General features: G+C 45.3%; 54 protein-coding genes, 1 riboswitch and 1 other annotated feature (1 of these 56 cut by a window edge). Of the genes, 30 read left to right on the top strand and 24 right to left on the bottom strand.

The annotated features are described in order from the left end of the window. Positions 1-44: 44 nt before the first annotated feature. Positions 45-452: an H-NS family histone-like protein gene (locus A9237_RS02255; protein ID WP_005437211.1), complete on the bottom strand. Its 408-nt coding sequence runs from the start codon at positions 450-452 to the stop codon at positions 45-47. Between the two features lie 601 nt (positions 453-1,053). Further along, positions 1,054-1,234, top strand: a riboswitch (Lysine riboswitch). 109 nt (positions 1,235-1,343) lie between these two features. Between A9237_RS02255 and tet(35) the strand changes: the two genes are divergently transcribed. From tet(35) to hisIE, 9 genes are all read left to right on the top strand, one after another. Then, positions 1,344-2,945, top strand: a complete 1,602-nt coding sequence (gene tet(35) / locus A9237_RS02250) for a tetracycline efflux Na+/H+ antiporter family transporter Tet(35) (RefSeq protein ID WP_078607506.1) — start codon at positions 1,344-1,346, stop codon at positions 2,943-2,945. Positions 2,946-3,125: 180 nt separating this feature from the next. Next, positions 3,126-3,264: a sequence feature (His leader region), on the top strand. A gap of 53 nt (positions 3,265-3,317) precedes the next feature. After that, on the top strand, positions 3,318-4,214 hold the full coding sequence (gene hisG / locus A9237_RS02245) for an ATP phosphoribosyltransferase (protein ID WP_020196974.1): 897 nt from the start codon (positions 3,318-3,320) through the stop codon (positions 4,212-4,214). Between the two features lie 5 nt (positions 4,215-4,219). Next, positions 4,220-5,512 carry a histidinol dehydrogenase gene (gene hisD / locus A9237_RS02240; protein ID WP_005437216.1) on the top strand — a complete coding sequence of 431 codons (1,293 nt, stop codon included), beginning with the start codon at positions 4,220-4,222 and terminating at the stop codon, positions 5,510-5,512. Positions 5,513-5,524: 12 nt separating this feature from the next. Continuing rightward, a complete protein-coding gene (gene hisC / locus A9237_RS02235; RefSeq protein ID WP_078607504.1) occupies positions 5,525-6,565 on the top strand; it encodes a histidinol-phosphate transaminase in 1,041 nt (346 codons plus the stop codon). Between the two features lie 70 nt (positions 6,566-6,635). Continuing rightward, entirely contained in the window at positions 6,636-7,709 is a 1,074-nt protein-coding gene (gene hisB / locus A9237_RS02230; RefSeq protein ID WP_005389832.1) for a bifunctional histidinol-phosphatase/imidazoleglycerol-phosphate dehydratase HisB, read from the top strand. A 26-nt stretch (positions 7,710-7,735) separates the two neighbouring features. Beyond that, positions 7,736-8,350, top strand: coding sequence for an imidazole glycerol phosphate synthase subunit HisH (hisH, locus tag A9237_RS02225; protein WP_005389830.1), 615 nt, complete (start codon positions 7,736-7,738; stop codon positions 8,348-8,350). Positions 8,351-8,362: 12 nt separating this feature from the next. Then, positions 8,363-9,100 carry a 1-(5-phosphoribosyl)-5-[(5-phosphoribosylamino)methylideneamino]imidazole-4-carboxamide isomerase gene (gene hisA / locus A9237_RS02220; protein WP_005390889.1) on the top strand — a complete coding sequence of 246 codons (738 nt, stop codon included), beginning with the start codon at positions 8,363-8,365 and terminating at the stop codon, positions 9,098-9,100. Beyond that, positions 9,082-9,855, top strand: a complete 774-nt coding sequence (hisF, locus tag A9237_RS02215) for an imidazole glycerol phosphate synthase subunit HisF (protein WP_078607503.1) — start codon at positions 9,082-9,084, stop codon at positions 9,853-9,855. Before hisA ends, hisF begins: the two co-directional genes overlap by 19 nt. After that, positions 9,852-10,487, top strand: coding sequence for a bifunctional phosphoribosyl-AMP cyclohydrolase/phosphoribosyl-ATP diphosphatase HisIE (gene hisIE / locus A9237_RS02210; protein WP_020196969.1), 636 nt, complete (start codon positions 9,852-9,854; stop codon positions 10,485-10,487). Before hisF ends, hisIE begins: the two co-directional genes overlap by 4 nt. Positions 10,488-10,766: 279 nt before the next feature. Here the strand turns inward: hisIE and A9237_RS02205 are convergent, their stop codons facing one another. The 4 genes from A9237_RS02205 to A9237_RS02190 all read right to left on the bottom strand — a co-directional run bounded on the left by A9237_RS02205 (position 10,767) and on the right by A9237_RS02190 (position 13,976). After that, the gene (locus A9237_RS02205; protein ID WP_078607501.1) at positions 10,767-11,282 is read right to left on the bottom strand and encodes a YchJ family protein; all 516 of its coding nucleotides are present in this window, start codon (positions 11,280-11,282) and stop codon (positions 10,767-10,769) included. 87 nt (positions 11,283-11,369) lie between these two features. Then, complete coding sequence (locus A9237_RS02200) at positions 11,370-12,584, bottom strand: EAL and HDOD domain-containing protein (protein ID WP_032802676.1); 1,215 nt, start codon at positions 12,582-12,584, stop codon at positions 11,370-11,372. Positions 12,585-12,683: 99 nt separating this feature from the next. Beyond that, entirely contained in the window at positions 12,684-13,421 is a 738-nt protein-coding gene (gene lpxH / locus A9237_RS02195; protein WP_045478685.1) for a UDP-2,3-diacylglucosamine diphosphatase, read from the bottom strand. Between the two features lie 60 nt (positions 13,422-13,481). Beyond that, positions 13,482-13,976, bottom strand: coding sequence for a peptidylprolyl isomerase (locus A9237_RS02190; protein ID WP_005437228.1), 495 nt, complete (start codon positions 13,974-13,976; stop codon positions 13,482-13,484). A gap of 204 nt (positions 13,977-14,180) precedes the next feature. Here A9237_RS02190 and cysS point away from each other — a divergent pair, with 204 nt between their 5' ends. Together cysS and A9237_RS02180 are read left to right on the top strand one after the other, a co-directional pair. Continuing rightward, a complete protein-coding gene (gene cysS, locus A9237_RS02185; protein ID WP_078607499.1) occupies positions 14,181-15,563 on the top strand; it encodes a cysteine--tRNA ligase in 1,383 nt (460 codons plus the stop codon). Positions 15,564-15,647: 84 nt separating this feature from the next. After that, positions 15,648-16,226, top strand: coding sequence for a thymidine kinase (locus tag A9237_RS02180; protein WP_005450744.1), 579 nt, complete (start codon positions 15,648-15,650; stop codon positions 16,224-16,226). Between the two features lie 75 nt (positions 16,227-16,301). On the opposite strand, the gene A9237_RS02175 is transcribed toward A9237_RS02180, so the two are convergent. Genes A9237_RS02175 through A9237_RS02165 form a run of 3 tightly spaced genes read right to left on the bottom strand, consistent with a single transcriptional unit; the run spans position 16,302 to position 18,665 of the window. After that, positions 16,302-16,940 (bottom strand): YdcF family protein, encoded by a 639-nt coding sequence (locus tag A9237_RS02175; protein ID WP_045413750.1) that lies wholly within the window; start codon positions 16,938-16,940, stop codon positions 16,302-16,304. After that, complete coding sequence (locus tag A9237_RS02170) at positions 16,937-17,764, bottom strand: NAD(P)H-binding protein (protein WP_078607497.1); 828 nt, start codon at positions 17,762-17,764, stop codon at positions 16,937-16,939. The genes A9237_RS02175 and A9237_RS02170 overlap by 4 nt, the downstream gene beginning before the upstream one ends. Before the next feature lie 28 nt (positions 17,765-17,792). Further along, the gene (locus tag A9237_RS02165; protein ID WP_005437248.1) at positions 17,793-18,665 is read right to left on the bottom strand and encodes a LysR family transcriptional regulator; all 873 of its coding nucleotides are present in this window, start codon (positions 18,663-18,665) and stop codon (positions 17,793-17,795) included. An 89-nt stretch (positions 18,666-18,754) separates the two neighbouring features. Here A9237_RS02165 and A9237_RS02160 point away from each other — a divergent pair, with 89 nt between their 5' ends. Beyond that, positions 18,755-19,177, top strand: a complete 423-nt coding sequence (locus A9237_RS02160) for a PACE efflux transporter (RefSeq protein WP_009705768.1) — start codon at positions 18,755-18,757, stop codon at positions 19,175-19,177. An 86-nt stretch (positions 19,178-19,263) separates the two neighbouring features. On the opposite strand, the gene A9237_RS02155 is transcribed toward A9237_RS02160, so the two are convergent. Beyond that, the gene (locus A9237_RS02155) at positions 19,264-19,500 is read right to left on the bottom strand and encodes a TIGR02647 family protein (RefSeq protein ID WP_005437251.1); all 237 of its coding nucleotides are present in this window, start codon (positions 19,498-19,500) and stop codon (positions 19,264-19,266) included. Positions 19,501-19,799: 299 nt separating this feature from the next. Between A9237_RS02155 and focA the strand changes: the two genes are divergently transcribed. Then, positions 19,800-20,660: a formate transporter FocA gene (gene focA / locus A9237_RS02150; RefSeq protein ID WP_009705769.1), complete on the top strand. Its 861-nt coding sequence runs from the start codon at positions 19,800-19,802 to the stop codon at positions 20,658-20,660. Positions 20,661-20,718: 58 nt separating this feature from the next. Here focA and A9237_RS27315 read toward each other — a convergent pair whose 3' ends face one another. Further along, positions 20,719-20,856 carry a hypothetical protein gene (locus A9237_RS27315; RefSeq protein ID WP_165935428.1) on the bottom strand — a complete coding sequence of 46 codons (138 nt, stop codon included), beginning with the start codon at positions 20,854-20,856 and terminating at the stop codon, positions 20,719-20,721. Positions 20,857-21,104: 248 nt separating this feature from the next. Further along, positions 21,105-21,905, bottom strand: coding sequence for an ABC transporter permease (locus tag A9237_RS02145; protein WP_078607495.1), 801 nt, complete (start codon positions 21,903-21,905; stop codon positions 21,105-21,107). Between the two features lie 463 nt (positions 21,906-22,368). Here A9237_RS02145 and torE point away from each other — a divergent pair, with 463 nt between their 5' ends. The 4 genes from torE (at position 22,369) to A9237_RS02125 (ending at position 28,211) form a co-directional block, all read left to right on the top strand. Next, complete coding sequence (torE, locus tag A9237_RS02140; protein WP_005450728.1) at positions 22,369-22,548, top strand: trimethylamine N-oxide reductase system protein TorE; 180 nt, start codon at positions 22,369-22,371, stop codon at positions 22,546-22,548. 50 nt (positions 22,549-22,598) lie between these two features. Further along, complete coding sequence (gene torC, locus A9237_RS02135; protein WP_038894748.1) at positions 22,599-23,783, top strand: pentaheme c-type cytochrome TorC; 1,185 nt, start codon at positions 22,599-22,601, stop codon at positions 23,781-23,783. 26 nt (positions 23,784-23,809) lie between these two features. After that, positions 23,810-26,272 carry a trimethylamine-N-oxide reductase TorA gene (gene torA / locus A9237_RS02130; protein WP_041055255.1) on the top strand — a complete coding sequence of 821 codons (2,463 nt, stop codon included), beginning with the start codon at positions 23,810-23,812 and terminating at the stop codon, positions 26,270-26,272. Between the two features lie 199 nt (positions 26,273-26,471). After that, positions 26,472-28,211, top strand: a complete 1,740-nt coding sequence (locus A9237_RS02125) for a glycoside hydrolase family 36 protein (protein WP_078607482.1) — start codon at positions 26,472-26,474, stop codon at positions 28,209-28,211. Positions 28,212-28,284: 73 nt separating this feature from the next. On the opposite strand, the gene A9237_RS02120 is transcribed toward A9237_RS02125, so the two are convergent. Continuing rightward, positions 28,285-29,499, bottom strand: a complete 1,215-nt coding sequence (locus A9237_RS02120; protein WP_078607480.1) for a putative manganese transporter — start codon at positions 29,497-29,499, stop codon at positions 28,285-28,287. Positions 29,500-29,706: 207 nt separating this feature from the next. On the opposite strand from A9237_RS02120, the gene A9237_RS02115 reads away from it, so the two are divergent. Further along, entirely contained in the window at positions 29,707-30,612 is a 906-nt protein-coding gene (locus tag A9237_RS02115; protein WP_078607478.1) for a manganese-dependent inorganic pyrophosphatase, read from the top strand. 74 nt (positions 30,613-30,686) lie between these two features. Beyond that, positions 30,687-31,076, top strand: coding sequence for a DUF2750 domain-containing protein (locus tag A9237_RS02110; protein WP_078607476.1), 390 nt, complete (start codon positions 30,687-30,689; stop codon positions 31,074-31,076). Positions 31,077-31,198: 122 nt separating this feature from the next. Here A9237_RS02110 and A9237_RS02105 read toward each other — a convergent pair whose 3' ends face one another. The 6 genes from A9237_RS02105 to pspF form a co-directional block, all read right to left on the bottom strand. Beyond that, positions 31,199-31,981, bottom strand: a complete 783-nt coding sequence (locus A9237_RS02105) for a peptide ABC transporter ATP-binding protein (RefSeq protein WP_005437261.1) — start codon at positions 31,979-31,981, stop codon at positions 31,199-31,201. Beyond that, positions 31,978-32,973 carry a peptide ABC transporter ATP-binding protein gene (locus tag A9237_RS02100; RefSeq protein ID WP_039842531.1) on the bottom strand — a complete coding sequence of 332 codons (996 nt, stop codon included), beginning with the start codon at positions 32,971-32,973 and terminating at the stop codon, positions 31,978-31,980. The genes A9237_RS02105 and A9237_RS02100 overlap by 4 nt, the downstream gene beginning before the upstream one ends. Next, positions 32,973-33,860, bottom strand: a complete 888-nt coding sequence (sapC, locus tag A9237_RS02095; protein WP_078607474.1) for a putrescine export ABC transporter permease SapC — start codon at positions 33,858-33,860, stop codon at positions 32,973-32,975. Before sapC ends, A9237_RS02100 begins: the two co-directional genes overlap by 1 nt. Next, positions 33,847-34,809, bottom strand: a complete 963-nt coding sequence (locus A9237_RS02090; RefSeq protein ID WP_005437264.1) for an ABC transporter permease — start codon at positions 34,807-34,809, stop codon at positions 33,847-33,849. The genes sapC and A9237_RS02090 overlap by 14 nt, the downstream gene beginning before the upstream one ends. Then, positions 34,809-36,428 carry an ABC transporter substrate-binding protein SapA gene (gene sapA / locus A9237_RS02085; protein ID WP_078607472.1) on the bottom strand — a complete coding sequence of 540 codons (1,620 nt, stop codon included), beginning with the start codon at positions 36,426-36,428 and terminating at the stop codon, positions 34,809-34,811. Before sapA ends, A9237_RS02090 begins: the two co-directional genes overlap by 1 nt. Before the next feature lie 279 nt (positions 36,429-36,707). Further along, entirely contained in the window at positions 36,708-37,718 is a 1,011-nt protein-coding gene (gene pspF, locus A9237_RS02080; protein ID WP_039984452.1) for a phage shock protein operon transcriptional activator, read from the bottom strand. A gap of 233 nt (positions 37,719-37,951) precedes the next feature. Here pspF and pspA point away from each other — a divergent pair, with 233 nt between their 5' ends. The 7 genes from pspA (at position 37,952) to A9237_RS02045 (ending at position 45,266) form a co-directional block, all read left to right on the top strand. Continuing rightward, a complete protein-coding gene (pspA, locus tag A9237_RS02075) occupies positions 37,952-38,623 on the top strand; it encodes a phage shock protein PspA (protein WP_005425704.1) in 672 nt (223 codons plus the stop codon). 14 nt (positions 38,624-38,637) lie between these two features. Further along, a complete protein-coding gene (gene pspB / locus A9237_RS02070; protein WP_005437276.1) occupies positions 38,638-38,871 on the top strand; it encodes an envelope stress response membrane protein PspB in 234 nt (77 codons plus the stop codon). Beyond that, a complete protein-coding gene (gene pspC / locus A9237_RS02065; RefSeq protein ID WP_078607470.1) occupies positions 38,864-39,253 on the top strand; it encodes an envelope stress response membrane protein PspC in 390 nt (129 codons plus the stop codon). Before pspB ends, pspC begins: the two co-directional genes overlap by 8 nt. Before the next feature lie 156 nt (positions 39,254-39,409). Then, positions 39,410-40,441: an efflux RND transporter periplasmic adaptor subunit gene (locus A9237_RS02060; protein WP_005437278.1), complete on the top strand. Its 1,032-nt coding sequence runs from the start codon at positions 39,410-39,412 to the stop codon at positions 40,439-40,441. A 1-nt stretch (position 40,442) separates the two neighbouring features. Further along, entirely contained in the window at positions 40,443-41,528 is a 1,086-nt protein-coding gene (locus A9237_RS02055) for an efflux RND transporter periplasmic adaptor subunit (RefSeq protein WP_009705780.1), read from the top strand. Then, complete coding sequence (gene vmeI, locus A9237_RS02050; RefSeq protein WP_039842538.1) at positions 41,525-44,635, top strand: efflux RND transporter permease subunit VmeI; 3,111 nt, start codon at positions 41,525-41,527, stop codon at positions 44,633-44,635. Before A9237_RS02055 ends, vmeI begins: the two co-directional genes overlap by 4 nt. A 70-nt stretch (positions 44,636-44,705) precedes the next feature. Continuing rightward, positions 44,706-45,266, top strand: a complete 561-nt coding sequence (locus A9237_RS02045; protein WP_078607467.1) for a DNA-3-methyladenine glycosylase I — start codon at positions 44,706-44,708, stop codon at positions 45,264-45,266. Between the two features lie 8 nt (positions 45,267-45,274). On the opposite strand, the gene A9237_RS02040 is transcribed toward A9237_RS02045, so the two are convergent. The 4 genes from A9237_RS02040 to cls all read right to left on the bottom strand — a co-directional run bounded on the left by A9237_RS02040 (position 45,275) and on the right by cls (position 50,181). Then, complete coding sequence (locus A9237_RS02040; RefSeq protein ID WP_078607465.1) at positions 45,275-46,132, bottom strand: lipase secretion chaperone; 858 nt, start codon at positions 46,130-46,132, stop codon at positions 45,275-45,277. 13 nt (positions 46,133-46,145) lie between these two features. Beyond that, complete coding sequence (locus tag A9237_RS02035) at positions 46,146-47,048, bottom strand: esterase/lipase family protein (RefSeq protein WP_078607462.1); 903 nt, start codon at positions 47,046-47,048, stop codon at positions 46,146-46,148. A 279-nt stretch (positions 47,049-47,327) separates the two neighbouring features. Then, positions 47,328-48,533: a cystathionine beta-lyase gene (locus A9237_RS02030; RefSeq protein WP_078607459.1), complete on the bottom strand. Its 1,206-nt coding sequence runs from the start codon at positions 48,531-48,533 to the stop codon at positions 47,328-47,330. 190 nt (positions 48,534-48,723) lie between these two features. Continuing rightward, a complete protein-coding gene (gene cls / locus A9237_RS02025) occupies positions 48,724-50,181 on the bottom strand; it encodes a cardiolipin synthase (protein WP_078607456.1) in 1,458 nt (485 codons plus the stop codon). 429 nt (positions 50,182-50,610) lie between these two features. On the opposite strand from cls, the gene A9237_RS02020 reads away from it, so the two are divergent. From A9237_RS02020 to A9237_RS02005, 4 genes are all read left to right on the top strand, one after another. Continuing rightward, positions 50,611-51,981 (top strand): sodium-dependent transporter, encoded by a 1,371-nt coding sequence (locus A9237_RS02020; protein WP_009705787.1) that lies wholly within the window; start codon positions 50,611-50,613, stop codon positions 51,979-51,981. 254 nt (positions 51,982-52,235) lie between these two features. Continuing rightward, positions 52,236-53,849 carry a methyl-accepting chemotaxis protein gene (locus tag A9237_RS02015; protein ID WP_027726592.1) on the top strand — a complete coding sequence of 538 codons (1,614 nt, stop codon included), beginning with the start codon at positions 52,236-52,238 and terminating at the stop codon, positions 53,847-53,849. A 49-nt stretch (positions 53,850-53,898) separates the two neighbouring features. Beyond that, positions 53,899-54,591, top strand: a complete 693-nt coding sequence (locus A9237_RS02010) for a TIGR01621 family pseudouridine synthase (protein ID WP_032802679.1) — start codon at positions 53,899-53,901, stop codon at positions 54,589-54,591. Positions 54,592-54,622: 31 nt separating this feature from the next. Then, positions 54,623-55,555 (top strand): class I SAM-dependent methyltransferase, encoded by a 933-nt coding sequence (locus tag A9237_RS02005; RefSeq protein WP_078607454.1) that lies wholly within the window; start codon positions 54,623-54,625, stop codon positions 55,553-55,555. Positions 55,556-55,647: 92 nt separating this feature from the next. On the opposite strand, the gene A9237_RS02000 is transcribed toward A9237_RS02005, so the two are convergent. Continuing rightward, positions 55,648-56,691 (bottom strand): FAD-binding oxidoreductase, encoded by a 1,044-nt coding sequence (locus A9237_RS02000; RefSeq protein WP_078607452.1) that lies wholly within the window; start codon positions 56,689-56,691, stop codon positions 55,648-55,650. Positions 56,692-56,767: 76 nt separating this feature from the next. Then, a protein-coding gene (hcp, locus tag A9237_RS01995) for a hydroxylamine reductase (protein WP_078607450.1) crosses the window boundary here: on the bottom strand, positions 56,768-57,671 show its 3' portion. 758 nt of this gene lie beyond the right edge of the window; the window shows 904 of its 1,662 coding nt (coding positions 759-1,662); the start codon falls outside the window, past its right edge; the stop codon is at positions 56,768-56,770.

Genomic DNA, 57,671 nt, shown 5'->3' with positions numbered 1-57,671 from the left:
AAAGGTTCCCATTGGGAACCTTTTTAAAATTCATAAATCTTTTATTAGATTAGGAAATCGTCTAGAGATTTACCTGCATCAAGTTGCTCTTGGATTGCAGAAGGTGTACGACCTTGACCTGTCCAAGTTTTTTCTTCGCCGCTAACGTCAGTGTATTTGTATTTAGCAGGGCGAGGAGCGCGTTTAGATTTTGCTTTAGTTTTTGTTTCACCAGCAAGTGCGCTAATTAGTGCTTCAACGTCGATACCGTCTTGAGCGATTTGCTCAGCGATAGCAGCTAGTTTTGCTTCTTGCTCAGCTTGTGCTGCGCGGTCTGCTTCTTCTGCTTCTTTACGCTCTTCAACAACGATAGTTAGTTTATCTAGAGCTTCTTCTAACTGTTCTAGAGTCAGCTCACGAGAAAATGCACGAAGGCTACGGATATTTAGAAGTGTTTTAGTCAGCTCTGACATAACGATTCCTATTAATAGGTTAAAAGGTTCGACATTGCTTATCGAGACGATAAATTAAATGCGAAACTAGAATTAAAACATAGAGTCCTTATATTTAACTTTATCTTTCTCATATGTGCAAATGCTAATTCATGATTTAGATTAAATTTCTTTAGTTTTTTCGGTAATCAACAATATTAATTAATCAAATTGAAATCTAATTAGCCATTTCTAACACTTTTTACTTTATAGATACTGTCTTTTTCTCGATCACCATCATGTTTATTTATAGCTTGAATTAAATTTCCATTTTTCTGACAGAAAAGGACGAGCTATCGAATGTTCGTATCGTCATATTTCTTTCATTTATTGTTGCACGTAAAACTATGGCGAATTTAATAGTAGTAATAAAGTTTCATAAACATCAAGGTTGAAGCGATTGCAGTTGCACAATGTATGATTGGATCACATTTCATTTATAAATCAAAAGCTCGATTATTTATTCATTTAATTTAGTTTGATGTGTTGCATTGGGAGGCTTCATAGGTACAATGACTGTCACCTGATGCAATATTGCAGACAATTTGTTGCTAATTTGTACAATTAGCAGTTAAAAGTTTGTTATTGCCGTAGAGGTGCAGTCTCGAAGAGTAGCTATTATTGGGGTGATGCCAATGAATAATAGTGGAAGGCGAAGATTGCCGAAGTAAGTGGCCTATCGAAACCACTTGCTGGGGTTGTCTCTGAAAGGAACAACACTGCCATAGTATATTTACATTAAACTATGGAGCGCTACTGTAGGGTTGGGTGAAGTGTTCGCTTCCCTGTCGCTAAGTTCAACATGAGCACGTATCGTATGCTACGTGACTTGTCTGCAGTAGATCTCTAGCCAAACTTTGGTTTTTGAAGATCATGAATTTAATAGATTTTGCACATTCTCCTGTTTCGTTATTACCGCCTATTGTCGCGCTGACGCTGGCGATTCTAACTCGACGTGTTTTAGTTTCTCTTGGTGTAGGTATCGTACTTGGTGCGGTTCTACTTAACGATTGGTCTATCGGTAACACGGTAGGTTATGTAAGTTCTCAAGTTTCTTCTGTCTTTATTGAAGACGGTGGTATCAACACTTGGAACATGAGTATTGTTGGCTTCCTTATCCTATTGGGAATGACCACTGCGCTGTTAACACTTTCTGGTGGTACTCGAGCTTTCGCTGAGTGGGCGCAAACACGAGTGAAAAGTAAACGCGGCTCTAAACTTCTTGCAGCCTTCCTTGGCGTGTTCATTTTTGTCGACGATTACTTTAACAGTCTTGCTGTTGGTGCGATCTCTCGCCCAGTGACTGACCGTTTCTATGTGTCTCGCGCTAAACTTGCGTACATCCTTGACTCAACCGCTGCACCAATGTGTGTGATCATGCCTGCTTCTAGTTGGGGTGCTTACATCATTACTATTATCGGCGGCATCTTGGTGTCACACGGTATCACTGAGTACTCTGCTCTTGGTGCTTACGTTCGTCTTATTCCTATGAACTTCTACGCGGTATTTGCTCTACTAATGGTATTTGCAGTGGCGTGGTTTGGTCTAGACATTGGTAAGATGCGTGAGCACGAAATCGCAGCTTCTCAAGGTCGCGGTTTTGACAAAGATAAAGAAAACGATACTCAAGAAGCGCATGAGCTTAACGAAGAGCTAGATATCCGTGAAAGCGAGAAGGGCAAGGTATCTGACTTAGTACTTCCAATTGTTACGCTTATCATTGCTACGATCGCTTCGATGCTTTACACCGGTGGTCAAGCACTAGCAGCAGATGGTAAAGAATTTGCGCTTCTAGGTGCGTTTGAGAACACAGATGTTGGTACTTCTCTTATTTACGGTAGTTTGCTTGGTCTTGCAGTGGCATTGTTCACTGTAATTAAGCAAGGCATACCAATGGTAGAGATTGCACGTACGCTTTGGATTGGTGCTAAATCAATGTTTGGTGCAATCCTAATCCTAGTGTTTGCTTGGACTATCGGTTCTGTTATCGGTGACATGAAGACAGGTTCTTACCTATCTACAATGGCACAAGGCAACATTAACCCACACTGGCTACCAGTTATCCTATTCTTGTTATCTGGCCTAATGGCGTTCTCAACAGGTACTTCATGGGGTACGTTCGGCATCATGCTACCAATCGCGGGTGACATGGCTGGCGCAACAGACGTAGCGCTAATGCTACCGATGCTAAGTGCGGTTCTTGCTGGTGCGGTATTCGGTGACCACTGTTCACCAATCTCAGATACGACGATCTTGTCATCGACTGGTGCACGTTGTAACCACATCGATCACGTATCAACACAGTTACCTTATGCATTATCAGTCGCGCTTGTTTCATGCGTGGGCTTTATTGCTCTTGGTATGACAGCTTCAATTGCGTTCTCTTTCATCGCAGCGTCGATTACATTCGTTATCGTTTGCGCGATTTTGTCATGGCTTTCAAAGTCAAAAATGGCATCTTGCCAGAGTGCGTAATTCACTGAATTAAAAAGTAAAATTATAGGAGGCTTCGGCCTCCTTTTTTATTTGTATTATACAATTCGATTTTTTTTAAAATTAAGGGTTGAAAAAAGTAATCAGCTTAGTTAGTGTGGTTACTAACAAAGCAAATGAGAAGAGCCTTGAAATAAGTATGCGTAATTTTGTAATGAACATTCATCACCATCATCACCCAATTTAGTCTTTCGGGAGATGCACGCATACCCGGGAGATAGGAAACTCCCGGAGGTGAAAATCAAAGTGAAAACAGATTTCAAACCCTCGGGAGACCAAAATCTCTCGAGGGTTTTTTAGTTTTACTGGTTTATAAAATATTTAAATTACCGAATCTGGCACAGGGATAAAGCAATGCAAACACAACGCTTAAGAATTGCAATTCAGAAAAAAGGTCGTCTTAGTAAAGAGAGCCAAGCTCTACTTAAAAAATGCGGCGTGAAATTCAACGTGATGGGTGAGCGCTTAGTTGTTCATTCTGAAAATATGCCAATTGATTTACTTTTGGTTCGTGACGACGATATTCCTGGTCTAATTATGGATGGCGTTGTTGACCTTGGCTTTATTGGTGAAAATGAACTTGAAGAAGTTCGCCTTGATCGTAAGGCGCTTGGCGAGCCATGTGAATTTGTTCCACTTCGCCGTCTAGATTTCGGTGGCTGCCGTTTGTCTATCGCAATCAATAAAGACGAAGAGTACAACGGTCCTCAAGATCTAGCGGGCAAACGTATCGCAACCACATACCCGCAACTGCTAAAAGCTTACATGGATGAAGCGGGCGTTCCTTTCTCAACATGTATGCTGACAGGCTCTGTAGAAGTAGCACCTCGCGCTGGTCTTGCTGATGCGATCGCTGACTTAGTCTCTACTGGTGCGACGTTGGAAGCGAACGGTCTTAAAGAAGCAGAAATCATCTTCAAATCAAAAGCGACACTGATTCAACGCACCGGCGAATTTGATGCAGATAAAGTCGCGCTAATCGAAAAACTTCTGACTCGTATGCAAGGCGTACAACAAGCGAAAGAGTCTAAGTACATCATGCTACATGCACCAGCTGAGAAGCTAGACCAAATCAAAGCATTGCTTCCTGGCGCAGAAGACCCAACGGTATTACCTCTATCTGCTGACAAGCAAAAAGTTGCGGTTCATTTGGTAAGTACTGAAAACCTGTTCTGGGAAACCATGGAACAGCTAAAGGAACTGGGTGCGAGCTCAATTCTGGTACTACCAATTGAAAAAATGATGGAGTAATCGCAATGAGAACAGTTGTATGGCAATCGCTGAGTGAAACTCAACAAGACTCGATTCTAGAACGTCCGGCAATCGCAGAAGGCGCAAACATCACTGCTGCGGTTTCAGAAGTAATCGCAAAAGTTCGCAAAGAAGGTGATGCTGCATTATTGGAGCTGACTGAGAAGTTTGACCGTGTGAAGCCGGAATCCATTCGTGTATCAGCGCAAGAAATCGATGAAGCATCTGCTCGCCTTTCTGAGAAGATGAAAGGTGCGCTTGAGCAAGCTTATGCAAACATCTCGAAGTTTCACAAAGCACAAAAGCCACAACCAATTAAAGTAGAAACTCAGCCGGGCGTTCTTTGTGAGCAGGTAACGCGCCCAATTCAAAAAGTGGGTTTGTACATTCCTGGCGGTAGTGCGCCATTGCCTTCGACTGTTCTAATGCTAGGCGTTCCTGCAAAAATTGCGGGTTGTCGTAAAGTGGTGCTTTGTTCTCCACCGCCAATCGCTGACGAGATTCTGTACGTAGCGAAACTGTGCGGTATTGATGAAGTGTATAACGTCGGCGGTGGCCAAGCGGTTGCTGCAATGGCTTACGGCACAGAGACTGTATCTAAAGTTGATAAGATCTTTGGTCCAGGTAACGCTTATGTGACAGAAGCAAAACGTCAGGTTAGCAATGATTTCCGCGGTGCTGCGATTGATATGCCTGCAGGGCCGTCTGAAGTGCTTGTGATTGCCGATGAAACCGCAGATGCAGACTTTATCGCTGCGGATCTTTTGAGCCAAGCAGAGCACGGTCCTGATTCTCAAGTGGTACTTGTGACTCCTTCTCCTGTTATTGCTGATCAAGTGACGGATGCGGTTCAACGTCAGCTTAAGGAGCTATCTCGTGCGGACATCGCCGAGCAAGCATTGGCTTCAAGCTTGATCATCATTGCCGAGTCTCTTACTCAATCGGTTTCCATTTCGAATTACTACGGTCCTGAGCACTTAATTGTTCAGACTAAGAACCCACGCGAGCTTCTACCTCTATTAGATAACGCAGGTTCTATCTTCCTTGGTGATTGGTCGCCTGAATCAGCAGGTGATTACGCATCGGGCACCAACCACGTTCTTCCTACTTATGGTTACACACGCACGTATTCAAGCTTAGGTTTGGCCGATTTCTCCAAGCGTATGACGGTTCAAGAACTGTCTGCTGATGGCCTAAAGAACCTTGCACCAACTGTGGTAACCATGGCGGAAGCAGAAGGTCTGGATGCGCACAAACGTGCAGTGACCATTCGCGTAGAAAAACTGGCAGCTAAGTAAGAGGATATTGAGATGGAAAAGCTAGCGCGCAAACAAGTCCAACAACTTACCCCTTATATGTCGGCTCGTCGAATTGGTGGTACAGGTGACGTATGGCTGAACGCCAACGAATCACCATTCAATAATGAATACAAAACAGACTTTGCTCGTCTTAATCGTTACAGCGAATGCCAACCGAAAGAACTGATTTCCGCTTACGCAGCGTATGCGGGTGTGAAACCAGAACAAACGCTGACTTCTCGCGGTGCAGATGAAGGCATTGAACTATTGATCCGCGCTTTCTGTGAGCCGGGTGAAGATGCGATTCTTTACTGCCCACCGACTTACGGTATGTACGCCATCAGTGCAGAAACCATCGGTGTAGAGCGCAAAACCGTGCCGCTAACGTCAGATTGGCAACTAGACCTTGCAGGCATCGAAGCCAATCTGGATAACGTGAAACTGGTTTTTGTATGTTCGCCAAACAACCCAACAGGTAACTTGGTTAAGCGTGAGGACATTGTGTCTCTGCTTGAGATGACAAAAGACCGTGCAATCGTGGTGATGGATGAAGCGTACATCGATTTTTGTCCAGAAGCGTCAACGGTAGACCTACTGGCGCAATACCCGAATCTTGCGATTTTGCGTACTCTGTCGAAAGCTTTCGCGCTTGCTGGTCTGCGTTGTGGATTTACGCTTGCGAACGAAGAGCTGATTAATGTACTTCTTAAAGTTATCGCACCTTACCCAGTCCCGGTTCCAGTGGCAGAAATTGCGACTCAGGCGCTTTCGGAAGCTGGTTTAGCGCGAGCGAAGTTCCAAGTTCTTGATCTGAATGCAAACCGTGCTTACTTGCAAGTTGGCCTTTCAATGATTCCGGGTTTGGAAGTGTTTGAAGGGTGGGGGAACTACCTATTGGTGAAATTCCCAGATGGCGATGATCTTTTCAAAGCGGCTTGGGATACGGGCATTATTTTGCGTAACTCGCCAATTGAGAACTGTGTACGTATCAGTGTTGGTAACCGCGACGAGTGTGAAAAAACGCTTGGATTTATTAGAAACTACTTCGCATAAGTAGAGACAAATTAATCGCTCTCGCTCAATAGCGGGAGCGCCAAAAGAATAGCAATAAGGAAGTTCCCGAGTGAGCAAACAACAAAAAATCCTTTTTATTGATCGTGATGGCACCTTAATTGTTGAGCCGCCGATTGATTTTCAAGTAGACCGTTTAGACAAACTAAAGCTAGAGCCATTTGTTATCCCAAGCCTGTTGTCGTTGCAGGATGCAGGATACCGTTTAGTGATGGTCACGAACCAAGATGGTTTGGGTACCGACAGCTACCCACAAGCTGATTTTGATGCACCACACAACATGATGATGGAGATCTTTGAGTCTCAAGGTGTGAAGTTTGATGACGTGCTGATTTGTCCTCACTTCGATGAAGATAACTGCTCTTGCCGTAAGCCTAAACTGGGCTTGGTAAAAGAGTACCTTCAAGGTGGCAAAGTGGATTTCCAAAACTCCGTTGTGATTGGCGATCGTCAAACCGATCTTCAACTTGCAGAAAACATGGCAATTCGTGGCATTCAATACAACCCAGAAACCATGGGTTGGAAACAGATCCTAAAAGATCTGACGGTGAAGGCACGCGTTGCTGAAGTGGTTCGCACCACAAAAGAAACAGACATCAAAGTATTCGTTAATCTTGATGAGCAAGGCGGTAACGATATTTCTACAGGTCTTGGCTTCTTTGACCACATGTTGGATCAAATTGCGACGCACGGTGGATTCCAAATGGTGTGCAAAGTGGAAGGTGACCTGCACATTGATGATCACCACACGGTAGAAGATACCGCTCTTGCGTTGGGTCAAGCGTTGAAAGAAGCACTGGGTGACAAGCGTGGTATTGGTCGCTTTGGCTTTAGCCTTCCAATGGATGAGTGTTTGGCACAATGCGCACTAGACCTATCTGGTCGTCCTTACCTTAAGTTCGACGCGCAATTCAGCCGTGAGCAAGTGGGTGATCTTTCAACAGAGATGGTAGTTCACTTCTTCCGATCTCTGACTGACACCCTAGCGTGTACGCTGCACCTGTCTTCTGCGGGCAACAATGATCACCACATCATTGAAAGCTTGTTTAAAGCGTTTGGTCGTACTTTGCGCCAAGCAATTAAAGTAGAAGGCACTGAGCTACCAAGTAGTAAAGGCGTGCTTTAAGGCTAACCTTAGCAAGGAGAAAAACAGTGACAGAACAGAAAGTTGTCATTATCGATACTGGCTGTGCCAACGTCTCTTCGGTGAAGTTTGCTATTGAACGCCTAGGCTATGACGTAACTATTTCAAAAGATCCGCAAGTCGTATTGTCGGCAGATAAGCTATTCCTACCGGGTGTGGGAACCGCCAGCGAAGCGATGAAGAACCTAGAAGAACGCGATCTTATCAGCTTGGTAAAACAGGTAGAAAAGCCGTTGTTAGGTATCTGTTTAGGTATGCAACTGTTGGGCAAAGTGTCTCAAGAGAAAGGGCAGAAAGCCGACGAGTTGGTTGAGTGTCTTGGGCTTTGTGATGGCGAAGTGAAGCTACTACAAACAGGCGATTTGCCGCTGCCGCACATGGGTTGGAATACAGTGTCTGCAAAAGCAGGTAATCCACTTTTCAAAGGTATTGAAGAAGGTGAGTACTTCTACTTCGTGCACAGCTTTGCAATGCCTGTTGGGGATTACACGATTGCGGAATGCGAGTACGGCAACCCGTTCACAGCAGCAGTACAAAGCGGTAACTACTACGGCGTGCAATTCCACCCTGAGCGTTCTTCAAAAGCGGGCGCGAAGCTTATTCAAAACTTCTTAGAATTATAAAAGGGATTTAGTGTGATTATTCCAGCTCTTGATTTAATTGAAGGACAGGTGGTTCGCCTTTATCAAGGTGATTATGGCCAAGTAACCGAGTACAAAGTCGACCCAGCAGAGCAGTTCAACTTGTACCACCAAGCGGGTGCTAACTGGCTGCACTTGGTGGATTTAACTGGCGCGAAAGACACGACAGCACGCCAGCTTGATTTGATTGCAAAGCTACTAGCAAGCACGCCAGCGAACATCCAAATCGGTGGCGGCGTACGTACAGAGCAAGACGTGATTGACCTGCTAGAAGCGGGTGCTCAGCGTGTTGTTGTTGGTTCTACAGCAGTAAAACAGCCAGAGCTTGTGAAAGGTTGGATGGAAAAATACGGCGCAGAGAAAATCGTTCTCGCGCTAGACATCAACATCGATCAAGACGGCACGCGTAAAGTGGCGATCTCTGGTTGGCAAGAAGACTCAGGCGTGACTATCGAAGCTCTGATCAACGATTACCTAACGGTAGGTTTGCAGCACGTGCTTTGTACGGACATTTCTCGTGACGGTACGCTAGAAGGCTCAAACGTAGAGCTTTACGTTGACCTATGCAAACAGTACCCACAAGTGCAGTTTCAATCTTCAGGTGGCATTGGCTCATTAGCAGATATCGAAGCGCTAAAAGGCAGCGGTGTGGCTGGTGTGATTGTTGGTCGTGCACTGTTAGATGGTAAATTCACAGCAGAGGAGGCGTTTGCATGCTGGCAAAGCGAATAATTCCATGTCTTGATGTTCGTGATGGACAAGTGGTAAAGGGCGTTCAGTTCCGTAATCACGAGATCATTGGCGACATCGTTCCTCTGGCACAGCGTTATGCGGAAGAGGGCGCTGACGAGCTTGTGTTCTACGATATTACCGCTTCAAGTGATGGTCGTGTCGTAGATAAAAGTTGGGTCGCTCGCGTTGCAGAAGTGATTGATATTCCTTTCTGTGTCGCTGGTGGTATTAAATCAGCGGAAGATGCAGCGCGCATTCTTGAGTTTGGTGCAGACAAAGTGTCTATCAACTCACCTGCATTGGCGAACCCGCAACTGATTACTGACCTTGCTGATAAGTTTGGTGTGCAATGTATCGTCGTTGGTATCGATTCATACTACGACAAAAAGACAGGTAAGTATCAGGTTTACCAGTTTACTGGTGATGAAGAACGCACCAAAGCAACTCAATGGGAAACGCGTGATTGGGTGCAAGAAGTACAAAAACGCGGCGCTGGTGAAATTGTACTGAACATGATGAACCAAGACGGCGTGCGTAACGGCTACGATATTGAACAACTTAATATGGTGCGTGAAGTGTGTAACGTGCCATTGATTGCATCGGGTGGTGCAGGTGCCATGGAGCACTTCGCAGAAGCCTACCAAAAAGCAAATGTGGATGGCGCGCTTGCCGCATCGGTATTCCACAAGCAAGTCATCAATATTGGTGAACTAAAGCAGTATTTGAAACAACAAGGCATTGAGGTACGACTATGAGTGTGAAAGCCGCCGAAGTAAGTTCGCTAGCTGAGCGAATCAACTGGGAAAAGGTGGATGGTCTGGTACCTGCCATCGTACAAGATTTCCAATCAAGCCAAGTGCTGATGATGGGTTACATGAACCAAGATGCGTTGGCAAAAACGGGTGAAACAGGTCAAGTGACGTTCTTCTCTCGTACCAAGCAACGTCTTTGGACGAAAGGTGAGACATCCGGCAACGTATTGCAACTAGTGAACATGCAGCTCGATTGCGACAACGATACGCTACTGGTGAAAGTGAATCCCATTGGCCCTACGTGTCACTTGGGTAACACAACTTGCTGGGATGTGGACCCTCAAGAGGAGTCACAAATGGTGTGGCTTCATCAACTTGAGCAGCTATTGGCTGCCCGCAAGAGTGCCGACCCAGATTCCTCTTATACTGCCAGTCTTTATGCCCGTGGCACCAAGCGTATTTCGCAAAAAGTGGGCGAAGAAGGCGTTGAAGTCGCGCTTGCGGCGACGTCGGGTGATAAGGCGGAGCTAGTGTGTGAATCAGCAGACTTGGTTTACCACTTGCTGGTATTGCTTCAAGACCAAGGCTTATCGATGAATGACGTAGTGAATAAACTGAAAGAGCGTCATAAATAAACCTGCTATAGATAAATGAAAGCCCCTATGCTCTCGAGCCTAGGGGCTTTTTTACTTTAGTGTTCTTGATTCGGGGGAAAACCCGGCAACAGTGCTAGTAGCGATTAGACTCTGAATCACACTCGTTCCTCGCTGTTCAGAATGACGGTATATTTTCTAATGGCGCTGCAGTAGAGTTATTTACTTCAAATAGACACATATATTCACGTCATTCCGACGAGTCTAAGCGAGATCAGGAATCTGATTAAAGCGAGCTCAATAAGCTAAGCGTGGATGATCTTACCCACAACACTTCTTAAATTTCTTACCGCTTCCACAGATACACGGGTCGTTGCGACCGACCTTTAGACTGCTTACTGGTTGGTTCAAACGCGGATCTTGTACTGGTTCATCTTCTGGCTCTTCTTCAGGAAATGTACCGTCAATGTAGTACCAAAGCCCATCTTCTTTCACGAAACGAGAACGCTCGGTCATGCAGTAGCGTTTGCCGTCTTCATCAAAGTAAGCGTTGAATTCAACAAAACCTTCATTCTCGTTGCTGCTCGCTTCCGCTTTTACTACCTCAAGCTTGCACCAATCGCTGTCGATGGATTGGGCAATGCCTTCACGTTGCTCTTCTGCATTACAGCTTGGGTGGTACGTGTTTACCACGTAATCCACTAGACCTAACACATGCGCACTGTAACGAGAGCGCATTAGCTGCTCCGGAGTGGTGACGTCAGCGTGGTTATTGTGGGCAATTTCACAACACTGTTGGTAGGTGCGGTTAGAGCCGCAAGGACAAGAAGAAACCATAAAATGAAATCTCGATTAATTAAGCGGTAAAAACAAACAACCTCACATAAGTGAGGTCGCAGGTATTCTTTGGGGCATTATAGCGGTTTAGGGCGTTTGAGACAGCAGTTCTTGAGCCCAAGCTGTGGATTGGCTAAACGCTTTGGCTAATTGTGGCTCAGTGAGTTTTAGGGCGGTACAGTATTTCTCTGTCATTTCCCAATCTGCTTTCTCGTAAGCGATGATCATAGATAGAAGGTAACCCAAAACGCCCTTGTGTCCGGTTAAGGCATGTTTGATTTCTTCATCGACTGGAATATCACTGATCACATCTTCAAGAGGTTGATCGAGGAGAGAGCCCAACAGTGAAAACATTCCAGTAAGAAACGCCTGACCAGGATCGTACTTGGTGTGCATTTGACTCAACAGAATCTCACACATCCGTGCACGTTGAATCGCTAATGAATAGAGAGAGTCAGGCTTGTCTTCATGCACCGAAGCAATCGCGACAAGTGAAATGAAACGTCTTAAACGGTCTTCACCAAGGTACACTAATGCTTGTCGGAACGATTTGATCTTCGTTGTGAGCGTGTAACCCGAGTTTACATAAGTCAGTAGCTTGTACGATAGAGTGACATCAATAGAGAACAAACGCTCGACTTCATTAAAGTCGATAGGTTTATCTGCGATCTCTTTACATAGTTGAATTACCGTTAGAAACGCGGGATTGAGGCGCTTCTTCTGAATCATTTCAGGCTTACTGAAAAAGTATCCTTGGAAGAAGTCAAAACCTGCGTCCATCGCTTGTTCAAACTCTTCATAGGTTTCGACCTTTTCGGCTAAGAAATCAATGCCAAAGTGCCCTAACGACTGAATGTAAATGGCCGCTTTTTCGATCGGTATTAAGCGAATGTCGAATTTGATTATCGCGACGTAAGGTAAAAACCGCTTCCAAGCTTTAGTTGGAACAAAGTCATCTAACGCAACGCGATACCCAGATGCATGCAGTTGTTTTATCGCATGAAGCAGTTCATCAGTCGGCTCACAATCTTCTAATACCTCAACAACTAATGATTCGTTAGGAAACAGGGTAGGAACGAGGTTAACCAAGCTTTGGTAAGGAAAATTAACAAAGCCGAGTTTGTCACCCAGAGTACTGTAGTGTGTGGTAAGGAAATGATCAGATAGAAGTCGACTAGTAGCCAGCTCAGGTTCTACTTCTGGGAAGGTATTTTTCGGACCGTCACGGAAGAGAAGCTCATACCCTATGGTACGCTTTTCTCTGTCCAATATCGGCTGGCGAGCTACGTATGAATACTTCAATGCGGTACTATGTTCTGTTTAACTGAGTAATACGATAATAGCGATTTTTTTCAAAATTTCTATGCTTTGCGCGTCAATCTTCAACACGCTCGACATGCTTTACTTCAATTCTGTGTCAAACGGTCGTGTTTGCAAGTCAAAATGGTCAGAATTTACTTTTAAAACTGAGCCTTGGGTATACCAATCGCCTAAAACAATACGAGTGTTTTTAGCACCATTTAGCTCAAAAATATGTGTATTTGGTCGATGCGTGTGACCATGAATCATCAAGTTGACGCAATTTTGAGACAATACTCGCTCAACTTCGCCTTGGTTGACGTCCATGATGTCGAGAGACTTGTTTTTTTTGTCGTCTCTAATGTCAGATTGAACTTTAGCGACAATTCTTTTCTTAACGAACCATGGAATGCGATTGAACAACCATTGTAGCCATGGCTTGTGAACGGTTTTTCTAAACTCTTGGTATTTCACATCGTCAATGCAAAGTGTATCGCCATGTAGGATTACGGCTTTTTGACCATAAAGATCAATCGTGCAGACATCATCGAGTAATGTCATTCCAGTTTCTTTGCAAAAGCGTTTCCCGAGTAAAAAATCTCGATTGCCTTGGATGAAAAAAGTTGGCACACCGGTATCCGTCAGTGCTTTAAATTCTGCGCGGATTTGGTCTGCAAAAGGGGTGTTGTCATCGTCACCAATCCAGAACTCGAACAAATCACCAAGCACGTACAGTGCGTCGGCATGGATCGCTTCATTACGCATGAACGTCACGAAACATTCCGTAATGTCTGGACGAGAAGGAGTAAGGTGGAGATCAGATATAAATAATGTCGTCATAGAAATAAGGGGAGGCTAAGCCTCCCCACAAACTTATCTCTTAATAGCAATTCTAAAGAATTACTCTTCGATTGTAGTACCAGTGATCATCACGTCTTCTAGAGGTACGTCTTGGTGCATGCCGTAAGAACCAGTGCTAACACCTTTGATCTTGTTCACGATGTCCATGCCTTCGATTACTTCACCGAATACACAGTAACCCCAACCGTCTAGGCTTTCGCTACGGAAATCTAGGAATGTGTTGTTGTTTACGTTGATGAAGAACTGAGAGCTTGCTGAATGCGGCTCCATAGTACGTGCCATAGCAAGTGTACCCACTTTGTTGCTAAGGCCGTTGTTTGCTTCGTTCTTGATAGGTGCACGTGTAGCTTTTTCACGTAGACCAGACTCCATACCACCACCTTGGATCATGAAGCCGTCAATAACACGGTGGAAAAGCGTGTTGTCGTAGAAACCGTCGCGGCAGTATTGAAGGAAGTTTGCGCTAGTTTCTGGCGCTTTCTCTTCGTTTAGTTGAATCTTGATGTCACCAAAATTAGTGTGAAGGGTGATCATGCTATTTTCCTTTACTGTGTTGTATTCAAAGAGGGATTCTAGCCTAAGTTAATACGCATGGAAAACTCAGGACAATGAAAATATACGCTTTGTGCTTGAAGTTTAGCCGATTATCGTTTTATCCGTTAATTGCTATTACCTAATAAGGTCGGAGTTGTTATACTCCTTCTTCTCGTAATTCATTCACAAGCATAGATAGAGATCATGTTAAAGATATATAACACACTCACAAGACAGAAAGAGGAATTCAAACCAATTACAGCCGGTAAAGTTGGCATGTATGTCTGTGGAGTTACCATCTACGATCTCTGTCACATCGGTCACGGTCGTACATTTGTTTCTTTCGATGTAGTGTCTCGCTACCTTCGTTACCTGGGCTATGACCTAACATTTGTACGTAACATCACTGACATCGATGACAAAATCATCAAACGTGCTGCAGAAAATGGTGAGTCTTGTGATTCACTGACTGAACGTCTTATCGGCGAAATGCATGCTGACTTCGATGCTCTGAATATGAAACGTCCTGACGTTGAGCCTCGTGCGACACAGTTCATTGCTGAAATCATCGAATTGGTTGAAAAACTAATCGAGCGTGGTTTTGCTTACGTTGCAGATAATGGCGATGTAATGTTTGAAGTTGGTAAGTTCAACGAATACGGCAAGTTGTCTAAGCAAGACCTTGATCAGCTTCAAGCTGGTGCGCGTGTTGATATCGAAACGGCAAAACGCAGCCCGTTAGACTTCGTACTTTGGAAGATGTCTAAACCGGGTGAACCAACATGGGAATCACCATGGGGTCCAGGTCGTCCAGGTTGGCACATCGAATGTTCTGCAATGAACTCGTCAATCCTAGGCAACCACTTCGACATTCACGGCGGCGGTTCTGATCTTCAGTTCCCACACCACGAGAACGAAATCGCGCAATCATGCTGTGCACACGATACTCAATACGTGAACACATGGATGCACAGCGGCATGGTAATGGTAGACCGTGAGAAGATGTCTAAGTCTTTAGGTAACTTCTTTACTATCCGCGACGTTCTAGGTCACTACGATGCTGAGACCGTTCGTTACTTCCTAATGTCTGGTCATTACCGTAGCCAGCTAAACTACAGCGAAGATAACCTGAACCAAGCACGCGCATCTCTTGAGCGTCTATACACGTCTCTACGTGGTCTGGATCTAAATGCTGCGCCAGCAGGTGGTGAAGAATACGTAACTCGCTTTACAGCAGCGATGAACGATGACTTCAACACGCCAGAAGCTTACTCAGTACTTTTTGACATGGCGCGTGAAGTAAACCGTCTGAAGACAGAAAACCTAGAGAAAGCGAGTGAGCTAGGTGCGCTAATGAGTGAACTGGCTGACGTGATCGGTATTCTTCACCAAGATCCAGAAGCATTCCTAAAAGGTGATGCAGGCGACGACGATGAAGTGGCTGAAATCGAAGCACTAATTAAGCTACGTAACGATTCTCGTGCAGCAAAAGATTGGGCTAACGCAGATATGGCTCGTGACAAGCTGACGGAAATGGGCATTGTTCTGGAAGATGGTCCAGAAGGCACAACGTGGCGTCGTAAGTAATCGAATCTTTTTAAAGGGCTGATGATTCAGCTCTTTTCTTTACAAGCTTTTATAAATTCTAAACTTTAACGAAGGTAGTGCTCTGTGGCTCAGATGTATTTCTATTACTCGGCAATGAATGCGGGTAAATCGACAACTCTTCTTCAATCTTCATTTAACTACCAAGAACGTGGCATGACGCCTGTGATTTTCACAGCAGCGTTAGATGATCGCTACGGTGTAGGTAAAGTGAGCTCTCGTATTGGTTTGCAATCAGACGCGCATTTGTTCCGTCCAGATACCAACCTTTACCAAGAGATTGCAGCACTGCATGAAGTTGAAAAACGTCACTGTATCCTAATTGATGAGTGCCAGTTCTTGTCGAAAGAACAGGTTTACCAACTAACAGAAGTAGTTGATAAGCTGCATATCCCGGTACTTTGCTATGGTCTTCGTACCGATTTTCTAGGCGAACTTTTTGAAGGCAGCAAGTACCTATTATCATGGGCAGACAAATTGGTTGAACTAAAAACGATTTGTCACTGTGGTCGCAAGGCAAACATGGTTATCCGTACTGATGAGCACGGCGTTGCAATCAAAGAAGGTGATCAAGTCGCGATTGGCGGTAACGACCGTTACGTATCGGTTTGTCGTCAGCACTACAAAGAAGCACTTGGTAAGTAAGCCAATCTAGATAAGAGAAAGCCACCGAATTCGGTGGCTTTTTTATTGTCTGATTGTTGGTCGCTGAACGAAGGATTAAGCGAGACCAAATTCGAACTTTTCTCTCAGTGCTTGGTAAGAAGATTCAACGTGAGCAGGGATTTCTTGTTCTGTTTGAAAGCCTTTTTCTGGGTAAGTCTTCACACGAGAAAAATCTTCCATCAATGCTTCCAGTACCATCATCAGGGGCATTTCTTCGTTGATGTATTCAAAGAAAGGATGCGCAGTAGAAGTCACTTGGAGTTGTGAATAAGGCGATTGCCACTGTTTTTCAAAGGTTGCAATGGCGCGTCGTTCCATAAATGGCTTTTGAACCAAGATGAGAGAATCACAGCTAATCCCTTTTTCTTTCAACAACTGTTCGGTGAAGCGAACGTTCTCGCCGCTGTTACTGGATTTTGTCTCTACTAAAATTGCTTCACTTGGCACGCCCGCTAGCTTTGCGATTTCTGCGAATGTTTCTGCTTCGCTTTTGTCAAACAAGCCATCTGTAAAACGCCCTTCGCCACCAGAAAACACAATGAGTGGCGCAAGTTTTTGTTGGTAGAGTTTGGCCGCGTATTCGGCAACACGTAAGTCATTGCTGCACATAACAAATAAGCAGCTGGCAGGTTTTAGCTCCTGCTTGAGTTGCATGTAATCCCACAGGGTTTCAATGTGTTGATAAAGCTTCATAGTGCGTCCAGCGTTGAATTGAATTGGAACTGATAGCCAAGTGCGACAAGTTTGTCTGCTAGGATTCGTTTGTCGGCGGTTTCTGTGACTGGCGGAAGTGCTATATCTAAATCGCTTTGGGTAATCGCCGCTTGGTAAAACTCTGCTTTGCTGACGGTATTTGGCGTTGTAGCGTTTACCACTTCGTTATCAATTTGATTAAGCGCGAAAGCTGTCGCGGCTACCGCATCGTTTTGATGCACCATGTTTGCAGGGGCCTTACGGCTCACTTGTTTTAATCGCATTGCAAAGCGAGAAGGGTGGCGGTCAGAGCCAATCAACCCACTGCAACGAACGATGGCATAGTCGATGCCAGAATCAATCACGTATTGCTCGGCTTGCAGCATGATGCGAGCGTTGTCTGAGAAGTGTTCGTTCGTTTGGGCTAAGGCGAGTGTGGCGTCTTCTTCTTTCATATCGACAGCAAGGTTTGGATATACCGTGGTGGAGCTCACCATGAGCAGTTTGTTTACACTGCTTTGTTTGGCTGCTGAGACTAAGCGTTGCCATTGCAGTGCGTACTCTTGCCCGTTGCCTTTACGAAATCCTGGTGGGAAAGCGCCAACAATGCGTTCAATTCGGTGTCGTTCGATAAGCTCAATAAGCTGTTGCTGTGAATGTGGTTCGTTGAGATCGAGTAGAGCAGGTTGAACGGAAGTGAGCGGGAACTCATCTAGCCTAGTTTGGCTTCGACGTGTCACCGTAACTTGATGTCCTTGGTCAATCAAAGTTTGTGCAAGTGGGGTGCCTAACCAGCCTGCACCTACGATCAATGTATTTGCCATCTGTGTGTTCCTACTGTTAGCCCTGAGATTACTCAAACAGGGTTTGTAATTCTAATCTGGCTTGTTGGTGTAGGGGATCGGAATGCCATTTCTGATGTTGTATCAAGTCAATGTTGACCTGCCAAGCCAGCTTTGTGAATTCTTCGCCAATTTTGATCAGCGTATTCGGTGCATAAGACACCAAATGCTCAGGAAGAAAGCACCAACCAAATCCCTTGTTCGCCAGTTCTAATAATATGTAGTAATCATCAGCGTACCAGATATCCGGGCTAAACGCCTGATTAAGACCGCTTACATCTTCACTCTTTGAGCGGATAACGAGTTGACGATGTTGCTTGAGTTCATCGATATTGCGGATCTTTTGTTGTGCGAGTGGGTGTTCTGAAGAGACAAATACATCAAAGCCGATATGACCTAGGTTAGATAGGTCGACGTTTTTAGGCATCTGTAAGTCACTTAATATAATGCCTGTGGTAGCACGCTCTGATTTAACCAACTCGATGATATCTGGACTTGAAGCCGTGAGACATTCCACTTGAAGATTAGGAAACTTTTGTTCCAAATGTTTTAAAGCAATGGGGAGACGGGTTAATGGAATCCCCTCATCAACCGCAAGAACGAGCTTACTCGCTGGTGCAGAAAAGAGTTGGGATGCTTTGTTATTCAGTCGATCTAGTTGGCTTAAGGTGGCGAGGGCGTAGGGCATCAACTGATGGCCTTTCTCGGTCAGTTTAGGATAGCGACCTGTGCGGTCAAACAAATCAACGCCACAATCGAGTTCCATATTCATGATGTGTTGGCTGATCACCGATTGAGCTCGCCCAAGCTTACGTGCTGCTGCCGAGAAAGATCCGGCCTCTGAAGTGGTGACGAACGCTTGCAGTTGTTCAATAGTAAACATATCGCTTTTACCGATGGTATCTAACTTTTACTTATCTAAATGATAGATAAAATGCCAGTCATTGAGTAGAACTATTTAGGTAAAACATCATGACTCGTAACGAACGTATCTTTCACGCTGTACTATTTGAAATGATTGCATTGGCGATCATCATTCCTGCGGCTTCTTTGATAACAGGGAAGGGATCGAGTGACTTGGCAGTGGTTGGTATTGGCTTGAGTCTTTACACCGTAGTTTGGAACTACATTTATAACCTGTACTTTGATAAATGGTTTGGCTCGAACCGAGAGGATCGCAGTTTAGCAATGCGAATTGGCCACACGCTTGGCTTTGAGGGCGGATTGATTTTCCTATCAATTCCGGTCATTGCGTGGTTCTTGCAAATTACTTTATTACAAGCGCTTGCATTGGAAGCTGGTTTTCTAATTTTCTTCTTATTTTATGCAACGGGCTTTAACTGGGCTTACGATAAAATTCAGCCTTTTGGAAAAATGAGAAAATTGATTGCTTAATATAGTGAGTCTAGATAAATATAATTATCAAAAAAGCCACCAAGTATGGTGGCTTTTAATTTTAGAACTTGCTTATTTATAAGAGCTTATTCTGCAGTTAGTACGCGAAGAATTTTATCGGCGTGTTCTGCAACTTCAATGCCTTCATCAGTTAGGTAACCGCCGTCCGGCTGTGTGCAAAGTTGTTTCTCATACAGACGAGCAACCGCTGCCTGCATTTCTTCTGAAGCTTCTTTATGGACTTTGATGCCCGTTGCTGCGCTGCTTAAATCGAATTGAAGAAGTAGGTTCAGTTCGGCAATGTGGTCAGCTGAATATTTCATAGATATTTCCTTCGTACTTTTTTATCCAAGCTAGTCTGAAAACTAAGGTTGAGCAATAGAAAACACTTAGAAATGTTAAGTGCCGCGCTATAGGCCTGATATAACGCGGGTTTTTTATTCTAAGGTAAACATTTGACCCAAATATTAATAATGGTTAAGACAAGAACTCATAGTTGAATTTTATCGATTACTCTCTCAGCAACAACAAATTTAGTAAACATGAAAAATAGCCCTTGAAAAAGTCTGGAAATGGAGCGATTATCCGCGCCTCGTTAATTGTTTCTAAATGTTACACTTCCATGAACTTCAATCAGTTTGACTCACTATTACCACCTCAGGCTGCTGAACGTGCCGCCGAAGTAGGTGTTGGCAAAGCAACTAAAGCTCCGATGAAATCTTTCCTGCTGGCTATTTCTGCAGGTCTTCACATTGGTATCGCTTTTATTTTTTATACAACCGTAACCACTGGTGCCGGTGATCTCCCTTGGGGCATTACTCGCCTTATTGGTGGTTTGGCATTCAGCCTTGGCTTGATCTTGGTGGTGGTAACCGGCGGTGAGCTATTTACTAGCTCGGTTCTTACGCTGGTGGCTCGTGCAAGCGGCAAGATTTCATGGAAAGCCTTGATGAAAAACTGGGTGGTCGTGTACTTCGGTAACATGGTCGGCGCAGTTTTACTGGTTGTGTGTATGCTGATCACTAAGCAATACATGTTCGACGGTGGTCAAGTCGGTTTGAACGCGATGGCAATTTCGCAACACAAACTGCATCACGGTTTCTTCCAAGCTATCGCGCTGGGCATCATGTGTAACGTTTTGGTCTGTATCGCAGTTTGGATGACGTTCAGTGGGCGCACACTAACGGATAAAATCGCAGTAATGATCTTGCCTGTCGCTATGTTCGTTTCTGCCGGCTTTGAGCACTGTATTGCGAACATGTTCCAAGTACCAATGGCGATCGGTATTAAGTACTTTGCTCCAGAATCGTTCTGGCAAATGACAGGTGCAAACATCGCAGACTATGCGGATCTGAACATGATGGGCTTCTTGGTGAACAACCTTATCCCTGTAACGATTGGTAATATCATCGGTGGTGGTGTCTTCGTTGGCATGTGGTACTGGATGATTTACCTACGTGATGAAGACAAGCATCTTAAGTAATTTTTAAAAAAGGCAAGCCCAGTGGCTTGCCTTTTTTTGATCTTTCCAACCTTAGTGTTTAAACCAACTCTTCATTGACGCCATATTCGTTTGGCGTCCAGTGAGACGTCATCTCTGAGGGTTCTTGCACTAGCCAATCCACTGGCGTTTCTAATAATAAGTCTTCGACCTTTTCTCGCGTGATTAACATATCCATGTGAGCTCTCCCGTTGTCGGTTAACTGCACTTTAGAGGAGTAAAGTGACGGTTCAATGACCAATCAATGACCATTAAATTTCTCAGAAGAGGGGTGTCCGAAATGACACTTATGTTTCTGGTTGCTTATGGGTTTTAGGGGTTTATCCACATTTTCTGTGGATAACCTGTCGCAAAGATCGTGAGTATCTATTGTGATCCAGAAAAATTCATAAAATGAGATGCTTATATGACTATTTAGTGAGCACGTTAGGCTTTCTCTTTGTTGATAAACTTCACTTTTATGCGTCCTTCTTTAGTTTGTACACAGGTAAGCGTCATCTCTAAGGTAATTGCTACCGACACACTTAGCATGACAAAAATCGCCAACATGATGACCAGTTGATACTTGATTGCCACCATAGGGCTCGCTCCTCCGAGAATTTGACCTGTCATCATCCCAGGGAGGGTCACTAACCCTGTAGTCGCCATCGAAGCAAGGATTGGAGCAAGAGATTTACGAAGCGCTTCTTGAAGGAAAGGGAAGGAAGCGTACTTAGGTGCAGCCCCAAGAGAAATGGCTGCTTCATATTCAGGTTTTCGCTGTTCGAAAGCGGTGAATAAGTTTTGTAGTGCGACGATGTTACTACTCAAGCTGTTGCCTAGCAGCATTCCCGCTAAAGGGATCATGTATTGTGCGTTATAGAAAGGCTCAGGCTTTACAAGGCCCAATGCGATGGCGGCAAGAAGTGGAAGTAAACTGCATGACAATCCAGTGATAAGGGGCATCATTAGAGGCTTTTTAGGGAGGTTTGCTTTACCCACAATTGAGCTCGCGCCAACCACCACCATAATCGCTAGCCACGCTAAGTTCACGATCAAGCTATTCAGTTCAAATAGATACTCAAGGTACACACCAACCAAAATTAATTGCACGGTCATGCGGGCAACACTGATGGCAGTATCTTTGGCTATGCCTAATTTGTATCGAGCATTAATGGTAAGGGGAACGATAAGAATCAAACTAAAAAGTGCGAGTTCAAACCAATTTATATCGACAACCTGATTCATAAACCTTCTCCCAAAATTAACCGTCTGATTTTAACGGAGCTCATTTGGTTTATGAATTGCAGAACTCTGTTTTTTTGCAATCTTATGTCCAGAAAAAAGCAGACATTTGGTGAGGTTTTATTAACATTTAGATCACAACTTCTTGTCTTTAGTCGAAAAAATAGCGATTTAGTAGCACGAAAAAATCCATAAAATTGTAAACAAAGTTAATCTTATGTTGTATTCTTAACATGTATGCAAAAGACTTATTTCTTCACATCCATTAATATTTCTTCACAAAGAATATCAATCAAACACATCTCTGGATGAGCTCAAAAAAGTGTTGGATAACAAGGGCTGGAGCGTCAGATTTGATTGAACCTTACTGTTAGTATGGTCTAACATTTTCCAATAGAGATTGTAAAAAACTTAAGCTTGGTAACGCGAGCTTTTCAATAACACTAGATACAAAATAGGCAAATGTATGAGTGATGTTAACAAAATTGAGAGTGGTGAAAAACGCTCACTGGAGTGGAAGTCTTTCCTCTTCATTGCAGTTGTTCTCTTCCCAATTCTGAGTGTGGCTTTCGTAGGTGGCTACGGATTTATCGTTTGGGCACTACAAGTGTTCTTCTTTGGTCCTCCAGGTGCACACGGCATGTAAGCCAGTGAGCTCACAACCACACTTTAGAAAAGATTTTAAGAGAGCAAATAATGAAATCATTAATCATTAAACTGTGGCGTACGATGACGCGCCCGGCAGTTCATATCAGCCTTGGCGTGCTGACTATGGGCGGTTTCATCGCTGGTGTTATTTTCTGGGGTGGCTTTAACACAGCCCTAGAAGCGACCAACACAGAAGAATTCTGTATTAGCTGTCACACAATGCGTGACAACGTATACGTTGAACTACAAGACACTGTTCACTGGAAAAACCACTCTGGTGTTCGTGCTACTTGTCCTGACTGTCACGTTCCACATAACTGGACAGATAAGATCGCTCGTAAAATGCAAGCGTCTAAAGAAGTATTTGCACAAGTATTTGGCAACTACGACGAACCGGGTGTTTTCGAAGAGCGTCGTATCGAACTTGCTAAACACGAATGGGATCGTTTCTCTGCAAACAAATCCCTAGAGTGTAAAAACTGTCACAACTACGATTCAATGGACTTCGAGCAAATGTCTCCAACAGCTCGTATCCAAATGAAGCAAGCAGCTGAGAAAGATCAAAGCTGTGTTGACTGTCACAAAGGTATCGCACACAAACTACCAGCTGGCATGGACAGCATCGGTGGTATCGTTGGTGACCTAGAAGGCATGACTTCAAACACAGATTACGGTGTTGGTCAGCAACTAGTAAGTGTTCGTCACCTACCAATCTACTTCGACGATAAAGGTACTGAAGAAGCAGGTCTTCTAAACCCTGCGTCAACAGTTAAAGTTCTTGAAGATAAAGGCGACTACGTTGAAATCGAAATCGATGGTTGGCGTAAAGCGAAAGGCTTCGGTCGTGTAATCCAAGAAGACTTCGGTAAGAACATTGCAGTAGCATCGCTACTAAAAGAAGCAGCAACAGACGCTAAAGTAGTTACTGCTGGTGAGAAGAAAGTTGATGAGCTAACTGGTCTTCCTTGGGAGAAAGTAGCTGCGAAAGTATGGATCAAGAAAGAATCTATGCTGAACGACATCAACCCTGTATGGGAAAAATCTGCAGAAGCTTACAAAACTAACTGTTCTGTATGTCACACACAACCAGCTGAAGCGCACTTCGATGCGAACACATGGCCAGGTATGTTCGACGGTATGCTAGCGTTCGTTAACCTAGATACAGACAGTGAAGCACTGATCTTGAAGTACCTACAGAAGCACTCTTCAGATTATGCTGAAGGTCACCACTAATAAGCGTCGGATTGGAGTAAATATAAATGGCTATTACACGAAGAAGTTTTCTTAAAGGTGTAGCAACCACAAGTGCAGCGTCAGTTATCGGTCCAAGCTTATTGGCTTCAGCATCTGCGAACGCAGCTGAGACTACAGGTACTTGGAAAGTAACAGGTTCACACTGGGGCGCGTTCCGCGCCCACATCTACGCGGGTAAAGTTCAAGAGATCAAACCGCTAGAACTAGACAAGAACCCAACAGAAATGTTGAACGGCATCAAGGGCATCATCTACAGCCCATCACGTGTTCGTTACCCAATGGTTCGTCTAGATTGGCTGAAGAAGCACAAATACAGCGCGGAAACGCGTGGTAACAACCGTTTCATCCGTGTTACTTGGGATGAAGCTCTAGACTTGTTCTACCGTGAGCTAGAGCGTGTTCAGAAAGAATACGGTCCATGGGCTCTACACGCAGGTCAAACTGGTTGGAACCAAACTGGTGCGTTCAACAACTGTACAGCGCACATGCAACGTGCGGTAGGTATGCACGGTAACTTCATCACTAAAGTAGGTGACTACTCGACTGGTGCGGGCCAAACCATCATGCCTTACGTACTAGGTTCAACAGAAGTTTACGCACAAGGTACGTCTTGGTCTGAAATTCTAGAGAACTCAGACAACATCATTCTTTGGGCAAACGACCCAGTGAAAAACCTACAAGTAGGTTGGAACTGTGAAACGCACGAGTCATTCAAATACCTAGCGCAACTGAAAGAAAAAGTAGCGAAAGGCGAGATCAATGTTCTTTCTGTAGACCCTGTTAAGAACAAGACTCAACGTTACCTAGAGAACGATCACCTATACATTAACCCGCTAACAGACGTAGCATTCATGCTTGCTGTCGCGCACGTACTGTACAACGAAGATCTATACGACAAGAAGTTCATTGAGACTTACTGTCTAGGTTTCGAAGACTTCATCAAGTACGTACAAGGTGAGACGAAAGATAAAGTTGTTAAGACTCCAGAGTGGGCTGCGCCTATCTGTGGCGTGAAAGCGGACAAGATTCGTGAATTCGCGCGCATGCTAGTGAACGGCCGTACACAGATCCTTATGGGTTGGTGTATCCAGCGTCAAGAGCACGGTGAGCAGCCATACTGGGCAGCAGCAGTAGTTGCAGCAATGGTTGGTCAAATCGGCCTACCTGGCGGTGGTATCTCTTACGGTCACCACTACTCAAGTATCGGTGTACCTTCAACTGGTTTCGCGGGCCCTGGTGGTTTCCCTCGTAACCTAGATACAGGTATGAAACCGAAGTGGGACAACAACGACTTTAACGGTTACAGCCGTACTATCCCAGTTGCACGTTGGATCGACTGTCTTCTAGAGCCAGGTAAAGAGATCAACTACAACGGTGGTAAAGTTAAGCTTCCAGACTTCAAGATGATGGTGATCTCGGGTAACAACCCATGGCACCACCATCAAGATCGTAACCGCATGAAGCAAGCGTTCCAGAAGCTTCAAACGGTTGTGACTATTGAATTTGCTTGGACGGCGACTTGTCGTTTCTCAGACATCGTTCTACCTGCATGTACGCAGTGGGAACGTAACGACATTGACGTATACGGTTCATATTCGAACAAAGGTCTTATCGCGATGCATCGCCTAGTGGACCCATTGTTCCAATCTAAGCCAGACTTCCAAATCATGAGTGAACTGACTCAACGCTTTGGTCGTCGCGACGAGTACACTCGTGGCATGAGCGAGATGGAGTGGATCCGCAGTCTTTACAACGATTGTAAGAAAGCGAACGATGGTAAGTTTGAAATGCCAGAATTTGATGAATTCTGGGAACAAAGCGTACTAGACTTCGGTGAAGGTAAGCCTTGGGTTCGTCATGCGGACTTCCGTAAAGACCCAGAAATCAACCCACTGGGTACGCCTTCTGGCTTTATCGAGATCACTTCTCGTAAGATCGGTCGTTACGGTTACGAACACTGTCAAGAACACCCAATGTGGTTCGAGAAATCAGAACGTTCACACGGTGGTCCTGGCTCTGACAAACACCCGTACTGGCTACAATCTTGCCACCCGGACAAGCGTCTGCACTCTCAGATGTGTGAATCTGAAGATTTCCGTGCTACTTACGCTGTTCAAGGTCGCGAGCCTGTATACATCAACCCAGCAGATGCGAAAGCAAAAGGCATTAAAGACGGTGACTTGGTACGCGTATTTAACGACCGTGGTCAACTTCTTGCTGGTGCGGTTCTAACAGACAGCTACCCACGTGGTGTTGTGCGTATCGAAGAAGGTGCGTGGTACGGTCCTCTAAACGAGAAAGTAGGTGCAATCTGTACTTACGGTGACCCTAACACACTAACTCAAGATATCGGTTCTTCTGAGCTAGCACAGGCGACTTCTGCGAACACATGTATCGTAGACTTCGAGAAATTCACTGGTAAAGTTCCACCAGTGACTTCATTCGGTGGTCCAATCGAAGTTGCTTAATCACAGCACTAAGCTTTAAATGAAATACCAGCCTTCGGGCTGGTATTTTTTTAACCAAAATTTCAGTGAGCACTCTCTCAATACCAAATCTAAGTATCTGCACGACCGCTAGATTCGTGATGCTGATAACGAATTGGGTAGGAGAAGCGGAGGATAATGAGCCAAACTAAACAATAATAATCAAGTGAGTAGATTTTCTATGGCTCAAACCATTCAATTGGCCAATCACACCGAACTAACGGTGCATGATAACGATCTTCTGTTTGAAGTGATGGGCAACCAAATTCATTTTTCGTTTGCAGGGATCCACAACAAAACCTTCACCGATCGTGAAGTCCTGTTTGAAATGCCTTTCCTCTACGAACAAGGTGCAACTGTGTTAGGCGACGGTTTCCAAATGTTGGCGCAGACCAGCGGTACCATTTCTCAACCTGTCGACGTTGGTCGTTGCCCAGATAACAACAACTCTTACCGCATTTACCCTGAGAACTCCCCTAAGCGTTACTACAACTATCTAGCCGTTGAAGACGCTGCAGGTTATACCTTGTTCGGTTTTACCTCTTGTCATCGCTTTGCAGGCTATTTTGAAGTGCAGCAGCATGGTGAGCATTGGGTACTTTCTGCTTCTATCGACGGAGAGCAGACCCAAGTGGCTGATTGGGAGTACAACAAGCTGGAATCTGTTGCAGTATTACGTGGCAATTCTCTCTCTGAGTTATACAAACAGTACAGTGAGATGCTTGCCGAACATCACCCAATCCGTAACGGTGTCACGCAAGATGCGCCAATTGGCTGGTGTTCTTGGTACGCATACTATGCGGATGTGACAGAAAATAACGTGTTGGAAAACGTCGAATGCATGCAAGAAAGCCTAGCCGAGCTTGAATGGGTGCTGCTCGATGACGGTTACCAAGCATTTATGGGGGATTGGCTAACGCCTTCAGATAAGTTTTCTGGCGGTGTGAAAGAGCTCATTCACAACATTCGCGCTAAAGGCAAAAAACCAGCGATTTGGATGGCACCATTCATTGCTCAACCAGAATCAGAGATCTTCCAAAAGCATCCTGATTGGTTTGTGCGTCACCAAGATGGCAGCCTATTGAAAGCAGAAGATGTCACATACGGTGGCTGGCGCTGTACACCTTGGTACATTCTCGATACTTCAAACCCTGAAGTGCAAGATCACCTGACTCATGTGGTTTCTGTCATGCGCCAAGAGTGGGGCGTTGAGCTATTCAAATTAGACGCAAACTACTGGGGCACGTTAAAAGGTAAGCGAAGCCAATCGGGTGTCACCGGTGTAGAAGCCTACCGCATGGGTATGGAAGCGATCGCTAAAGGGGCAGGGGATGCATGGCTGTTAGGCTGTAACGCGCCAATGTGGCCTTCTTTGGGCTTAGTTGATGCAATGCGTGTCTCTGACGACGTAGAGCGCCATAGTCATCGCTTTGAACAAATTGCGAAAGAAACCTTCTTCCGTAGTTGGCAGCATCGTAAGTTATGGCAAATTGACCCTGATTGCGCGACGTTTACTTCATTACCTAACCAAGCAGCCTCGCGTGAAGATTATCAATTCCATCGTAACGTGCTGCTAGCGTGTGGCGGTCTACTGCTTTCTGGTGACCCTCTACCAGAAATCACCCCATTTGCGAGTAAGACGCTAGCGAAATTGATGTTGCGTCAGCGTCGTAATCAGGAATCGGCCAAGTTTACCGCGCTAGGTTTAAACCATGCTTTCCTGCCGCTAACATCTAAAAACGATCTGCACTGCTTGTTTAATTACACCAATGATGAAGCGACAGAGTTTACGCTTACCGCAGACCAGCCTACCGATTGGTACGACTACTGGACAGGAGAGAAGCTCAACCAAGAGCCATGTCAGTTGTTGTTGGTTAGCTTGGATAAAGGCCTCAATGCTAAAGCGATCGTGACAGCTTAACCTTGTGCGCTTCCGAAAAACAAAAGAGCCTCGATTGAGGCTCTTTTTGTATCCATTGCATCTGATTTGAAAGCTAATATTCGAATAGGAAAAAGTAACCGTATCCGACAATCAAGGCTGGTATCGCAGAGTAGATAGTAGCGACAAGCGCAGCTTTAGGAGCCATTGCAATCGCAGGGAACAAGGCATCACCATCATTTGAAATGGCATTAGAAAGCTGTGCTGATAATGGCGCTGCGCCAGAGATATAAAGGCTCGTTACGAGAATTTGCGGGCCACAACCTGGCAATATACCAATAGCCAAACCAATGAGAGGCATCCAGATCCCCCAGTTTGAGAACGTCGCTCCCAAGTCTAAACCCGAGAAATAGGTTGTAAGTTCAAAGGCTAAGAAAGCCAAAATAACCCACGCGCTAACAAAGTTTGTGTCTTGAGCCGCTTTTTGAATCGGGTGCGAGTCGATGATTTTGTCATCTTCAGATACCGTTGATTTGTAATCACCTAGCTCTTTGGTCATCGCCCACAAAAACATACTGACAACTGCAAATGTCGCACCTAACCATTCCATACTGTTTTCTTTGAGGCCAAGTAATTGGTTGGTATCCACTTGGAATGAGCCCAGAACGGCAATGATACTTGCAGGTAGGAGCAGCCATTTCCAGAATGCTCCTTGAAGATTGATAGCACGTTGCTCAACTGGCGTGTGCGTATCACTGTGGCTATTACAGCATTGAGCTTGTGGAACATCTTTTTTTTGCTTTGGGCGCAAGAAGTCATCAGCGTGAAATGCATTCACTACCCACCCAGATATTGCACCTACGACAATGCCTAAAGCAATAACACCAAACCCTGTTGCCGGTTCTGCTGCGAGTAACAAGAAGGCGGCATCACCCATGGTCGAGGTTAATACTGCAACGATAGCACCAAAGCCAACTCGGCCACTGATGAACTGAGTGGTGACAACGATAGCACCACCACAACCAGGCAAAGCTCCAAGGAGTGCAGCAAAGAAAACTTGATGGCTACGAGAGCTGTGGTAAAGCGCAGTGAGTCGATTTGTCTTCGACATGAAGTTCGAAAGGTAATGGTAGATAGCTAAGGTAGCTGCAACGTAACAAGAAACCGCCCAGAAAGAATCAGATAGGGTAGCGACAGTGACTTCTCTTGTGGTTTCACTAGCTAACAGAGCGAGCAATGCGATAGGCAGCAATAGCCTCTTATAGGCCAGACGAAATTGAGTTGGCTGCAGTAGCTGATGCGCCGAGTGGAAAATTTTTGTTGCGTTCATAGTAAGCTCAAATGCAAATAGGAATGATTCTCATTATATGAAAGTGATAATTATTCGCAATAGGCGGTAACAACTTTTCTTCGTGTCAATTTCCCTCAAATCAGGTAAAGTATCGGCCTTTGTGAGCAAACCCGCTTCCAAGGTGTAATTCGTTATGCAATTCACCCTTTTAGGAAGCGCATCAAACTGACTTGAATAGGAAGAAACATGATTCTAGTTGTAGGTCATAAGAACCCAGACAGTGACAGCATCTGTAGTGCACTAGTTGCAACTGAACTTCTACAGGCGCGTGGCGTTGAAGCAATGCCAATCCGCCAAGGCGAAATTAACCGTGAAACTCAGCACATCCTAGAAGTAGCTGGCGCAGAAGTTCCTGAGCTACGTACTTCAGTAGCGGGTGAAACAGTTTGGCTAGTAGACTACTCAGATCTAGCGCAAGCACCAGACGACATCGCAGAAGCTGAAATCGCAGGTATCGTTGACCACCACCGTCTAGGTGACGTGATGACAGTGAACCCAATGGAAGCATGGATCTGGCCTGTTGGTTGTACTAACACAGTACTATTCAACATGTTCAAGATTGAAGGTCACGAGATCAAGCCTCAAATCGCTAAGCTAATGATGTCAGCGATTCTTTCTGACACAGTAGGTTTCGCTTCTCCAACTTGTACTCAAAAAGACAAAGATGCAGTAGCTGAGCTAGCGGCTATCGCAGACGTACAAGATGTTGACGCATTCACTAAAGATCTTCTAATCGCTAAGACAAACATCGAAGGTCTATCTGCGGCTGAGCTTGTTGAAAAAGACCTTAAAGGTTACCCATTCAACGGTCGTGACGTAGTAGTAGGTCAGGTTGAACTTGCGACTCTAGAGCAAGTTGACGGCATGATCGAAGCACTAGAAGCGGATCTAGAAGCTCGTTGTGCGAACGACAACCTAGCATTTGCTGCTGTTATGCTAACAGACATCACTACTGCTCAAACTCGTCTTCTTTACAAAGGTGAGTGGGCTGAGAAGCTTGTTAAGCACGAGAAAGACGGCATGCTAATGATGGAAAACACTCTAAGCCGTAAGAAGCAAGGCTGGCCTTGGCTTCAAACTGAGCTTGTGTAATTTCATTATTACCAACGTATACTTTAAATGCCCGCCAATAGGTGGGCATTTTTCTATGGGAATAGGAGACAAACATGTCTGAAGCATTAACCCAAGAGCAAATTGACACCATCAATCGCTACAACGAAGAACAGCGTTTGAAATACTGTGTGAAGGAAATCGTAGCAAACCGCAAAGTGTGGATTCTGAAAGATGAACACGGCTGCGTAATGCTAAATACAGAAGATGACGATTGTGTGCCTGTGTGGCCAAACGAAGAGTTCGCACAACAGTGGGCGACAGGTGACTGGGAAGAGTGTGAACCAGAAGCTATCTCTTTGAATAAGTGGCACAGCCGTTGGACATCTGGCCTAGAGGACGATGAGTTGTCTGTTGTGGTTTTCCCAAACCAGAACGAAGAAGGCGTAGTTCTATTCCCTGACGAGTTTGATTTCGAGCTTCGTAAACAAGAGAGCCGTCGCTAGTCGCTACAAAGCGTGCTCTCAAATTCAGAGAATAAAAAAGCCTGCGTTGATGCAGGCTTTGTTGTTTCTTGAGGAAGTTTTTTGAGGAAGCGAATACTAGAAACTTACTGCTCGCTCAATTTTTAGTGGTTTGGCGCTTTGTAGAAGTGACTCTCTACCAGTCGTTGAGTAATTGCATGCTCTGGGTTGGTTAAAACTTGGTTTGTCTCACCAAATTCGACCACTTCGCCTTCATGCATCACCATCACTTTATCGGTAATGTGTTTCACGATGCCGATATGTTGAGACACGTAAACAAACGACAGTCCCATCTCTTCTTGTAGCTCCAAGAACAGGTTAATGATTTGAGAGCGCATTGCCATGTCGAGACCGTTTAGTGCCTCATCAGCAACGATGATAGACGGTTGAAGAATCAAAGCACGAGCAAGACACACACGCTGCTTTTGACCCGCTGCCAGCATCTGTGGGTAGAAGTAAGCATGTTCCGGTAACAAACCTACGCGTAGCAAAGTATCCTTCACACGCTTCATTCGTGCATCCGGCGGCATGTTGGTGTTTCGCTTAAGCGGGCCTTCCAAAATACGACCGATCTGAATTCGTGGATTCAAAGAGGTGTTTGGATCTTGGAAAATCATACGAATCAGCTTACAGCGCGTTGAGTAATCTTTGTGTTCTAGGCGTTCACCATTCACGCGAATCTCGCCAGAGCTTGGCTCAACCACACCAGCAAGCATACGTGCTAAGGTTGATTTACCTGAACCGTTTTGACCAATAAAGCCAATGGTTTGACCCGGCTCTAGAGTAAAGCTAACAGGCTTTACCGCTTCCTTGACTGTGCGTTTGAACAGACCTGAGCGCGTGACAAACTGTTTCGATAGGTTATCGACTTCAAGCAACGCACTCATGAATGTTTCTCCGTGTTCAGTGGGAAGTGACAGCTAAATTTGTGATTCTTAATACGCTTAGTGTGTGGAATCTCTACACATTGCCTTTGTGCATAAGGACAACGCGGCCCCAAACGACAACCAATTGGCAAGTGCTGCAAAGGAGGGATGGAACCCGGCAGCGATTGCAGTTTCTGCTTATGAGGGATCCAATCATTAAAGTCTGGCATCGCTTTGAGCAGTGCTGCGGTATACGGGTGTTTTGGTGCCGCAATCAGTTTTTCTGTATCGGCGGATTCAACCGACTGGCCACAGTACATTACCGTAATACGATTCGCCCACTGAGTAATCGTGGTCAAGTCGTGCCCAATCAACACAATCGTGGTGTTGTTAAGCTGATTCATTCGGCTCAACAAACGCAAAATTTGTGACTGAGTAATAGGGTCAAGGTCGTTGGTAGGTTCATCGGCAATCAAGATTTTCGGCTTGGTTGCAATCGCCATTGCGATCATGACTTTTTGACATTCACCGTCCGTCAGTTCGTATGGGTAACTTCCCATCAAACGTTTGTGATCTTTGATACCGACTTTGTGGAGTAGGGCAATCGCCTGCTTCTTACGCCACTTGAATCGCTCCCACCATTTGCCTTCGAAAGAGCGAGAAGGGATCGACTCGATCAACTGACGTCCCACTTCTTCAGAAGGATCCAAACAGGTTGAAGGCTCTTGGAAGATCATCGCGATGTCACGCGCAATCACTCGTCGGCGCTCTTTCGGCGTCAATTGAAGTAAGTCAATGTTGCCAAGGCGCATTCGGTCAGCGGTGACTTTCCAGTTGTCTTTACAAACCCCAACAATTGCTTTGGCGACGAGACTTTTACCTGACCCAGATTCGCCCACTAGACCGCGTATTTCCCCTTCATTTAGGGTAATGCTCATGCGGTCTACAGCTTTCACCAAACCCGATGGTGTTTCAATTTCAATGGTTAAATGTCGAATATCTAATAACGGCATTATTCGATCCCCGCATTGAGCGCTTGGCGTACACCTTCACCCACTAAGTTTAGAACAACAACAGTAAACATAATGGTGAGACCGGGTAGCGTAACCGTCCAAGGTGCGATGTAAATCAGTTCAACAGAGTCACCAAGAATTGCACCCCATTCCGTGCTTGGCGCCTGTGCACCAAGACCAAGGAAACCCAGTGCGGTGATATCAAGAATCGCAACAGAAAGTGCTAGGGTGATTTCTGCCGCGATGACTGTTAACACGTTCGGTAGAATCGAGTTCCAAAGCAAGTAGAAGTCGTTAGCGCCATCCAAACGGGCAGCCATGATGTAATCTTTCTCAACTTCGGTATGCACGGCAATATAAACCGAGCGAATAAAGCGCGGAATCAAAGCCAAACATATCGCCAAAAGAATATTGAATTCCCCAAAGCCCAAAAACGCCACAAAAATGATGGCAAGTAGCAGTGATGGGATTGACATGACGGTATCGAGAAGGTGGTTCAGTGTGCTAGATAAAAGACCTTTGGTCATACCCGCTAACACACCAATCAAGCAACCAATAAGAGCTGCAATTGCTGTGATTGCAACCGCTGCGCCAAACGTCAATTGAGAGCCCATGATAAGACGTGAAAGAATGTCACGACCTAAGTCATCGGTTCCTAAAAAGTAATCAACAGTGCCTGCTGGTGCCCATGATGGCGGAACCAGTAATTCGCCCGATTGCGCTTGCGGATCGTAGGGTGCTAGCAGAGGAGCAAAAATGGTAATCAGTACAACGAAAGCCAAACACCATAAGCCGAACATTGCCAAGCTGTTCGCACGGTAGCTGCGCCAGAAACGTTCGAACTGGGTTGGAATGCGTTCTTCCTGATAAACGTTATTTGTTAGCATACCATTCCTTTCTCACCAGAGGGTTAATCATGGCACCAATCAGATCCGAAAGGATGTTGGCAGTTAAAACAAGGGTTGCTAGAACCATTACACCCGCTTGAATCGAAGCATAATCTTGATTGGAAAGGGCGTCTAACAACCAGCGACCAATGCCAGGCCAGTTGAAGATGGATTCAGTGATGATGGCGAGAGTAATCATGCTCGAAAGTTGAACCCCAACCTTTGGAATGATGGGTGGAATCGCATTACGAAGTACGTGTTGAGTCACGATCTCGCGGTTCGACAAACCTTTGATTCGCGCGGCACGGATGTAGTTTTGGCTCATCACTTCCGCAACCGATGCTCGCATCAAGCCAATGACCTGAGTGGTTGGCGTTAATGCCAAGACCAAACATGGCAGAATCATGTGTTCAATAACACTTTGCAGTGCATGCGCTCGGTATTCACCTTTTGCCATGAACGCATCAATGATGGCGAATCCTGTTACGTGGTCGATTTCATAAAGTAAGTCATAGCGCCCTGCAACTGGGAACACGTGATACTGAAGTGAAAACACCATAATCAGCATGAGAGCAACCCAGAAGATAGGCGCAGAGTAACCTGACATCGACACAAATGAGATACTGGTATCGAGCCATTTACCTTGCTTCATGCCTGCAATGGTACCAAGTGGGATACCGATAAGTAGCGACACTACAAATGCAAAGAAACACAGCTCTAACGTCGCAGGGAAAACGACAGCGAGTTCTTCGTAAATAGGATTGCCATTTTTACTGATGCCGAAGTTAAGCTGAGACAACTCGACTAAATAACTTTGCCAACCCGACCAAAATTCAACGTTTGCCCAGTGGGAAGTGGGATCCAAACGCAGGAGTGAAAAGCCCACTAACGTGAGAATCATCAAAGTGATGACAAACAGATTAAGACGTCTTACGGCGTACCAAAACATTAATGAATTCTCTCAACTCTATCAAAAGGTTGTGCATTGAAAGGGCTCGACTTAAAGCCTTTCAGCGATTTATCGTGAACACGGAATTGAACACCGTGAGCTAGCGGAATCACCGGGAACTCTTCGTTCAATATGTTTTGCGCTTGGCGGTATAAATTCAAACGGTAACGTTGTTGCTCTGTTTCTAACGCAAGATCCAACAAGAAGTCGAAGTCGTCGTTACACCACATTGAAACGTTCAAACCTACGCGCTCAGATTCACAAGAAAGCAGTGGGCGGAAGAAGTTATCCGGATCGCCTGTATCACCAATCCAGCCCGTTAGCAGTAAATCGACATCATTGATGGTTTCTAGCTGAGTACGCTCAAAACGGTCATCGGTCAGAAGTCGTAAATCAACGCCAATATCCGCAAAGTTAGCTTGAATCAGTTCTGCGGTTTTGCGTGGGCTTGGGTTGAATGCGCGTGGTTCTAAAGGCACCCACATTGTTAACTGAAGCCCTTTTTCGTAACCCGCTTCTCGCAATAGGGCTAGGGCGTAGTTACGGTCGTAACGGATTTTTACGCTGTCTTTTTGGTAAGCCCAAGAATTAGGAGGAAGTAGGGTATAGGCTTGAGTACCGGTTCCGTAGTAAACCGAATCAAGAATGTTCTGACGATTGATCGCAAGGTTAAGCGCTTGTCGAACACGAGGATCGCGAAGCGCAGGGTGACCAGTGTTAATCGCAATAAAAGAAACGTTGTTCGCAGGCGTTGCGGTTAACTCAAGGTTTTCCGTTTCTTGAATGATTGGGATCTGGCTAGAAATCGGTGACGCCAAAACATCACATTCATTTCTCAAAAGCTTAGCCAGCGTACCAGTACCGCGGTGAGAAATGTCGAATACCACTTGTTCCATCTTCGCCGGTGACTTCCAGTATTTTGGATGACGTTCCAAGCGAATCAAATCGTTAACTTGATACTCTTTTAGTTGGTAAGGACCAGTACCAATCGGCAACATATCGATTTGTGCTTTTTCATCCTTCTCTGCTAATTGCTGCCCGTATTCGGCAGATAGCAAAACAGCATGGCTAGTGGCTATGTTTGCCAAAAAAGCAAAGTTAGGCTGAGAAAGCACGAACTTAACCGTGTGGTCATCCAGAGCAATCACATCTTTAACGAGGTTTTGGAAATCCAAACCTGCAAACCATGGATAAAAACCACCACCGACGTCGTGAAACGGATGGTCTACATCAATGATTCGCTTAAAGCTGAATACCACATCTTGGGCGTTAAACGGACGAGTTGGTGTGAACCAAGCGGTGTTTTGAAACGCGACGCCTTGTTTTAAGCTAAACGTGTATTCCGTGCCTTCGTCGTTGACAGACCAACTCTCCGCAAGGTTTGCGACGGGTTGGTGAGATTTAGGATCGAGAGTGAGCAGCGTGTCGTACAGCTGAGGACTTAATGCTTCGGCTGTGATGCCGCTGTCAATGAGCTGAGGGTTAAACGTGGTTGGCTTACCTTGCCCACAAAACACAAAGCCATTCTCTCGAATATCATTGTGATCGATTTCGTCACCACATGCGGTGAGTAAGCTAATACCAATAAGGCTCAGCGATAGTCTTATAAAAGCTTTCATAATATGAAATGGTCATTGGACTTTGCTTGTTCCTTCTGCTTTTTGCATCAGGGCTGACAAGCGAAAATGATCCCGCTAATTTATCACCTTTGCCAACTCGCTCCAAACATAAAATCGTTGCGTAGCGAGGTGTTAGATCAAATTACCGTATCATTTCTGGTTGGCGACCTTATTTGCCTCTCAAATTGCTCACTATGTGTGTGATTTGCCGCTGGTTAGGAAACGGCTTGTTTTCCTTAGTATAGTGAGACAACGCTAGAGTGAGAGGGCAGGTGCTATTTATCCTTGACCAACTAAGCCATATTTTCTGACCATGCCTCTTAGCTGGTGGTAACTTAGCCCTAATAGCTCTGCCGCTTGGCGTTGATTAAACTTCGCTTCTTCTAGAGCGCGGTTAAGCAGTTCGATATCTTGGTCTTCTTGCCACTGCTTGTAATCCAGAGGGAAGCGAATCTCGGCTCGCTGTGCCGTTTCTGCAGGTTCTGATTCTTCTTGATTTGCTGTATGGCCTAGCGCGTTATCCCAACCCGCTTCAAATGGGTTAAAGATAAGATGTTCGATCGGATCAGAGTTTAAACCATGACGATAAATCGCACGCTCAATCACGTTCTTTAACTCACGTACGTTGCCCGGCCAAGCGTAATCCAAAAGTGATTGCTGTGCTTCTTCCGTAAAGCCAACAAAGTATTCCAACTGCAATTCACGGCACATCTTGATCGCGTAATGCTCGGCAAGGGAAAGAATGTCTTCCTTTCGCTCTCTCAGTGGTGGAAGCATGATGACGTCAAACGCCAAACGGTCGAGTAAATCTGCGCGGAAGTCGCCTTGTTCCGCCAGTTTTGGTAGATCGGCATTGGTTGCACAAACCAAGCGAACATCAGCAGTCAGTGCGGTATGTCCGCCAACACGTTCGTACTCACCATATTCAATCACGCGTAGAAGTTTTTCTTGAACAAGAAGAGGAGCGGTTGCCAATTCATCGAGAAATAAGGTGCCACCTTCTGCGCGTTCGAAGCGGCCTTTGTGCTTACCTTTAGAGCCAGTAAATGAACCGGATTCGTGGCCAAACAGTTCTGAATCAATCAGACCTTCGCTTAATGTCGCACAGTTTAGAGAAAGCAGTGGCTTATCCCAACGCTTTGATAAATAGTGTAAACGTTGCGCGATGAGTTCTTTACCTGTACCTCGTTCCCCAATGATGAGAACAGGACGTTCAATCGGCGCAAGTTGTGATACTTTATCTAGTACGGCGAGAAAAGCGGGCGATTCACCAATGAGGTTCTGCTTCATAAAATCCTTCTTATTTTCTATCTAGCCACGATTTACAGTATTGGAGTTGGTGAAATTTACCAACAGTTGGTAAAAACCATCATAGCATAACGGAGTGTAACGACAACAAAATGCGTAAAGTACTGTTTATTAAAGAAAATAAAAGTTGGCACGCTACTTGTTATATCTAAAGGGAGACACAAGGTGAATCACCACCTTGTCGAGTTTAAATAGGAAAAAAGAGGAGTTCCGTTATGGGTATTTTTTCTCGTTTTGCAGACATCGTTAACTCAAACATCAGTGCATTGCTAGACAAGGCGGAAGATCCTGAAAAAATGATCCGTCTTATCATCCAAGAAATGGAAGACACGCTTGTAGAAGTGCGTACTAACTCGGCTAAAGCGATTGCAGACAAAAAAGAGTTGGCTCGCAAAGTTGAAGCTTTAGAAGAGCAAATCACGGAGTGGGGTCAGAAAGCAAGCCTAGCTCTAGTGAAAGAGCGTGAAGATTTGGCACGTGCTGCTCTGATTGAAAAGCAAAAGCTGGAGCAAGTGATTAAAGGTCTTCACACTGAACAAACGCTAGTCGAAGAAACCATTGAAAAACTGACTGGCGAAATCGGTAAGTTAGAAGCAAAAATCACAGAAACTCGTGCGAAGCAGCAAGCGCTAGCGATTCGTAACCAAACTGCATCGAACCGTCGTGATGTACAAAAGCAGCTTCATGCAGGTCGTACAAACGAAGCGATGGCAAAGTTCGAGCAATACTCTCGTAAGATTGACGAGATGGAAGCGGAAGCGGATCTATACGCGAAAACGGGTAATGCAAAGTCGCTAGACCAAGAGTTTGCTGAGCTACAAGCACAAGACGAAATTGAAAAAGAGTTGGCAAAACTGAAAGAACAGATGTCATCGAACGATAAATAAGAAAGGAGCCATTTATGTCGACATTTTTTATTACTGGACCATTGATTGTCTTTTTAATCTTTGTCGCTCCACTATGGCTCTTCTTACACTATCGCAGCAAACGCAAAGCAGATAGTGCACTGTCGAGCCAAGATCTAGAGCGCCTTCAGGTACTGTCTGAAAAAGCGGAAGCGATGCAGTCTCGAGTTGAAACATTAGAGCGTATCCTAGACTCGGAGTCCCCAACATGGAGACGAAAGTATGAATAGACGAGAACTGTATCGTGACCCGGTAAACGGCAAAATCTCCGGTGTGTGTGCCGGAGTCGCAAACTACTTTGGCGCGGAAGTTTGGTTGATTCGTATCGTCGTGATCTCCGCAGCCTTGCTAGGCGGTACTTTTTTAGTCTTGTTGGCTTACATTGCAATGACCTTCATGCTAGAGAAGCAACCAATGACTTATACCGAGAACATTAAGTCACGCGAAAAACATACGTTGAAGAGCAAACCGTGGCAAAAAGGACAGAGTCCAGATCAGCTGTTAAGCGTGCTGGAAAATGACTTTAACCGTCTCGATGGAAAAATTCGCAACATGGAAGCGTATGTCACTTCTGACACTTATCGCGTAAACAGAGAGTTTAATAAGCTCTAGTGATTAGTTACTAATTTATTGATAAAGCAGGCTTCGGCCTGCTTTATTTTTGTCTCAAATTGCTATTTTTAAAGAAATTTTTTGCTCTGATGCTCTAGAAGAACACCATAAATTCATCTACTTTAAAAGGAATGGATCTTAAATGGATGAATTAACATGAGAAAAGCGCTCATTCCAATCGCTGTCATGACGGTTCTCTCTGGGTGTGGAAAAGAGCTGCCACCAGTCCCTGAACCCGAATCTCGGCCCGCCAAACTCTTCACGGTCTCTGTAGGCAATGCTCAGTTTGAACGACATTTTCCTGCCACCACAGAAGCCGGCGACCGAGCAGTACTCGCATTCCGTGTGCCTGGTTTGCTTCAGTCGATTGAAGTCAATGCGGGGCAGATGGTCAACAAAGGCGATGTGCTTGCCGTACTCAACCCTGACGAGTATTCACTGCTCGAAAAACAAGCCCGTGCGAATTACACCCTAGCGGATGTTCAATACGAACGTTCGAAAAAGCTTCGCAAAGAACAAGTGGTGTCTGAGCAAGACTTTGATGCAGCGAAAGCTAATCATAATTCTGCAAAAGCACAGTGGAATCAGGCTAAAGCAAACCTGAGATACACCAAGCTTGTTGCCCCTTACGATGGCACCATTTCTTACCTGCCAGCGGAAAACCATGAATACGTGGCGGCAAAAGAAGGCGTCATGAACATTCAAACCAACCAAGTGATGAAGGTGTTATTCCAATTGCCAGATCACTTGTTGAGTAAGTTTACGCAAGGTGCCAACGCGCATGCGTCAATGACGTTTGATGCGTTCCCAGAGCGTTCTTTTGAATTGACCTTCCAAGAAATTGATACCGAAGCCGATCCTAAAACGGGCAGTTACAAAGTCACCATGGTGATGGCGCGCCCAGAAGGGGTGGGTATCTTACCGGGTATGTCTGGCAATGTGCATTTGGTGTCTGAAAATGCAGGTGCAACAAGAATTCCGAATTCAGCATTGTTTACTGAGAACGATAAAACGTGTGTTTGGCGTGTGAATGACCAAGGCATCGTTGAGAAAGTGACGGTAACGCTGAACGAGAAACAGCAGATTGCGTCCGGCCTAGAAGACGGTGACCAAATCATTATCTCTGGCGTCAACGTGATTGAGCCTGGCATTAAAGTGCGTGAGTGGGTTAAGGAGCGAGGACTGTAGTATGAAAGGAATCTTAGCTTTAACCACACTTTGCTCGGCAATGTTATTGGCGGGTTGTGGTGACAAAGGGCCGGAGCGAGAACTTGAAACGCCGCGCGTTCGAGTGGCTTCTCTGGAAGGTAAGAAGGTGGACGATAACCTTTATTTTCCTGCTGTCGCCAATGCTGCTGACCGTTCACACTTAAGCTTCCGTGTTGCGGGCGAGGTCAGTCGAGTCTTGGTCAAAGAAGGTGATAAGGTCACAAAAGGTGATGTTATTGCGACGCTAGACCCTACCGATTACAAGCTTGATGTTGATAACGCATCGGCGCGTTTTTCTGTGGTTGACAGCCAATACCGCCGTTCAGCCCCTCTAGTGAAAAAAGGCCTATTGGCAAAATCACAATTTGATGAGATCGCAGCACAGCGTCAAATTGCGCTTGCTGAACTCGAATTAGCCAAGCTTCGTTTGTCGTTTACAGAGCTAAAAGCACCGGTTGATGGTGTTATCTCGCGCGTAAACGTCGACCAGTTTGAGAACATTCAAGTTGGCCAGTACATCGTGAACATTCACAGTGTGGATCGCGTCGAAGTACTGATTCAGCTTCCTGACCGTTTATACGTTAATCAGCCTCCGACTGAAGAACATCTGACGGGAATCAATGCCGTGGTTCGTGTTCCAAGCGGCAATGAATACAACGCTCAAATCAAAGAGTTCACCACAGAGCCAGATCCTAATACTGGCACCTTTACGGTGACGCTGTCTCTGCCTATGCCAGAAAACGAATACATTCTTGATGGTATGGCGGTGGATGTCACTTCTAAAGATGAAAAGACAGGTCTAGACCTCAACATCGGTATCAACGTGCCAATCGAAGCCATCTTTAATGCCGATGGTGATGATTTGGATCGTGAAAACAAATTTGTTTGGGTCTTGAATGACGACAATACCGTAACTCGCAAGCAAGTGCGTGCTGGTAAAGCGTCACAAACCTCGGTTCAAATCCTTGATGGCTTAGAGCTTGACGACAAAGTGGTTGTCGCTGGTGTATCCCGATTAAGAGATGGCATGAAAGTGGAAGTGGTTAAGCAGGAGGCAACTCAATGAGTGAACAAAATAACGTTGCGCCTCAAAAAGATGATGATGAAAACGTAACGGGCATCGCGGCGTATTTCATTCGTAACCGTGTAATCAGTTGGATGGTATCGCTGATCTTCTTAATCGGTGGTATCTCTGCGTTCTTTGGCCTAGGTCGCCTTGAAGACCCGGCTTTTACCATCAAAGACGCAATGGTCGTCACTTCTTATCCTGGCGCGACGCCGCAACAGGTCGAAGAAGAGGTAACCTATCCAATCGAAAAAGCGATTCAGCAATTAACCTATGTGGATGAGGTTAACTCCATTTCCAGCCGCGGTTTATCGCAAATTACTGTGACCATGAAAAACAACTATGGTCCGGATGACTTACCGCAGATTTGGGATGAGTTACGCCGTAAAGTCAACGATCTAAAAGGCACGTTACCGCCGGGAGTTAATGATCCATCGGTCATTGATGACTTTGGTGATGTATACGGTATCTTGTTGGCCGTAACTGGTGACGGTTACAGCTACAAAGAACTGCTCGACTATGTGGACTATTTGAGACGTGAGCTCGAATTAGTCGACGGGGTGAGCAAGGTTTCTGTATCTGGCCAACAGCAAGAGCAAGTCTTCATTGAGATTTCGATGAAGAAGCTAAGCAGCCTAGGTCTATCTCCGAACACGGTATTTAACCTACTATCGACCCAAAACGTTGTTTCCGACGCAGGTGCGATCCGAATTGGTGATGAGTACATTCGTATTCAACCAACCGGTGAGTTCCAGAGCGTTGACGAGCTCGGTGATTTGCTACTGACAGAGTCGGGCGCGCAAGGTCTGATCTTCTTGAAAGACGTAGCGGAGATCAAACGTGGTTATGTCGACGTTCCAACCAACATCATTAACTACAATGGTGAGTTGGCGCTCAACATGGGTATTTCGTTTGCCCAAGGTGTTAACGTAGTTGAAGTGGGCAAAGCGTTTGACCGCCGAGTGGCGGAACTTAAATACCAACAGCCGGTTGGTGTTGAAATCTCAGAAATCTATAACCAGCCAAAAGAAGTAGATAAGTCGGTAAGTGGTTTCGTTGTCAGCTTGGCGCAAGCGGTGGGTATCGTAATTGTCGTTCTGCTCTTCTTTATGGGTTTACGATCGGGTCTTCTCATTGGTCTGATCCTATTGCTAACGGTATTAGGAACCTTCATCTTTATGAAGTACTTTGCCATCGACTTACAGCGGATCTCTTTGGGTGCTCTGGTTATCGCACTGGGTATGCTGGTGGATAACGCCATCGTGGTCGTGGAAGGGATACTCATAGGTACCCAGAAAGGACGAACGAGACTTCAAGCGGCCACAGACATCGTAACGCAAACTAAATGGCCGCTGTTAGGTGCAACTGTGATTGCAGTTACGGCTTTTGCTCCAATCGGTCTGTCAGAAGACTCGACGGGTGAGTACTGTGGTACCTTGTTTACTGTACTACTTATCTCTCTGATGTTGAGTTGGTTTACTGCGATCTCGCTAACGCCATTCTTTGCTGACATCTTCTTTAAAGGTCAGAAAATCAAGAGTGGTGAAGGGGAAGACAACGACCCTTACAACGGCATCATCTTTGTGGTGTACAAAAAGTTCTTAAACTTCTGTATGCGCCGAGCATGGTTTACGGTTGTTGTTTTGGTGGCAGGTCTTGCGGCAAGTGTGTACGGCTTTACGCATGTTAAACAAGCCTTCTTCCCATCATCAACCACTCCTATCTTCCAATTAGACGTTTGGTTGCCTGAAGGTACAGACATTCGTGCGACAAACGACAAACTGAAAGAGCTGGAAGGTTGGCTAGCTAAGCAAGATCACGTTGAGCACATTACTACTACTGCGGGTAAAGGCTTACAACGCTTCATGCTGACTTACTCACCAGAGAAGAGTTACGCAGCCTACGGTGAAATCACGACGCGTGTAGAAAACTACGAAGCGTTGGCACCACTGATGGACCGCTTTAGAGATCACATCAAAACCAACTACCCAGAAATCAACTACAAGTTGAAGCAAATTGAATTGGGTCCTGGTGGCGGTGCGAAGATTGAAGCGCGTGTTATCGGTTCAGATCCAACTGTACTTCGTACTATCGCAGCGCAAGTGATGGACGTGATGTATGCCGATCCTGGCGCGACCAACATTCGTCATGACTGGCGTGAACGTACTCAAGTGCTAGAGCCTCAATTTAACGAGAGCCAAGCACGTCGTTACGGTATCACTAAGTCTGATGTGGATGACTTCCTATCTATGTCGTTCTCAGGTATGAATATCGGTTTATACCGCGATGGCACAACGCTGATGCCAATCGTAGCTCGCCTTCCTGAAGATGAGCGTATCGACATTCGTAACATCGAAGGCATGAAGATCTGGAGCCCTGCGCAGAGTGAGTTTATCCCGCTACAGCAAGTGACGATGGGTTACGACATGCGTTGGGAAGACCCAATCATCGTTCGTAAAAACCGTAAGCGCATGCTAACGGTGATGGCTGATCCAGATATCTTGGGTGAAGAGACGGCGGCAACATTGCAAGCTCGTCTACAACCACAGATCGAAGCGATCGAAATGCCACCAGGTTACTCACTAGAGTGGGGTGGTGAATATGAGTCATCAGGCGATGCGAAGGCGTCATTGTTCACAACGATGCCAATGGGTTACCTGTTCATGTTCTTGATCACCATCTTCTTGTTCAACTCGATTAAGGAGCCGCTGATTGTTTGGTTGACGGTGCCTCTGGCATTGATCGGTGTAACAACCGGTCTGCTCGCCTTGAACACGCCGTTTGGCTTTATGGCGTTGCTTGGTTTCTTGAGTCTGTCGGGCATGGTATTGAAAAACGGTATCGTACTGCTTGACCAGATTGAGATTGAGATGAAATCAGGTAAAGATGCGTACGACGCAGTTGTGGATGCAGCGGTAAGTCGTGTGCGCCCAGTATGTATGGCGGCAATCACTACCATTCTTGGTATGATTCCTCTACTACCGGATATCTTCTTTAAACCAATGGCTGTAACCATCATGTTTGGTTTGGGTTTTGCGACTGTACTGACACTAATTGTTGTGCCAGTGTTGTATCGTCTATTCCACAAGGTGGCAGTGCCAAAGTAACGACTGAGTTTTAAGAACGTTCTAAAGCGCCTCTGGCTGACCGTCAGGGGCGTTTTTATAAGGATTAAATATGGAACAGAATACGTGTGCATGGGCAATGAACCATCCACTTGAACGAGAATATCACGATGCAGAATGGGGCATCCCTGTGCATGATGATACCGTGTTGTTTGAGTTCATCACGTTAGAAGGCGCGCAAGCTGGCTTGAGTTGGATTACGATTCTGAAAAAGCGAGAAGGCTATCGTGAAGCGTTTGAGCACTATGACCTAGATAAGTTAATTCAACGCGATGAAGAGCGCACAGAGTTCATTGTTGAGAACTTCGACGTGGTTAAGCATCGCGGTAAAATCAATTCGGTATTTAGCAATGCTAAAGCGGCCAAGCAACTGATAGAAGAATACGGAAGCCTTTCCGCTGCGCTATGGCAATTTGTTGATGGCAAACCAATTGTGAATCACTGGACAGACATGAGCCAAGTGCCAATATCGACAGAGCAGTCCAAAGCGATGAGCAAATTCCTTAAAAAGAAAGGCTTTAAGTTTGTGGGCGAGACGATTTGCTACGCCTTCATGCAAGCAGTAGGCATGGTCGATGACCATATTGTTGGTTGTCCAAAGAAGCCTAACTAAATATCGAATTAGTTGTTCGCTTCACTATCATGAATTCTTTCTAAAGCTTCGACGCGACGCCATTGGTTTTGCTCGAAGCTTTGTTCTCTTAATCTTGCGATTTCTGTTTTCTTTTCTTCTTCACCGAGGAAATCATTGTTGATGATCTCCGCTCGTTTCTCTAAATAATCGTTGAGTGATGCATTAAACGAGGCTCGTTTTTCGTCCAAAGCGTGTAGTCGTTCGGCGCCTTCTTCGCCCACCAAATCAACACGAGCCAAATACTTCTCTTGTGCAGACATTTCTGAGGTTTGATTTAGTTCAATCACTAGCGCGTTGTTGCGCTCACTTTGCTGAATATACTCAGGTTGAGAGGCAAGATTTTCTTCGAGCATTTGTTGTTGAGAATCCGCGTCTAATTGGGTTTCTCGAATGGCGAGTTTGTCTATTGCTAACTGACGTAAGCGATTTTCTTCATCGAAAAGTTGAGCAATTTGTTCGTCAGTAAAAAAATCGCTCTGCATCGACAAGATGGCGTTGTTCAGTTGTTTCAATTCCATCAATGACAGTGAATTTCCTTCGAACGGTTCTAGCTTGGATAACGCTTCTTTGTAGGCGAGGTAAGTTTCAAACAGTTCAGCGTTGATACCCAGTGAATTTGATTGCGATTCGCCAGCTTTTACGTTGGCTTTGATTTCTTCAAGGCTTTGTTCCCCAAGACTGCTCAATGAGTACTCAAAGAAGTCTTTCTGAGAGGAAAGATCAACTGTAGTGTCTTTTTGTGAATGCGCCTTTATTGGTTGCGCTGACTGGGGGTGATACAAATAAACCGCTCCTACACTAATGAGTGATACAACGGACACAATGACAAGAGCGGCTTTCTTCATGATAAGTTCCTTTTTATAGACCTTGCAGTTTCAAGCGATTTGCATGTTGGCGATACAGTGTGACTGGGTCAGTTTCGAATAAGTGATGAATGCCAAGTAATCCGTTGATTTCATCCAGATGATTCATCTTATAGTTGTCACGAATCACCTTACCTAGGTGAGTACTGCATGCTCCAACAAGGCCATCGTTCGGACCATCAAATGCCAAGCCTAATACGACCATTGCGCCGTCAGTAGGGTCAAACAGATTGGTAAAGTTTGAAGCGCCCGTCCATGAGTAGTAATACACGCCATTGGATGCCAATAAATCACCATCTCCGCATTCACTGGTTGGGATGCCTTCCGGATAATATTGGTTGAACGCCAGAGAGCCTTCGGTTGTTAGAGCTTCTAAAGAGGCTAATGGATCTTGGTCGAGGTCTGTGCCATCAGAAAGTAGGTTAATCAGTGTCACGAGCCCTTCTGTCAACTTCACGGCCACGCCTTCACTGATAGAGCCTTCAGGCACCGTACCGCGCACAATATCTGCAACTTTAGAACCCTTATTTACCCCTCCGATACTGGTAACGGATGCCACTAAGTCTGGACGTATGGAGGCAACATAACGTGTTGTTGGGCCACCGTGACTGTGTCCAATCAAGTTGACCTTCTGTGCGCCTGTTGCAGCAAGCAGCGTTTCAACCTGTGCCAAAAGCTGCTCACCGCGAGCTTCACTGCTGTTGGTCGCAGACACTTGGGCAACATAAACCGTTGCGCCATCTTTGGTCAGAGAGTGTGGGATGCCATAGAAGTAATCGACACCGGCTAAGGTATCAAAGCCAAACAATCCATGAACGAGAACGATGGGATACTTAGTCTCCGTGTAACCACTGGCGTTGGCAGATGCAAAGGGTAGGGTGCTTAAAACGAAAAGCATTGTTGTTATGAATCTGAGTTTCAAAACTATCTCCTTGTGGTATGACCTCTTATGAGTTTTATAAAATAGGAGATAAATTTTGCGGTTGAGAAGTTCGTCTGTGGCACATTGTTTTAATCTGTGATTACTCAAAAGAAAATCAACAGATTCAATTAACATTGGATTGATGAATATTAGAATGTTAGTTAATTCTAATTAAGACAATGAGTTAGTAACTCTATAATGAGTGGCAAAAAATAGCCTCGCAGTACGAGGCTATTTAATAGTTGTTCTGAATGCTTATAATGAGGCTTCTTTTTCTAGTACGAGTGCGTTGTATCGCTCGAAGCCAGCTTCAAGATCGGCAATGAGATCTTCAACATCTTCAAGGCCGATGTGCAGGCGGACAAGTGTACCTTCGAAGTTCGGATTCGCCACTGTACGCAAGCTGTTAAAGCTCTTTGGTTCGTTAGCTAAAATCAAACTCTCAAAACCACCCCATGAATAACCCATGCTGAAGTGCTTCATGCCATCCAATAATGCTGTGGTTGCTTTCGGGTACGAGCTTTTCAATACAAATGAGAACAAGCCATTACCACCGGTAAAGTCGCGCTTAAAGAACTCATGACCAGGGCAGCTTTCTAGGGCAGGGTGACGAACGTGATCGACTTCAGGGCGGCTTGCCAACCACTGTGCGACTTTCAGGCTGTTCTCTGCATGCTGGCGCAAGCGAACATCCAAAGTACGAATACCGCGCAGACCAAGGTATGCATCATCAGGAGAAACGCATTGTCCCATAAGGTAGCTTTGTTCGCGCAACTGATCCCAGTATTTCTCAGACGCAACCGCCGTACCCAGCATTACATCTGAGTGACCAACAATGTACTTGGTTGCTGCTTGGATAGAGATATCAACGCCGTGCTCGAATGGTGAGAAGTTCACACCAGCGCCCCAAGTGTTGTCCAACATGACGATGATGTCTCGCTCATGGGCAATGTTCGCCATCGTTGGGACATCCATCACTTCCATGGTGATCGAGCCAGGAGACTCTAGGAAAAGGATTTTGGTATTCGGTTGAATAAGCTCACGAATACCTTCACCGATCATAGGATCAAAGTAAGTTGTCTCGACACCCATCTTCTTCATGATGGTGTCGCAGAAGTCGCGAGTAGGCTCGTAACAGGTATCCACCATTAAGATGTGATCGCCCGTTTCAACAAAAGACAGGATGGCATTAGAAATCGCAGCAGTACCACATGGGTATAGGGAACAACCCGCACCGCCTTCGATCTCAACCATGGCATCTTGGAAAGCAAAGTGTGTATTCGTGCCACGGCGTCCGTAGAAGAGTGTTTTATTTGTACGGTTGATCATTGCTTGGTTCTTTTCAGCAACCGTATCAAAAACGATGGTTGAAGCGCGCTGTACTGGTGGGTTTACCACGCCATTAGTCCATTTCTTGTCTCGACCTGCGGTAACGAATTTGGTCTTTTTGCCTTCTGACATAAAAATTCCCTGTCTAAATTACGATTTTCAATATTTAAAACACGGACCAAGGGTGGTTTGCAAGGGAAAAATGGAAATGACAGGACTTGTCAGAGCATCATGTGAAAATGAGGAGTAGAAAGGGGGATAAAGAAAACCGACAGCGTGAATCTGTCGGTTTTGTATGGATTTATCGGTTTTAATCTATTTATTACAGTAATGGGTTAAATAAATAGAAAACACGCTCTAGGAATCGAGAAAAAATGCTGCGCTTTTCCCACTCGACTTTATCAACCGTATGAGACTGACTGATGTAAGTATCCTGTAGCCATGACATTTGTCTTGTGAACTCTTCGTCGTCTACCGCAAGCGTTACTTCAAAGTTCAGCCACAAGCTTCGCATGTCCATGTTGACCGTACCAACCAAACAAAACTGTTGGTCAATCACCACCGATTTCGTGTGTAGCAAACCGCCATAAAATTCATAGATTTTGACGCCTGCAGCAAGTAACTCACTGTAAAACGCACGTGAGGCCCACTGAACCATCATTGAATCGTTCTTATGCGGAATGATCAGCTCCACTTCAATACCGCGTTGTGCGGTCATTTTAAGCGTTTCCAATAAGTCTGTGCTCGGCACAAAGTAAGGCGTTGTGATTCTGACAGAGCGGTTCGCTTGGTTAATTGCCAGCGTCAGTACTTGGTAAATCAAGTACTCTGGCATCCCCGGACCAGATGGAACCACCTGAATTGGATGTTGAAACTTATCGCTGTTGTCAATACGGCACTCTGGGTGCTTTGGAAACTGACGTTCGCCAGTCTCTACTTCCCAATCCCAACAATGGATAGCACTTAATACGTTTACCGTTGGTCCTGTAACACGCACCATGATATCGATCCATTGGCCCACGCCACTGTTCTGTTTAAAGAAAGCAGGATCAACCAAGTTCATAGAACCTGTATAGGCTATTTCGTCATCAATCACGATGATCTTACGATGCTGACGCAAATCTAATCGGCGAAGGAAGATACGCCACATCTTTACTTCTAATGCCTGCACCACATCGATGCCTGCATCTTTCATCATCTTGTACCAAGGGCTACGGAAGAAGCGAGGGCTACCGGCTGAGTCGAGCAGCAGTTTAACATCCACGCCACGCTTCGCAGCTTGAATCAATGCAGAAGCGACAGAGTCGGCCAAACCGCCCGGATGCCAAATGTAGAACACCATTCGAATGCTGTGTTGCGCGTTTTCGATATCTTCAATGATTGAATGGAGAATCTCATCCGGCGATTGTTGAAGTGAAAGCGTGTTACCACTCAGTGCAGGGAGGCCAAGACGGTTGTTACATAACTCATCGATACGATAGATGTGACGGCCCATGGCTTCTGGAACATGCGCGTTACAATCATTTAACTGAGTGAACCATTGTTGGAACGGTGTGAACATGACTTTGGCACGTTCTGCACGTTTTCTGCCAAGGTTGAGCTCACCAAACAGGAAGTAACAGGCAACACCAAGCACTGGCAGGATGTAGATGATCATGAGCCATGCGAGAGAAACGCTGACAGCGCGACGTTTTAATACGACACGAATAGTAACACCAGCGACTAGGAACCAATAAAGTCCGATGCTGGCTAGGGTGAGAAAGTGATAGAACTTGTCCATATACGCCAAAAGTAATAAGCCCAATATGGATATTAAGCGTAAATGGCGGAACGGGAAACTATTTTCATACCATCACGGATAAGTGATTTTGTGTTGTGAAATGAATTTTATAACGGGGGTTTGTGTTACTGAGGTGTGAAAAGTTGGATGAAACTTTAACTTTTGCGCAAAAAAGCAGCATTTAGCGTGAACAATGATACATTTGTGCGATAAATGTGCTGATCGGGGTTCCAATTTTAAATTGAAACTGCTTTACTTGCCATACATAGAGCGTCATACAAACATCTTATAAAGTGTACATTATTTTTTACACGAACATATTCTAGACGCCTATCTCTATGCAAACACAACAATACATTTTGGAGAAAAAGCGTGGCTACAAATACAGCAGCACCACGTGATACGTGGGGGTCTAAACTAGGCTTCGTAATGGCAGCAGCGGGTTCCGCTGTCGGTTTAGGCAATATATGGAAATTCCCTTACACAGCTGGTGAGAGCGGCGGCGGTGCGTTCGTTGCAATCTACCTTCTATTTGTTATTTTTATCGGCTTTAGCGTAATGCTTACTGAATTCGCTATTGGTCGTAAGACAGGTCTTTCAGCAGTAGGTGCTTTCAAATCTACTGACCGTCGTTGGACATTTACGGGTGTTATCGGCGTACTAAGTGGTCTACTTATCATGGGTTTCTACCCTGTAGTAGGTGGCTGGGCGCTAGCGTACATCTTTAAAGTAGGTGGTGGTCTACTAAGTGCTCCTGAAGCCATCGGTGACAGCTTCGGCGGATTCATTTCTGATCCAGTTCAACCGCTAATGTGGATGGGTATTTACCTGTTCCTAAACATCGTTATCGTAATGAAAGGTATTTCAGGCGGTATCGAGAAAGCGGGTAAAATCCTAATGCCTCTTCTATTCCTTATCCTGATCGTTGTATCAGTGAAAGGTCTGATGCTACCGGGCGCAATGGCAGGTCTTGAGTTCTTATTCATGCCAGACTTCTCGAAAGTAGACAGCAATGTCGTTCTAGCGGCGCTAGGTCAGGCATTCTTCTCTCTAAGTCTAGGTATGGGTTGTATGATGACTTACGGTTCTTACCTGAAGAAGAAAGAGAACCTAGTTCAAACAACCGGTATGGTTACGGCAATGGACACGGGTGTTGCAATCCTAGCGGGTGTAGCAATGTTCCCAGCAATGTTCGCATTCGGTATGGAGCCAGCAGCAGGTCCAGGTCTAGTATTCGTAGTTGTACCTCAACTGTTTGCTGAAATGGGCGGCGTAATTGGTCTTCTATTTGCTCTAATGTTCTTCATTGGTTTAACAGTAGCAGCACTGACGTCTTCAGTATCTCTACTAGAGGTTGTGGTTTCTTACCTAATCGATGAGAAAGGTCTGAAGCGTTCAACAGCGGTTATTTCTGCAAGTGTTGTAATGGCGACATTATGTGTGTTCGCATCGCTATCACTGGGTGGTGTTGGTCCAACACTATTCGGCACGGGCGCATTTGATATCTTCGACCTACTAACGGATAAGATCTTCCTAGCAGTTGGCGGTATGTTGGTATGTATCTTCGCAGGCTGGCGTCTAAACCGTGCTGACCTAGAGAAAGAAATTACTAACGACGGTAAAGTATCTTTCCCACTGTTTGGTCTATGGTACAACCTAGTTAAATACGTAATCCCAGTTGCTATCGCAATCGTAGCCTTCATGGGTATCAAGTCTGGTTTCGACAGCGGTAAAGGCGAAATCATGCTACTAGGTATTGGTATCATCGCAGTCGCTGGTATCTTCTCTAGAAAGCTATAAATATCTAGATTAAACAAACGATAGAAAGCGGGAGTCTTAACAGGCTCCCGCTTTTTTATATTTATCATTTATAAGAATGACTTAATTCATATTAATTATGGGTATTAATTGTGAGATCACTCGCAAAGAGATTTAGATCACAAAAAAATGTATTAAAGTTGCAGTTGTTCGTTCCGATAATCCTTACAAAGCATGTGTAAATGTGTGGATAAACCAAGTTAAAAAATAGAAGACAAGGGTAAGGAAGGTTATTAGTGACAATGTCTGTTCGTAAAAAACTGTACGCGAGTTTCGGTGCCATTTTGGCAATCATGTTAGTGATGATAGGGATTATTACATTAGAAGTGTTGAACTCGCACAAAGTAGCTGATGAGGTGAGAACGGACGATGTTCCTGAAACCGTTAACTACTTAATCTTGATTGATGAAGCAGGTGACGTGTACCGCGATGCTTTAGGTAGCATCGTTAATGTTGCGGGTGCTCAAGCGGATTACCAATCCAATAAGCTAGAGTTCGCAGCCGCAATTGAAGAAGTGAAGCGTCTTGAGACGGTTGGTGGGGAAGATTACCGTAACATCGAGAAGATGGAACGTTACATGGCGAACTTCACCCAAGATTTTGAATCTCAGGTGCTAACCAACCTTGGTTTAGAAAATGTTGAAGAGAACGTTGCGCGCCTTCGCTCTCTTTATGACGCTAACCTAGCGCCGATTGAATCTATCCTTGATGCAGCATCAACGGATGGTCGCCAAAGTACCAGTGAAGCGCTACTGGATCTTTCTGATTCATTTAACAGCATTGAGCTGACGATTTATGTACTTGGCTCGATTGCGCTTATTGCAACCGCGGTTATTGCGTACTTGTTGTCTAACTCGATTACTCTTCGTTTGAGTAAGTTGGATGAGCTGGCGCAACGTGTGGCGGAAGGTGATTTAACGGTAGAACCGATTGAAGATAAATCGGGTGACGAGTTGGCTAACCTAGCCACCTCTTTGAACAAGATGCAGGCGTCTTTGACCAGTCTTATTGGTTCGATTTCGCTCGTGTCAGAAGAAGTGAAGTCTGTTACCGGTGAACTGTCTGTTGTGAGCCAAGATATTGTGTCGGGTGCAAGCAGCCAATCTGACAAAGCAAACTTGATTGCGACTGCGGCAGAAGAGTTGAGCTTGACCATTTCTCAAGTTGCCGAGCAAGGTGCTGCGACGTTTGAAGAAGCACGCAAGTCGGAATCAACTGCTGAGCAAGGTCGCACCGTGATTGTTGAGATGGTGGAAAGCATTCAGCAAGTATCACAGCAAATGTCGGATATGTCGGTGCAGATGAACAGCCTAGGCTCTCATGGTGAGAAGATCGGCGCGGTTATCAAAGTGATTGAAGACATTGCCGAGCAGACAAACTTGTTGGCATTGAACGCGGCGATTGAAGCGGCGCGTGCAGGTGAATTTGGTCGTGGTTTTGCTGTGGTTGCAGATGAAGTACGCGCACTGGCTGAACGCACAACGAAAGCAACACAAGAGGTTGGTGAGATCATTCAAGCGATTCAAGTCGGTACTCAAGAGGCCGTGACTTACACGGAAGATGGCTGTCGTTTGGTTGAAATTGGCGTGAGTCAAAGCTCGGGAGCGGTGAACTCATTGGAAGAAATCGTTTCTGGTGCGGCACACGTCCAAAGTATGGTGAACTCAATCGCGACGGCAGCGGAAGAGCAAACTGCAGTGACGAAAGAAATTGCGGCTGACATTACCTCGATCAGCGATATCTCAAACCGTTCATTACAATTAGCGAATGACAGCTCGCAAAGTGTAGAAGGTCTGAACCGTAAAGTTCAAGAATTGGAAGCGCTGGTGGGTAAGTTTAAGCTCGCCTAATTGCTTAGAATCGGTATACTTCTGGCTCCAAACGTGGAGCCAGTTTTTTATGTTCGACATTCTACACACCCATCCAGATTTTCTGATCATCAATAAACATCCCAACGTCTCAGTACATAAGGACGATGGTGATACCATGTTGCTGCAAGAAGTAGCGAAACAAAGTGGTGATGAGCAGTTGTATCTTATCCACCGCCTCGACAAAATGACGTCTGGAATTTTGCTTTTGGGTCGCAACGCAAAAGCAGCAAGTGCGTTGTCGCAAGCATTTGCAGATCGTGAAGTCGAGAAGTTCTACCTTGCGATTGGTTCGAAAAAGCCTAAGAAGAAGCAAGGGCTGGTAGTGGGGGACATGGAACGCTCTCGTCGTTCGTCATGGAAACTGGTCAACAGTAAAACGAATCCCGCGATTACCCAATTCTTCTCCCTCGCTGCAGAGCCGGGAGAGCGCTTGTTTTTATGCAAGCCGCATACGGGCAAAACACACCAAATTCGCGTGGCACTAAAATCCGTTGGTTCGGGGATTGTTGGCGATCCTATTTATAATGCTGGCAATGAAGCCGACCGTGGCTACTTGCATGCATTTTCGCTGTGTTTCCCATATCAAGATGAGACACATTGCTTTGTTTGCGATCCTCGCGAACACAAAGCGCTTGGCAGTAAATGGCACAATGAAACGGTATCCCAAGGTATCGACACTTGGCTCTCTCCGTGGGAGCTGAACTGGCCTACGATTAAATAACCATCACAAAGAAAACGAATAAGAGAATTCGATGCAAGCATCACAACTTCCGCTGTTTTTTCAGCATCTAGAAGCCGAGCTAACACAAGCTCCCAATGAAATCCGCCGACTGTTTCACGGTCGTGGTCGCCGCTTCGAAGGTTTAGAGCAAATCACGTGTGATTGGTTACAAGGTCAGTTGATCATCAACCTATTTAAAGAAGTGGATGAGACGTTTCTTAGCGAATTAAAAGCAGGATTGAACGCGCTTGCTGAATCTGCTCTGTGGGCAGAGAAACAGGGGCGTACGATCGTAATTCAACATCGCTACGCTGACGGCGCGCCTTCTGAAGTTCTATTGGGTGAGCTAGATGCTCGACCTGTGGTTGAAGAAAGTGGCTTAAAGTACCAGTTAGACATCGGTCGCAACCAAAACTTCGGTCTGTTCCTTGATATGCGGTACGGTCGTGATTGGGTTCGTGAAAATGCGAAGCACAAAAACGTACTAAACTTGTTTGCTTACACGTGTGGCTTCTCGGTTGCTGCAATTGCTGGTGGCGCAGATAAAGTGGTTAACGTGGATATGGCAAGAGCATCGCTATCTAAAGGTCGTGAGAACCATAAGCTGAATGGTCATAACATCAACCAAGTGAGCTTTATGGGACACGACATCTTTAAGTCGTGGGGCAAGATCAAGAAGTCGGGTCAGTACGATGTGATCATCATTGATCCGCCGTCATTCCAGAAAGGCAGTTTCGCGTTAACCAAAGACTACAAAAAGATTCTACGCCGTTTGCCAGATTTATTGGCAGAAGGTGGTCAGGTGTTAGCGTGTGTTAACTCGCCATCAGTGACCAGTGATTTCTTGATTGAAAGCATGAAGGAAGAAGCGCCAGAGCTAACATTCCGCGAGCGTTTGGACAACCCGCCAGAGTTTATGGATGTGGATAGCGAAGCTGCACTGAAGGTTTTGCTGTTCAGCTGAGTTTAGATAAAGAAACTTCCGAGTTTAATAACACTTTTCCATAAACAAAAAGCGCCTAGTACGGCGCTTTTTTAATGTTCATATCAACGGTTTTAACCAATTTGAACTTCAAGATCGGATTCAATCGTCGAAGAGCAGGCGAGTACATAACCTTGCTCAATTTCTTCTGGGGTCAATGTCTCTAGGCTGGTCGAAGAAACGCTGCCTTTGCGAACCTTACACTTACAAGAGCCACAAATGCCGCTTCGACAAGCGACGATCAAAGGTAATCCAGCGCCTTCTAGCACATCTGCAAGGACTTGGCCTTTTTGCGCATCAATCGTTTGAGCAAAGTCTGGTACTGACACACTGGTTGTTTCATCTGACACTTCCGCTTCTTCGCTGGCAGCAGGAGTAAAGCTTTCTTGGAAGAAGTTCGCCATATCAAAGCCAAGTTCACTTAGGTAGCTTTGAACATCAAGCATAAACTGATTTGGACCGCATAGATAAACCGTGCGCTGTTTAAAGTCGGGTACCAGTTCTTTTAACCACTCGGTATTCAAACGACCTTCTGGGTATAGTGTTTCACCACGATTTTTCAGTAGCAATTTCAAATTGAAATCTGGATAAACCGAATGGTAGGTTTCCAGCAAATCAAAGTAGATGGTATCCGGCTTAGAACGGGCGATGTGCAGGAACTCAATATCAACACCAGCGTCGTTGCCTAGCCATTCTTTTGCCATCGCGAATACAGGCGTAATGCCACAGCCCGCACTAATGAGCAGTGCTTTCTTTCTACCGTTGACCTCGATTGGTGGATGGTCAATGCAGTTGAAATCACCCGTAGGAGGAAGTGCTTGAACTGTATCGCCAATGAGAAGCTTATCGATGATGTAGTTGGAGACTTTGCCGCCTTCGACACGCTTGACCGTCAGTTGCAGGCAATCGTCACCGGAAAGAGAGCTGAGAGAGTAAGCACGAAACTCCATCTTGCCATCGATTTCAACGCCAAGGTTGATGAACTGACCGGCTTTAAATTCAAACAAGAGCGACTCTGACAGGTCTGCCAACTTGAGGCTCACTGCATCAGCAGTTTCATGGTATTTGTCTACACAGCGTAACGTGACAGGTTGACTGCCTTGCCATTCAAAAAACATAACAATCTCTTTGGTTGTCGAGTACTCAATAGATAAAAGCGCCCCCAATTAAGGAGGCGCGTGATAAGCAAGGTGATTACGCTGCTAGGATGGTTTTAAGATCATCCTGAACATTACCAATGCTACGCATATCGAATTTCTCTTGGATAATCGCAATCAAGTTTGGCGTTAGGAATGCAGGCGCTGTTGGACCCGTGTAAATGCCTTTCACACCAAGAGCGAATAGCGTAAGTAGGATCACAATCGCTTTTTGCTCGAACCAAGACAGAACAAGCGTTAGAGGTAGCTCGTTGATATCGCAATCGAATTCTTTCGCAAGTGCCAGTGCAAGCTGGATTGCTGAGTACGCATCGTTACATTGGCCCACATCCAATAGGCGAGGGATGCCGTTGATGTCGCCAAATGTGTTCTTGTTGAAGCGGTATTTACCACAAGCTAGCGTTAGGATTAGCGTATCTTCTGGTGCTTCTGCAGTGAAGTCGGTGTAGTAGCTACGTTCTGCTTTGTCACCATCACAACCACCTACTAGGAAGAAGTGTTTGATATTGCCTTGCTTCACTTGGTCGATAACCGCAGGTGCTGCGTTCATTAGTGCGTTGCGACCAAAGCCAACTGTGATGTTGTGTTCGATTTCGTCATGCTGGAAGCCTTCTTGCGCTAATGCACATTCAATCACTTGGCTAAAATCATCACCTTCTAGGTGAGCGACACCCGGCCAACCAACAATGCTACGAGTGAATAGGCGGTCTGCGTATTGGCCAACGTTCGGGTTCAATAGGCAGTTTGATGTCATCACAATTGCGCCAGGGAAGTTAGCGAACTCTTTCTGTTGGTTCTGCCAAGCACTACCGTAGTTACCTACTAGGTGAGGGTACTTCTTCAGCTCTGGGTAGCCGTGTGCAGGCAGCATTTCACCATTGGTGTAAACGTTAATGCCTTTGCCTTCAGTCTGTTGCAAGATTTTTTCTAGGTCGTGAAGG

It is taken from the genome of Vibrio owensii, assembly GCF_002021755.1.
Lineage (GTDB): Bacteria > Pseudomonadota > Gammaproteobacteria > Enterobacterales > Vibrionaceae > Vibrio > Vibrio owensii.
Note: the sequence above shows the minus strand (reverse complement) of the source record. Positions and strands in the feature narration are given on the sequence as shown.

Excerpts from the sequence above, each read along its gene's own strand:
- A9237_RS02255 (WP_005437211.1), bottom strand. The coding sequence starts at position 452 with ATGTCAGAGCTGACTAAAACACTTCTAAATATCCGTAGCCTTCGTGCA.
- hisG (WP_020196974.1), top strand. The coding sequence starts at position 3,318 with ATGCAAACACAACGCTTAAGAATTGCAATTCAGAAAAAAGGTCGTCTT.
- hisD (WP_005437216.1), top strand. The coding sequence starts at position 4,220 with ATGAGAACAGTTGTATGGCAATCGCTGAGTGAAACTCAACAAGACTCG.
- hisC (WP_078607504.1), top strand. The coding sequence starts at position 5,525 with ATGGAAAAGCTAGCGCGCAAACAAGTCCAACAACTTACCCCTTATATG.
- hisF (WP_078607503.1), top strand. The coding sequence starts at position 9,082 with ATGCTGGCAAAGCGAATAATTCCATGTCTTGATGTTCGTGATGGACAA.
- hisIE (WP_020196969.1), top strand. The coding sequence starts at position 9,852 with ATGAGTGTGAAAGCCGCCGAAGTAAGTTCGCTAGCTGAGCGAATCAAC.
- A9237_RS02205 (WP_078607501.1), bottom strand. The coding sequence starts at position 11,282 with ATGGTTTCTTCTTGTCCTTGCGGCTCTAACCGCACCTACCAACAGTGT.
- lpxH (WP_045478685.1), bottom strand. The coding sequence starts at position 13,421 with ATGACGACATTATTTATATCTGATCTCCACCTTACTCCTTCTCGTCCA.
- A9237_RS02190 (WP_005437228.1), bottom strand. The coding sequence starts at position 13,976 with ATGATCACCCTTCACACTAATTTTGGTGACATCAAGATTCAACTAAAC.
- cysS (WP_078607499.1), top strand. The coding sequence starts at position 14,181 with ATGTTAAAGATATATAACACACTCACAAGACAGAAAGAGGAATTCAAA.
- A9237_RS02175 (WP_045413750.1), bottom strand. The coding sequence starts at position 16,940 with ATGAAGCTTTATCAACACATTGAAACCCTGTGGGATTACATGCAACTC.
- A9237_RS02170 (WP_078607497.1), bottom strand. The coding sequence starts at position 17,764 with ATGGCAAATACATTGATCGTAGGTGCAGGCTGGTTAGGCACCCCACTT.
- A9237_RS02165 (WP_005437248.1), bottom strand. The coding sequence starts at position 18,665 with ATGTTTACTATTGAACAACTGCAAGCGTTCGTCACCACTTCAGAGGCC.
- A9237_RS02160 (WP_009705768.1), top strand. The coding sequence starts at position 18,755 with ATGACTCGTAACGAACGTATCTTTCACGCTGTACTATTTGAAATGATT.
- A9237_RS02155 (WP_005437251.1), bottom strand. The coding sequence starts at position 19,500 with ATGAAATATTCAGCTGACCACATTGCCGAACTGAACCTACTTCTTCAA.
- focA (WP_009705769.1), top strand. The coding sequence starts at position 19,800 with ATGAACTTCAATCAGTTTGACTCACTATTACCACCTCAGGCTGCTGAA.
- A9237_RS27315 (WP_165935428.1), bottom strand. The coding sequence starts at position 20,856 with ATGGATATGTTAATCACGCGAGAAAAGGTCGAAGACTTATTATTAGAA.
- A9237_RS02145 (WP_078607495.1), bottom strand. The coding sequence starts at position 21,905 with ATGAATCAGGTTGTCGATATAAATTGGTTTGAACTCGCACTTTTTAGT.
- torE (WP_005450728.1), top strand. The coding sequence starts at position 22,369 with ATGAGTGATGTTAACAAAATTGAGAGTGGTGAAAAACGCTCACTGGAG.
- torC (WP_038894748.1), top strand. The coding sequence starts at position 22,599 with ATGAAATCATTAATCATTAAACTGTGGCGTACGATGACGCGCCCGGCA.
- torA (WP_041055255.1), top strand. The coding sequence starts at position 23,810 with ATGGCTATTACACGAAGAAGTTTTCTTAAAGGTGTAGCAACCACAAGT.
- A9237_RS02125 (WP_078607482.1), top strand. The coding sequence starts at position 26,472 with ATGGCTCAAACCATTCAATTGGCCAATCACACCGAACTAACGGTGCAT.
- A9237_RS02120 (WP_078607480.1), bottom strand. The coding sequence starts at position 29,499 with ATGAACGCAACAAAAATTTTCCACTCGGCGCATCAGCTACTGCAGCCA.
- A9237_RS02115 (WP_078607478.1), top strand. The coding sequence starts at position 29,707 with ATGATTCTAGTTGTAGGTCATAAGAACCCAGACAGTGACAGCATCTGT.
- A9237_RS02110 (WP_078607476.1), top strand. The coding sequence starts at position 30,687 with ATGTCTGAAGCATTAACCCAAGAGCAAATTGACACCATCAATCGCTAC.
- A9237_RS02105 (WP_005437261.1), bottom strand. The coding sequence starts at position 31,981 with ATGAGTGCGTTGCTTGAAGTCGATAACCTATCGAAACAGTTTGTCACG.
- A9237_RS02100 (WP_039842531.1), bottom strand. The coding sequence starts at position 32,973 with ATGCCGTTATTAGATATTCGACATTTAACCATTGAAATTGAAACACCA.
- sapC (WP_078607474.1), bottom strand. The coding sequence starts at position 33,860 with ATGCTAACAAATAACGTTTATCAGGAAGAACGCATTCCAACCCAGTTC.
- A9237_RS02090 (WP_005437264.1), bottom strand. The coding sequence starts at position 34,809 with ATGTTTTGGTACGCCGTAAGACGTCTTAATCTGTTTGTCATCACTTTG.
- sapA (WP_078607472.1), bottom strand. The coding sequence starts at position 36,428 with ATGAAAGCTTTTATAAGACTATCGCTGAGCCTTATTGGTATTAGCTTA.
- pspF (WP_039984452.1), bottom strand. The coding sequence starts at position 37,718 with ATGAAGCAGAACCTCATTGGTGAATCGCCCGCTTTTCTCGCCGTACTA.
- pspA (WP_005425704.1), top strand. The coding sequence starts at position 37,952 with ATGGGTATTTTTTCTCGTTTTGCAGACATCGTTAACTCAAACATCAGT.
- pspB (WP_005437276.1), top strand. The coding sequence starts at position 38,638 with ATGTCGACATTTTTTATTACTGGACCATTGATTGTCTTTTTAATCTTT.
- pspC (WP_078607470.1), top strand. The coding sequence starts at position 38,864 with ATGAATAGACGAGAACTGTATCGTGACCCGGTAAACGGCAAAATCTCC.
- A9237_RS02060 (WP_005437278.1), top strand. The coding sequence starts at position 39,410 with ATGAGAAAAGCGCTCATTCCAATCGCTGTCATGACGGTTCTCTCTGGG.
- A9237_RS02055 (WP_009705780.1), top strand. The coding sequence starts at position 40,443 with ATGAAAGGAATCTTAGCTTTAACCACACTTTGCTCGGCAATGTTATTG.
- vmeI (WP_039842538.1), top strand. The coding sequence starts at position 41,525 with ATGAGTGAACAAAATAACGTTGCGCCTCAAAAAGATGATGATGAAAAC.
- A9237_RS02045 (WP_078607467.1), top strand. The coding sequence starts at position 44,706 with ATGGAACAGAATACGTGTGCATGGGCAATGAACCATCCACTTGAACGA.
- A9237_RS02040 (WP_078607465.1), bottom strand. The coding sequence starts at position 46,132 with ATGAAGAAAGCCGCTCTTGTCATTGTGTCCGTTGTATCACTCATTAGT.
- A9237_RS02035 (WP_078607462.1), bottom strand. The coding sequence starts at position 47,048 with ATGCTTTTCGTTTTAAGCACCCTACCCTTTGCATCTGCCAACGCCAGT.
- A9237_RS02030 (WP_078607459.1), bottom strand. The coding sequence starts at position 48,533 with ATGTCAGAAGGCAAAAAGACCAAATTCGTTACCGCAGGTCGAGACAAG.
- cls (WP_078607456.1), bottom strand. The coding sequence starts at position 50,181 with ATGGACAAGTTCTATCACTTTCTCACCCTAGCCAGCATCGGACTTTAT.
- A9237_RS02020 (WP_009705787.1), top strand. The coding sequence starts at position 50,611 with ATGGCAGCAGCGGGTTCCGCTGTCGGTTTAGGCAATATATGGAAATTC.
- A9237_RS02010 (WP_032802679.1), top strand. The coding sequence starts at position 53,899 with ATGTTCGACATTCTACACACCCATCCAGATTTTCTGATCATCAATAAA.
- A9237_RS02005 (WP_078607454.1), top strand. The coding sequence starts at position 54,623 with ATGCAAGCATCACAACTTCCGCTGTTTTTTCAGCATCTAGAAGCCGAG.
- A9237_RS02000 (WP_078607452.1), bottom strand. The coding sequence starts at position 56,691 with ATGTTTTTTGAATGGCAAGGCAGTCAACCTGTCACGTTACGCTGTGTA.